The sequence below is a fragment of the Amycolatopsis sp. CA-126428 genome, assembly GCF_002904335.1.
Taxonomy (GTDB): domain Bacteria; phylum Actinomycetota; class Actinomycetes; order Mycobacteriales; family Pseudonocardiaceae; genus Amycolatopsis.
Genome location: NZ_PPHF01000021.1, coordinates 1 through 56,101 on the forward strand (window position 1 = coordinate 1; position 56,101 = coordinate 56,101).

The window sequence follows — 56,101 nt, forward strand, 5'->3', positions numbered from 1 at the left end:
CAGCGGGCAGCGGGCAGCGGGCAGCGGGCAGCGGGCAGCGGGCAGCGGGCAGCGGGCAGCGGGCAGCGGGCGCGATTGCGCGCCCTTGAGCGAGCCCGGCAAGCCGCAAGCCGCCGCGGCTCATGCCCCGGTTGTCGCGACCCGGGGGGCGATCCTCAGCTGGCCTGCTGGTGCGGAGCGCTGTCCGGCACCTCGAGCACATCCAACGGCACCAGCGGCGCCAGTTGAGGCCGCTTAGGCGACAACCCATCCCCCATCGACTCGCCGCGCAGCTGCCGCCGGATCCAGGGCAGCAGGTGCACCTTCGTCCACGTCAAATCCGACCGCCGGGAGTCGATCCAGCGGTTCGGGGCCTCCTCCAGGGGCCACGGCTCGCGCCAGTCGCTCTCCACCGGGATGCCCAGGACCTCCGCCGCCTTCATGGCGATGCGGCCGTGGGCCTCCGGGGAAAAGTGCAGGCGGTCGTCGCTCCAGGCGCGGCGGTCGTGCAGGGGGGCCATCGTCCACAGGTCGACCATGCGGGCTCCGTGGCGCTCCGCGATCGCCCACAGGTTCGTGTTGTAGATCGCCACCTTGCCGCGCAGCACCGACATCACCGACAGGACCTTCGTGTCCGGGCCGTTGAACATCAGCACCGGGATGCCCGCCTCGCGCAGCTTCGCGACACCCTCCTCCAGGCGCTCGGTGACCGCGTCGACGTCCGCGCCCGGGACGATGATGTCGTTGCCGCCGGCACAGAGCGTGACCAGGTCGGGCTTCAGCTCCAGGGCGATCGGGAGCTGCTCGTCCAGGATCTCGTCGAGCATCTTGCCCCGCAGCGCCAGGTTGGCGTAGCGGAAGTCGCTGCGGCCGCCCGCCAGGACCTCGGCCAGCCGGTCGGCCCACCCCCGGAAGGTGCCGTCCGGCAGGTCGTCGTTGAGGCCCTCGGTGAAGCTGTCACCGAGGGCTACGTAGCTGTCGAATCCGTACACGTGGGTCCCCTTCCCATCCTGCGACCGACACACCCCGACATGTAGTTGTACACCTCAACTAACCATCGGCCGCAAACCCGCTCTCCCCCGGGTGTTCAGCCTGCGGTAACAGTGTCTTATCTTGTCGGCCTTCTCCGCCTCTTTATTACGCAGTCTTCACCTTCGGCATGCCGTGAAACCGCACACTCGAAGGCAAACCCGGCACCCGATGTGGCGAAAATCTCCCTGCCCGGGGTGTCCCGGATCCGATCCGGCAGGCTGGACACGTGCCCGGAGAACCCCGCGAATCGCTCACGCAGATCCTCGGTGGCCGCCGGGGCGCGCTCGACGCCAGCATCCCGCCCGTCGGCTTCGTCGCCGGCTGGCTCGCCGCCGGGCAGTCCGTCGCCTGGGGTGCCGGTGCCGCCGTCGTGGTCGCCGTCGCGGTCGGGATCTACCGGCTGGCCCGTGGTGGCAAGGTGCGCGCGCTGGTCGTCAGCCTGGCCGCCGTCGTCGCCGCCGCGCTGATCGCCCTGCACACCGGCCGCGCCCAGGACTTCTTCCTGCTGCAGCTGATGTCCAATGTGGCCAGCGCCCTGCTGTGGGCGGCCAGCATCGTCGTGCGGTGGCCGCTGCTCGGGGTGGTCGTCGGCCTGCTCCTGGGCCAGAAGACGCGCTGGCGCCGTGACACCGTGCTGCTCAAGGCCTACTCGCGGGCCAGCTGGGTGTGGGTGCTCCAGTACACGCTGCGCGTGGTCGTCTACGGCCTGCTGTGGTCGGCCGGCCAGGTACTCGCGCTCGGCGTGGCCCGCACGGTGCTCTCGTGGCCGCTCGTCGCGCTCACCGTCGCGGTCAGTGGCTGGGTGCTCTACCGGGCGTTGCCGCCGGAGCATCCCGGCCTGCGCCTGGTGCCGGAAACCCGCTCGGACGACGTACCCGGGGCATAAGGCGGCCCCCGGCGAGGGGGGAGGGTCCGGGGGCCACTGCCTACGGTACCCGGACTACCCGGGTTCAGTCGACGTTTTCGCGTCTTTGCGCCGCGTTTTGCTCAATATCGTTGCGGCCGGGGCCGCGGCGCGCCCTCGCCGAAGGCGTCCACGGCGGCCAGCCACGCCGCTCCGAGCACCCCATCGGAGCTGGTCAGCACCTCGAGGCCGGTCAACCGGCGGCGGACGAGCTCGCCGACCGGGCTGGCCCCGGTGAGCACCGAGCCGACGAGCACGATGGGAGTCGACTCGCCGGGCTCGCGCGCCGCGAGGGCGTTCTCGGCCAGGAAGCCGGCCGCGCGGGCGACGATCTCCCGGGCCGCGGGCTCACCCGCGTCGTGCGCCGCGCTCACCAACGGGGCGAACCGGGCGAGCCGGACGGGTGCCTCCGCGTTGGCCGCCGTGATCAACGCCCGGGCCGCGGCCAGCCGGGCGGCGTCGTCGTCGCGGACGTCCAAACCGGACGGTCCGAGCGCGGCGGTGAGCACCGCCGAGGGCAGCCCGTCGAGCGGCCGTCCGCGCCCGAGTGCCTCCAAAGTGGAGCGGACGGCCTCGCGGCCGAGCCAGAACGCCGACCCTTCGTCGCCGAGCAGCCAGCCGTAGCCGCCGGTCGTGCCGGCCAGCCGCCGCTTCCGGATCCGGCCCACGATCGAGCCGGTGCCGGCGACGACGACCGTCCCGTCCGGGGCCGGCGTCGCCGACGCGTACGCCACTTCGGCGTCGGCGACCGTCCGGACGGCACACGTGAGACCGATTCGCGTCCACGCCGCGGCGAAGACCGCCGCCACCGCCTGGTCGCTCAGCTTGCTGACCCCGGCCATGCCGACGACGCACGCCCGCACGGCGCCGGGGTCGCAGTCGCCGAGCGCCGCGGTGATCGCGCCGGCGATCCGGCCCGCGGCGACCTCGGGCGCGTGCGCGTTCGGGTTGGCCCCTTCGCCGCGCCCGGTGCCCAGCACCGCGCCGGCGGCGTCGACCAGGGCGGCCCTGGTCGACGTGCCGCCGGCGTCGACGCCCACCGCGAAGCTCACCGGGTCTTGGTCACCTTCAGCAGGCCGCGCGGGCTGTCCGGGTCGCCGCCGCGGGCCAGCGAAAGGCCGAGCGCGATCCGCTGGATCGGCAGGATCTCCAGGATCGGCGCCAGCTCCTCCACCGTCGGGGCGACGTCGATGCGCAGCGCCGCGGGCACCTCGGCGGCGGCCGAGCCGACCGCGAGCACGTCCGCGCCGCGCTTGCTGACGGCCTCGAGGACCTCGTGCATCGCCCGGCCGCCGTGCCCGGCGCTGGTCACCGCGAGCACGGCGGTCTCGCCGTCCACCGCCGCCACCGGGCCGTGCAGCAGGTCCGCGCCGCTGTACGCGCGGGCGGCCAGGTAGCTGGTCTCGGCGAGCTTGAGCGAACCCTCGAGCGCGCTGGCGTAGGAGTAGCCGCGGCCGGTGGTGAGGACCCGGTCCACGAAGCGGTACCGGTCGACCGCGCGCTGCACGCCCTCCTCGGCGCCGTCGAGGGTCTGCTGCGCCAGTTCGCCGATCTTCTCGGCGTCGGCCGCCTTGCCGCCGCGCACCGCGTCGATCAGCAGGTACAGCGCCATCAGCGTCGCGGAGTAGGTCTTGGTGGCCGCGACGGCCTTCTCGACGCCCGCGCCGATGTCGACGCCGAGCTCGGACGCCGCCCGCAGCGGCGAGTCCGGCGTGTTGGTGACGGACACCGTCAGCGCGCCCTGGCGGCGCGCCGTTTCGGTGACCTCGATCAGGTCGGGCGAGCCGCCGCTCTGGCTGACCGTGACGAACAGCACGTCCCGCAAATCGGGCCGCGCGCCGTACAGCGTCGCCGTCGAGGGGGAAACCAGACCGGCCGGAAGGCCGAGCAGTACCTCGATCAGGTACTTCGCGTACAACGCTGCGTGGTCACTCGATCCACGCGCGGCGAGCAAAGCGAACCGCGGGGGCCTCTGTGAGATCTTTTCCGCCACTTCGGCGATTTCCGCCTGACGCGCCACCAGTCCGGCCAGGACGTCCGGCTGCTGGGCGATCTCCGCGGCCATGTGCACGCCGGGCCGTTGTTCGGTCATCATTTTCCTCTCCACCTCCGGCATTATGTACCGGACTCAGGCGGCGTCGGTCAGGTCTAGACCAATGTTATAGGGGCGGCGCGTTTGGGGAAAAGGGTACGTTTCTTACGGGGACGTGGCGTGCGATGAGGGAAGACATAGGGAGCCGGGCATGTTGGAGACCACCACCACGGGCGAGGCGGGCGCCGTCGCCGGGCTGCGCGGGCAGCGCGAGCCCAAATACTGGGCGCTGAAACAGCACCTCCTCGACCTCTTGGACGTGCTGCCGCCGGGGTCGCCGATCCCGACCGAACGCGCGCTCGCCGGCGAGTTCACGGTCTCCCGCACCACCGTGCGCCAGGCGCTGGCCGACCTCACCGCCGAAGGCCGCCTGCACCGGGTGCAGGGAAAAGGCACCTTCGCGGCCGAGCCGAAGCTCGCCCAGCGGCTGCAGCTGTCCTCCTACACCGAGGACATGCGCAAGCAGGGCCTGAAGCCGTCCTCGAAGCTCCTCGAGGTCGAAGAAATGCCGGTCGAGGGCGACCTCGCCAAGCTGCTCGGAATCCGGACCGGCGCGAAAATCCTTCGCCTTCGACGACTTCGACTGGCGGACTCCCAGCCGATGGCGCTGGAGACGACGCACCTTCCCCTCGGCCGTTTCCGCGGGCTGCGCAAGCACGTCTCGGCCGGCGGTTCGTTGTACGCCGTTCTACGCGAGCACTACGGCGTCGAACTCGAACGCGCGGAAGAAACGATCGAGACGTCGCTGGCGGGCCCGCAGGAAGCGGAGATGCTCGGCGCGGACGTCGGCATGCCGGTGCTGATGCTGACCCGCCACTCGTTCGCCACCGACGGCAAGCCGGTCGAGTTCGCCCGCTCGGTCTACCGCGGCGACCGCTACAAGTTCGTGACGACGCTGCTGCCGTAGGGCTCGTGAGTGGTAAGGCGGGTTAGAACCCGCTTTGCCACTCACGACAGCCGGGTTGACGGGGGTCGCCGGTCAAGGTGAAGTGACCGGGTGACTGCCACCGAAGACACCGGGATCCGATGGGGGACCGGCGCCGCGCGCGGTGTCCTCGCGACCACCATCCTCGGCTCCGGCATGGCGATGCTCGACGGCACGATCGTCAACGTCGCCCTGCCCCGCATCGGCGCCGAGCTCAACGCCTCCGTCGCGGGGCTCCAGTGGATCCTCGACGGCTACCTGCTGGCGCTCGCCGCGCTGATCCTGGTCGCCGGTTCGCTCGGCGACCGGTACGGCCGGCGCCGCATGTACCTCGTCGGCGTGGTCTGGTTCGGTGTCGCGTCCGGCCTGTGCGCGGCCGCGACGTCCACCGAGATGCTCGTCGCGATGCGGATCCTGCAGGGCATCGGCGGCGCGCTCCTGACACCGGGGTCGCTCGCGATCCTCCAGGCGTCCTTCGCGCACGACGCCCGCGCCCGCGCGATCGGCGCCTGGTCCGGCCTCGGCGGCATCGCGGCCGCCGCCGGGCCGCTGCTCGGCGGCTTCCTCGTGCAGGTCTGGTCCTGGCGGCTGGCGTTCCTCATCAACGTGCCGATCGCGGTCGTGGTGGTGCTCATGGCGCGGAAGTTCGTCCCCGAATCCCGCGACCCGGACGCCACCGGGCACCCGGACTTCGGGGCCGCCGCGTTGGGCGCCGTCGGCCTGGCCGGGATCACCGGCGCACTGGTGGAGGCGCCCGCCCGCGGCGTCGGCGATCCGATCGTGCTGGTCGCGGGCCTGCTGGGGATCGCGGGGCTGGCCGCGTTCGTCGCCGTCCAGCACCGGTCGGCGGAGCCGCTCGTGCCGCCGTCGCTGTTCCGCGACCGCACGTTCACGCTCTCGAACGCGCTGACGTTCGTCGTCTACGCCGCCCTGGGCGGCGTGATGATGCTGCTGGTCATGCAGCTGCAGGTCTCGCTCGGCTACTCGCCGACCGCGTCCGGGCTGGCCGGCCTGCCGCTGACGGTGATCATGCTGCTGCTCTCGGGCCGCTCCGGCGCGCTCGCGCAGCGCATCGGCCCGCGGGCGCAGCTGGTGGTGGGCCCGATCGTCGTCGGCATCGGGATGCTGCTGATGCTGCGCATCGCGCCCGGCGCGTCCTACCTCGGCGCGGTGCTGCCCGCGGTGGTGGTGTTCGGGCTCGGCCTGGCGACGGTCGTGGCCCCGGTGACCGCGACGGTGCTCGCCGCGGCCCCGGACCGCTACGCCGGTGTCGCGTCCGGCGTCAACAACGCCATCGCGCGCTCGGGCGGCCTGCTGGCGGTGGCGGTGCTGCCCGCCGCGGCCGGGCTGACCGGCGAGGCGTACACCGACCCGGTCGCGCTGACGGCGGGCTGGCGGACGGCGCTGGTCATCTGCGCGGCGCTGGCGATCGCCGGCGGGCTGATCGCGCTGGGCATCCACAACGGCGTCCTCGCGCCCCCGGCGGAGGCCAAGCCCGACGACGAGTGCCCCCACCTGGGCAAGTGCTACCACTGCGGCGTCGAGGGCCCGCCGACGCACATCCGCGGCGGCGGGACCCCGGTCGCCGGCTCCTAACCGGCGAGGATCTCGGCGAACAGCGCCGGGTCCGCGTTGCCGCCCGAGACCAGCGCGACGGTCTTCCCGGCCGGCAGCTCGCCGGCGTGGAAGAGGTACGCCGCCGTCGTCACCGCGCCGCTGGGCTCGGCCACCAGCCGGGCCTTGCGGGCGAGGACGCGGACGGCCTCCCGGATCTCGTCCTCGGTCACCGTCACCATCCGGTCGACGACCTCCCGCAAATGGGCGAAGGTCAGTTCCGACGGTTGCGAGCGCAGGCCGTCGGCGATCGTCTGGGCGCGGTCGGCCTGCGGCCACCGGACCAGCCGGCCCTGCCGGAGGCTGTCGGCGACGTCCGCGGCCAGCGCGGGCTCGACGCCGATCACGCGCGCCCGCGGGCAGCGGGCCCTGATCGCGGTGCCGACGCCGGCCGCCAGCCCGCCGCCGCTGATCGGCACCAGCACGACGTCGACGTCCGGCAGGTCCTCGGCGATCTCCAGCCCCGCCGTGCCCTGCCCGGCGATGATGGCCGCGTGATCGAACGGCGGGACAAGGGTCAGCCCGCGCTCTATGGCCAGTTCACGCGCTTTGCCCTCGTGTTCGCCGATCGGCACCTCGATCACCTCGGCGCCGTACGCGCGGGTGGCCTCGACCTTGATCCGCGGCGCGACGTCCGGCACGACGATCACCGCCGGCACGCCGTACCGCTGCGCCGCGTACGCGACTGCCTGCGCGTGGTTGCCGCTGGAGTACGCGATGACGCCGCGGGCGCGGGCCGCGTCGTCGAGGGCGGCGATGGCGTTGAACGCGCCGCGCACCTTGAACGCCCCGACCGGTTGCAGGCTTTCGGGTTTAAGCCACAGGGTTCCGCGGGGATCCCAGGTTTGGAGCAGCAGAGGCGTGCGTACGGCGACATCTTCGACGCGCTTCGCGGCGGCCTCGATGTCAGAGATCGTCACCAGTTCCATGTGCCGAGTATGTCAAGAAAACGTTCGACCCGGAGTGTCCATTATGGACAGAGAGAGTGGTCCTCCTCACGCTGCGGCAACGAGGGGAGTGCCTCATGCGCCTCAGACGTTGGACAGGGGAGAACACGGACTACCTAGATCGGGATCATGAGCAAGGAGAACGTAGCGGCTTCGGAAGCGAAAGAAGAGAAGTCGGGCCTGCGGATCGCGCAGGTCCTGGCGGCGGCGCTGGCGGCGGTGACCGCGGCGCTGCTCGGTTCGACACTGGGCGTGGCGGGCACGGTGGTCGGCGCCGGCGTGGCGAGCGTGGTGTCGACGGTCGGCAGCGAGCTGTACCTGCGCTCGCTGCAGCGCACCCGCGAGGCGGCGCTCAGGGCGCGCCAGCTGGCGACGTCGGGCATCCGGCGGCGGGGACCGGCCGACGAGCCGTCGGACGTGCCGATCACCGACCAGCCGACGGTCCAGCTGAAACCGCCGGAGGAAGAGCCGTCACGGCTGTCCGCGCGGCTGCGGAAGCTGCGCTGGCCGCTGATCATCGCCACGAGCCTGGCGGCGTTCGCGGTGGCGATCCTGTCGATCGTCGGCTTCGAGTCGGCGACGGGCACCCAGATCGGCGGCGGCACGGGCCCGAGCCTCGGCAAGATCTTCACGGGCGGCGGCCACCCGGACCGGACGCCGTCGACGACCCCGCCGACCTCGACGAACGACACGCAGGTGTCCCCGACGGAGACGACGACAACGCCGCCTTCGACGAGTTCGACCGCCCCGGCGACGTCGTCGGAGACCCCGGCGACGACTCCGAGCACGACAACCGGCCAGCCGTCGGCCTCGGCGCCGGCGACGTCGGCGACCCCGCCGACCAGCAAGGTCGCCCCGACGACGCCGGCCCCGTGACTCAGGGCAGGCGGGCTCGCAGTTCGCGCGCCGCGGCCTCGGGGTCCTCGGCCTCGGTGATCGCCCGGACCACCACGATCCGGGACGCTCCCGCGTCGAGGACCTCCGGGAGCCGCGGCCCGTCGATGCCGCCGATGGCGAACCACGGCCGGTCGGGGGTCCAGGCCGCCGTCGCGCGCACCAGGTCCAGGCCCGGTGCCGGGCGGCCCGGCTTGGTCGGCGTCGGCCAGCACGGGCCCGTGCAGAAGTAGTCGACCCCGGGCTCCGCGGCCGCCGCGAGCGCTTGGTCGAGCGAGTGCGTCGAGCGGCCGATCACCACCTCGTCGCCGAGGATCCGGCGGGCCAGCGGCACCGGGATGTCGTCCTGGCCCAGGTGCAGCACGTCGGCCCCGACGGCCAGCGCCACGTCGGCCCGGTCGTTCACCGACAGCAACGCCCCGTGGCGGGCACACGCCTCCGCCAGCACCTCCAGCGCCGCGATCTCGCCGGCCGCTTCCAGCGCACCGGTTTTGTCGCGCAGCTGGATGATGTCGACGCCGCCCGCGAGGGCCGCGTCGGCGAAGGCGGCCAGGTCGCCACGGTCGGTGCGGGCGTCCGTGCACAGGTACAGGCGCGCGCCGTCGAGGCGGGCGCGGATCTTGTCACCGGAGAGGGCGGGCATAGCGGCGACCGTACCCGGCCGGTTAAGGTGGGTGTGTCCGCACGGGAGCCCGAGGCACGGGCTGAGAGGGAGCTGCCGCTCCGACCGTGGAACCTGATCCGGGTCATGCCGGCGCAGGGAGCGTGATTCCATGACGAACCTGGCAGTGGTGGGCGGCGGCGTGATCGGCCTGTCCGCCGCGTGGCGCGCCGCGCGCACCGGCCGGGAAGTGACCGTCTACGACCCCGAACCCGCGCGCGGCGGGGCGTCCTGGCTGGCCGGGGGCATGCTCGCCCCCGTCACCGAGGCGTGGCCGGGCGAGGAGGACGTCCTCCGCCTCGGCGAAGCCTCGCTGAAGCGGTGGCCCGGTTTCGCGCGTGACCTGGCGGAAGAAGGCCACGACCCGGGGCTGGCCGGCCACGGGACGCTCGTCGTCGCCTTCGACAGCGCCGACGCCGGCTACCTGGCCATCCTGGCCGGTCACCTGCACTCGCTCGGCCGCGCGGCCGAGCGGCTCACCGGGCGGGAGGTCAAGCGGCTCGAACCCGGCACCGGGTCCGTCCGAAGTGGACTCCACGTGCCCGGCGACCTGGCCGTGGACAACCGGAAACTGCTCGACGCGCTGTACGCGGCCTGCGTCGGCCACCAGGTCCGGTTCGTGCGCGAGCGCGTCGAAGAACTCCCGGACGCCGAAGCCGTCGTGCTCGCCGCGGGCGCCTGGACCGGGCGGCTGCACCCGCTGCTCGCCGGCGCCGTCCGCCCGCTCAAGGGCGAAATCCTCCGGCTCAAGCTCCGCCGCGGCTGCTTGCCGCCGCCCACGCACACCGTCCGCGCCGTCGTCGAAGGCCGCCCGATCTACCTCGTCCCGCGCGGTGACCAGGAGCTGGTCCTCGGCGCCACCCAATACGAGGCCGGCTTCGACCGGGCCGTCACCGCCCGCGGCGTGCGCGAGCTGCTCGAAGGCGCCGAACGCGTCTTCCCCGCGATCACCGAGTACGAGCTGACCGAGACCGCCGCCGGCCTGCGGGCGGGCAGCCGGGACGCGCTGCCGTACCTCGGCGTCCTGGACGACGGCGTCTTCGCCGCGACCGGGCACCACCGCAACGGCCTGCTGATGGCCCCGGTGACCGCGGACGCCGTGGTCGCCTGGCTCGAGGGGGAGGCGCCGCCCGAAGGCACCGCGGCCGCGTCCCCCGCCCGCCTGCACCAGAAGGAGCACGTGTGATGGAGATCAAGCTCAACGGCGAGTGGACGGCGTTCCCGGACGGCGCCACCGTCGCCGACGTCCTCGACGCCACCGGCGGGCAGCGGCCCGGGATCGCCGTCGCGGTCGACGGCGTCGTCGTCCGCCGCGCCGACTGGGCGGCCACCGCCGTGCCCAAGGGGGCGGGCGTCGACGTGCTCACCGCGGTCCAGGGAGGCTGAAGTGGACGAAGCACCACTGGTCATCGGCCCCGGCAAGCTGACGTCCCGGCTGATCATCGGCACCGGCGGCGCGGCGAACCTCGCCGTCCTGGAACGCGCGCTCGTCGCGTCCGGCACCGAGCTGACCACCGTCGCCATGCGCCGCGCCGACGCCGAAGGCGGCTCCGGCGTCCTCGAACTCCTGAAACGGCTCGGCATCGAGCTGCTGCCGAACACGGCGGGCTGCCGGACGGCCGCCGAGGCCGTGCTCACCGCTCAGCTCGCGCGGGAGGCCCTGGAAACCGACCTGATCAAGCTCGAAGTGCACGCCGACGACCGGACGCTGCTGCCGGACCCGTTCGAGACCCTCGACGCCGCCGAACGGCTGGCCGCCGACGGGTTCACCGTGTTCGCCTACACGAACGACGACCCCGTGCTCGCGCTGCGCCTGGAGGAAGCCGGCTGCGCCGCGGTGATGCCGCTGGGCGCGCCGATCGGCACCGGCCTCGGCATCCGGAATCCGCACAACATCGAGCTGATCGTTTCGCGGGCGGGCGTCCCGGTGATCCTGGACGCCGGAATCGGCACGGCGTCGGACGCGACGCTGGCGATGGAGCTGGGCTGCGACGCGGTCCTGCTCTCCACCGCGGTCACCCGGGCCGCCGATCCCGAGCGGATGGCCGCGGCGATGCGGGCCGCGGTCGTCGCCGGGCGGCTGGCCCGCGAGGCCGGGCGCGTGCCGCAGCGGTTCTGGGCGCAGGCGTCGAGCCCACCCCGGTAGAACCACCCTGCTTTTCGGGGGCTCCGGGTGGCGGAGCCCCCGGCCCGGGGCGAAGCCACGGTGGAACACTGCTTTTCGGGGGCCCCGGTACAACGCTGTGGCGCCTTAACACCGAGTGTGCACGGCGAGCCCGTAAGGTGGACGGCATTTCCGGCGCACCTGCGGCGGGGTGAGGGCAGAAGGAGCCAGCCGTGACGAGCACATCGGTCCAGGACGTCTCGGGCAGGTTGTACCTCGCCGTGGGCAGGCTGTCCCGGTCACTGCGGCAGGCGGGTGTCCCGGGGCCGGGCCACGGCGCCCTCTCCGCGCTGGCGACGCTGGTGCACGCGGGCCAGTTGCGGCTCGGTGACCTCGCGGCCAAGGAGGGCGTGGCCGCGGCGACGATGTCGCGGATCATCGCGTCCCTGGTCGAGGCCGGGTACGTCAGCCGCGAGTCCGACCCGGTCGACCGCCGGGCCTGGCTGGCGAAGGCGACCGAAGAGGGCGAGCGGCTCGTCTCCGGCGTCCGGTCGACGCGGGTGCAGGAGCTGAACCGGCGCCTCGACCGGCTCTCGCCCGAGCACCGCGAAGCCCTGACGGCGGCGATCCCGGCGCTCGAGGCCCTGATCGCGGACGACTAAGCCGCGTTCCGGCGCAGCTCGGCCAGTTCCGCGCGCAGGGCGCGGAGCTCGTCGAGGATTTCCTGGTTGGCCGCGGCCTGCGTTTCGGCCTGCTTCGCCTCTTCCTCGCGGATGTCCTGGCGCAGTTCGTCCTCCATGCCGCTGACCACGACGGCGATGAACAGGTTCAGCACCGCGAAGCTGGACACCAGGATGTAGACGACGAAGAAGATCCAGGCCATCGGGGCCTGTTCCATGATCGTCTTCGCGATGTCCGGCCACGCCTCGCCGGTCATCACCTGGAACAGGGTGAACAGCGACGTGCCGAGGTCGCCGAAGTCGCCGGGGTCGATGGTGCCGAACAGCTTCGTCGCCATCACGCCGGCCACGAAGATGATCAGCGCGAGCAGCGCGGCGATCGACGCCATCCCGGGGATCGCGGCGAGCAGTCCGGAAACGACCTTCCGCATCGACGGCACGACGGAGATCAGCCGCAGGACACGCAGCACGCGCAGCGATCGCAGCACCGCGAACGGCCCGGTCGCCGGGATCACCGCGATGCCGACCACCAGCAGGTCGAAGACGTTCCAGTTGTCGCGGAAGAAGCCGCCGCGGTAGGCGTAGAACTTGGCCAGCAGCTCGGCGACGAAGATGCCCAGCGCGAGGTGGTCGAGGACGTGCAGGAGATCGCCGTACCCGCTCATGAGGGACGTGGACGTCTCCATGCCGAGGGTGACCGCGTTGAAGACGATCACGGCGATGATGAAGTTCTGGAAGCGGCGGCTCTCGAGGAACTTCGCCACCCGCTCGCGCCCGGTCAAGGCGGCCCCCTGCTTCGGTCAAGGATCAGTAAACGCAGGGATGGTATCCGGGTCGGTACTCAGCGCTCTTCGGGCGCCAGCCGCCAGAAGGCCGAGACCGGGCCGACCTTGGCGCCCATCGGGTAGGCGTGCTCGACCGCGTGCGAGACGAACCACTTGCCGTAGCGCGCGGCCTCGACCACGGACATCCCCTTGGCCAGGCCCGCGGTGAGCGCCGACGCCATCGTGTCGCCCGCGCCGTGCGTGTGCGGCGTCGGGTACCGCCGCCCCGGCAGCTCCACGAACGTCGAGCCGTCGAACAGCAGGTCCACGCACTCCGGGTCGGCCTGCAGGTGCCCGCTCTTGACCAGGACGTACCGCGGGCCCATCCGGTGCAGCACGACGGCCGCGGTGTGCATGCCCTCGCGGTCCTTCACCGTCATCCCGGTGAGCAGCCGGACCTCGTCGAGGTTCGGGGTCAGCACCGTCGCGCGCGGCAGCAGTTCGTCGCGCAGCGCCACGAGCCCGGCTTCGTCGAACAGCGGCTGGCCGTGCATCGACGCCGCGACCGGGTCGACGACGAACGGGATCTTCGCGTCCCGGCCGATTTCGGCGGTGTCGCACGCCGCGGCGACGGCGTGGATGATCTCGGCCGAGGCCAGCATGCCGGTCTTCGCCGCGCCGACGCCCATGTCCGCCGCCACGGCTTCGATCTGCCCGGCCACGATGTGCGGCGGCAGGTCGGCGCGGTCGTGCACGCCCAGGGTGTTCTGCACGGTGACGGCGGTGACCGCGACCAGGCCGTGGACGCCGCAGGTCAGGAACGTGCGCAGGTCCGCCTGCAGCCCGGCGGCGCCGCCGGAGTCCGACTCCGCGATGGTGAGCGCGGAGGGAGGGCTCGTGGTCATGGTCATCCCGACTTCTGGTCTAGGCCAATCGGCCGCTTTTCCTTCATAAGCAGTCAACCACGGTGGCACATTGTGGGGGCTACTCACCAGTTCACGGGCGAAGGAGCCTGGATGAAGCTCTTCTCGGTGGTCCTCCTCACTGCTGCTCTCACGCTCTCCGGAGCGACCGCCGCCAGCGCGGACAGTCCCCAGCTCTCCCACGTCACCACCGTCGGCGTGCACAACACGTACGACCCGGCGGCCTACGACTACCTCGCCCGGGCCCTCGACGCCGGGTCGTCGCTGATCGAGCTCGACGTCTGGCCGGACTTCTTCACCCACGAATGGAAGGTCAGCCACTCGAACCCGCTGGGGAACCAGAACAACTGCGTCGCCGCGACTTCGGCGTCGCAGCTGTACTCCGGTGGGAAGAACAAGAACCTCGAGTACTGCCTCGACGACATCCGGATCTGGCTGGCCGCCCACCCCGGGCACACGCCGATCACGCTCAAGCTGGAAATGAAGACCGGCTTCTCGGACAACACCGGCCTGGGGCCGGACGAACTGGACGCCACCTTCCGCTCGCACCTCGGCAGCGTCGCCTTCCGCCCGGCCGAACTGCTCGGGAGCTACGCGACGCTCGACGACGCGGCCAAAGCGGACAACTGGCCGTCCGTGGACGCGTTGCGGGGCCGGGTGATCACCGAGGTCATCCCGGGCACGGTCGAGGAGGGGAACCCGACCGACACGCTGAAGACCGACGTCGAGTACGCGCGCTACCTCATCGGCCTGAAGAACGCGGGCAAGCTCGGCGACGCGAACATCTTCCCGACTGTGCACGGCGCGGCCGGCGGTGACCCGCGGGACAAGTACACCGCCGACCTCAAGCCGTGGTTCGTGGTCTTCGACGGCGACGCGAACGCGTGGGTGACCCAGACCGGGCCCTGGTGGTACGACGCCAACCACTACTACGTCGTGATGACCGACGCGCAGAACGTCGCGCCGGCCATCGACGCCCACAACCCGACGGTCGACCAGGCCAACCAGCGCGTCGCCGACCTGGCGAAGCAGCACGCATCGGTGGTCACCGCGGACTGGACCGGCCTCACCACGGTCCTCCCGCAGGTGCTCGCTCGCGGCTGAGCGGTCTGCCGCGGCTGGTCGTGAGTGTTTAGGCGGGTTCTAACCCGCCTAAACACTCACGACAACTGCGGTAGCACCCAAAACGGCGAGACCGGGCCCACACCCGCGCCGAGCGGGTAGGCCTCCGCCACGCACCTTTCGATGAACTTCTTCCCTGCCGCCACGGCGTCCGGCACCGAGGCGCCTTTGGCCAGCGACGCGGTGATCGCCGACGCCAACGTGTCCCCGCCGCCGTGGGTGTTCTCCGTCTCGTACCGCGGCCCACTGAGGGAGATGAACTCGCGGCCGTCCGAGAGCAGGTCCACGCAGTCGGTCGTCCCCTGCATGTGGCCGCCCTTCACCAGGACCCACCGCGAGCCGAACTCCAGCAAAGCTTCGGCGGCGGCCCGCTGCGAAGCCGGGTCCACGACCGAAACGCCCGTCAGCAACCGGACTTCGTCGAGGTTCGGCGTGATCAGCGTCGCGCGCGGGAACAGCTCCGTGCGGATCGCCTCCAGGGCGTCCTCGCGCAGCAGCGGGTCGCCCGTCATCGACGCCGCCACCGGGTCGACCACGAACGGGCCGACCTCGACCTCGTCCAGGGTTTTCGCCACCGAACGGATGATCTCGGCCGTCGCCAGCATGCCCGTCTTCGCGGCGTTGACGCCCATGTCCGACGCCACCGCCTTGATCTGCGCGGTGACGACGTCGGCCGGGATCTCCGTAAAACCCTGCACGCCCAGCGAGTTCTGCACGGTGACCGCCGTCAGCGCGACCAGCCCGTGCACCCCGTGTGCGAAGAAGGTCCGCAGGTCGGCCTGGATGCCCGCACCACCGCCGGAGTCCGAGCCGGCGATGGTGAGGGCGGTCCTCGGTGTCACGGCTGCACCACCGGCAAATAAACCTGGCCGCCGGACTCGGTGAACTCCGCCGACTTCGAAGCCATGCCGGCTTCGATCGCCTCTACAGTGGACAGTCCGTGCTCTTCGGCGTACTTGCGGACGTCCTGCGTGATCCGCATCGAGCAGAATTTCGGGCCGCACATCGAGCAGAAGTGCGCGGTCTTGGCCGGCTCGGCGGGCAGCGTTTCGTCGTGGAACGAGCGCGCGGTGTCCGGGTCCAGCGACAGGTTGAACTGGTCGTTCCAGCGGAACTCGAACCGCGCCTTCGACAGCTCGTCGTCCCACTCCTGCGCGTACTTGTGCCCCTTGGCCAGGTCCGCGGCGTGTGCGGCGATCTTGTACGTGATCACGCCGGTCTTGACGTCGTCGCGGTTGGGCAGGCCGAGGTGCTCCTTCGGCGTCACGTAACACAGCATCGCCGTGCCGTACCAGCCGATCTGCGCCGCGCCGATGGCCGACGTGATGTGGTCGTACGCCGGCGCGATGTCCGTCGCGAGTGGACCGAGGGTGTAGAACGGCGCCTCGCCGCAGAGCTTTTCCTCGAGCTCCACGTTCTCCTTGATCTTGTGCATCGGCACGTGGCCGGGGCCCTCGATCATCACCTGGACGTCGTGCGAGCGCGCGATGTGCGTCAGCTCGCCGAGGGTTTCCAGCTCGGCGAACTGGGCGCGGTCGTTGGCGTCGGCGATCGAGCCCGGGCGCAGGCCGTCGCCGAGGGAGAACGTGACGTCGTACTCCCGGAGGATCTCGCAGAGCTCCGCGAAGTGCGTGTACAAAAAGGACTCTTGGTGGTGCGCGAGGCACCACGCGGCCATGATCGACCCGCCGCGGCTGACGATCCCGGTGACGCGCCGCGCGGTCAGCGGGATGTAGCGCAGCAGCACGCCGGCGTGCACAGTGACGTAGTCGACACCCTGTTCGCACTGCTCGATGATGGTGTCGCGGTACACCTCCCACGACAGCTTTTCCGGTTCGCCGTCGACCTTTTCCAGCGCCTGGTAGATCGGCACGGTGCCGACCGGCACCGGCGAGTTGCGGATGATCCACTCCCGCGTTTCGTGGATCCGCTTGCCGGTGGAGAGGTCCATGATCGTGTCGGCGCCCCAGCGGGTCGCCCACACCATCTTGTCGACCTCTTCCTCGACCGACGACCACACGGCCGAGTTGCCCATGTTGGCGTTGATCTTTACCAGGAAGTTCTTGCCGATGATCATCGGCTCGGTCTCGGGGTGCTTGCGGTTGGCCGGGATCACCGCGCGGCCGCGGGCGACCTCGTCGCGCACGAATTCGGGCGAAACCCGTTCCCGCGCGGCGATGTACTCCATTTCGCGGGTGATGACACCCTGTTTGGCCCACCCGAGCTGAGTGTTGTGCGCACGCCCGTCGGCCCAGCCGGCGCGCAGCCGGTGAAGTCCACTGTGGACGTCGATCTCGACGTCCGGATCCGTGTACGGGCCGGAGGTGTCGTAGACGTCGAACTGTTCACCGTTGGAGAGATCGATCCGCCGCACGGGGACGCGGAGCCCGGATTCGGTCTGCTGGTAAGCCTTGTGTGAGCCCGTGATCGGCCCGGTGGTCACCTTTACGGCAGCATTGTTCTCAAGCGTCGTCAACGACTTTCACTCCCTACGCCGGCATTACCCGGTCAGGTTCATGCGGTCGGTGACGCCTGCGAAACGCAAGTCACCCTCTCAGCCCGCCATGGCGCGAGCTCCCGCGTTGGTGTTGTGCCACCGACCATGCCACGCCGAAGCGCGATACTCAAGTCTCCTCACCTCACCCGACCAGTTCGGCCGGGGTCGCGTAGACGTCGACCATGGCGCCGTTGCGCAGCACGGTGATCGGCAGTGCGGTGCCGATCACTTCCGCGAACAACTGCCGCTGGATGCCCTGGGCGTCCGAGACGCGGGTGCGCCCGACGGTCAGCACGAGGTCGCCGGCACGCAGCCCGGCCCGGTCGGCCGGGCCGCCGGAGACGACTTCGCGCACCCGCAGCCCGGCGCGCTGCCCGGTGCGCTCGGCGACGTCGTCCGGCAGCGGCGCGGGCACGCCGACGACGCCGAGGTACGCGCGCCGCACCCGGCCTTCGACGACGAGCGTGTCGATGATCCGCCGCGTGGTCGCGTTGATCGGCACCGCGAGCCCGAGCCCGATCCCGGCGACCGCGGTGTTGATGCCGACGACCCGGCCGGCGGAGTCGGCGAGCGCGCCGCCGGAGTTGCCGGGGTTGAGGGCGGCGTCGGTCTGGATGACGTCCTCGATCACGCGGGTGGTGCGCCCCTGCCGGACCGGCAGCGCCCGGCCGAGCGCGCTGACGACCCCGGCGGTGACGGTCCCGGAGAAGCCGAGCGGGTTCCCGACCGCGACGACGAGCTGCCCGACGACGAGCCGGTCGGCGTCGCCGAGCACGGCGGCCGCCGGCGTCGCGCCCCGCGCCCGCAGCACGGCGAGATCGGACAGCGGATCGGCGCCGACGACGTCGAAGGGCACTTCGCTGCCGTCGGCGAAGGTGGCGACCCCGCGCCGGTGGTCGCTGACGACGTGGGCGTTGGTGAGCAGGTGGCCGTCCTCGGCGAAGACGACGGCCGAGCCACTGCCCCGCGCGAGCTGCACCCCGGCGACGTGCGGGGTGACGGTCTTGGCGACCGTGCTGACCGCGCGCGAGTAGGCGTCCATCGCCTCGTCCATGGAGATACCTCGATTACAGCGTTGCAGGTACTACAATCTTGCGCCCGGTTCGGCCGGAAGTCCGTTCGCTGCTGGTGAACCGGCCCGGTGGACCAGTGACGGTCAGTGGTTCACCGGATCAGCCCATGCATCGGGCAGAAATCGGCGGCAGACTGCCAGGCGCCTTTCTGTAACGGTGCAGAGGCGACTTTTCTGTGGGGTTGATATGCGCAAACTCATCTTCGGCGCCCTCGCCGGGCTGCTGGTCACCGGCCTGATCCCGGCGACCGCGGCGGCGCAGGGGGAGGCTCCCGGTGCCCCCGGGACCCATCCCAGCTGGCTACCCGCGAACAAGACCGGCTTCGGGACCGCGCACGACCGGTCCAGCAACGTCTGGTTCACCCTCCAGGGCGGACAGCTGTCCGAGGTCTACTACCCGGACCTGTCGACGCCCAGCGTCCGCTCGATGGACTTCGTCGTCACGGACGGCCGCAGCTTCGCCGTCACCGACTACTCGGCGAAGTCGCAGCAGGTGCGGCGGACCGACGACGACAGCCTGACGTACGAGCAGACCATCACCGACGACCAGCACCGCTGGCGCCTCCGCAAGACCTACGTGACCGACCCGGCTGCCACGACTGTGCTGGTGGACGTCGACTTCCAGTCGCTCACCGGCCGGCCCTACCAGCTCTACGCGGTCGCCGATCCGGACCTCACCAACGACGGCTCCGACGACTCGGCCGCCCGCGCACGTGACGCCGTCACCGCGCAGGACGCCACGAACGCCGCCGCGCTCACCGCGCAGCCGGCGTTCACCACGACCAGCGTCGGCTACGCGGGCGTCTCCGACGGGAACACCCAGCTCGCCAAGACCTTCAAGCTCGACCGGTACGACACCGCGACCAAGGGCAACGTCGTGCTGACCGGCCGGACGAACGCCGACGGCGTCCGCAACCGGCACGTCACCGTCGCCCTCGGCATGGGTGCGAAGGCCGTCGACGCGCTCAAGAGCGCGCAGGCCTCGCAGCGGCGCGGCTTCCGCGACATCGCGCGTGCCTACGACCGCGGCTGGCAGCAGTACCTGCGCGGGGTCGCCAAGCCGCCGTCGTCGCTGAAGAGCGGCGCCGAGCGCGACCTCTACAAGGCGTCGATGCTGACGCTCGCCGCCAGCGAGGACAAGCACCACCCCGGTGCCTTCATCGCGTCGCCGAGCATGCCGTGGCGGTTCGGGAACAACGACCCGGAGTGGTCGCCGTCGGGCACCTACCACCTGGTCTGGCCGCGTGACCTCTACCAGATCGCGACCGGGCTGGCCGCGGGCGGCGACACGGCCGCCGCGAACCGCGCGGTGAGCTACATGTTCGGCACGCAGCAGCAGGCCGACGGGCACCTGCCGCAGAACAGCCGCGTCGACGGCGTGCCGTACTGGACGTCGATCCAGCTCGACGAGAGCGCGTTCCCGATCGTGCTGGCCCAGCAGCTCGGCCGGAACGACCTGTGGCCCGGCGTCCGCAAGGCCGCCGACTTCATCCTCGGCTACCGGGGTCCGAACGGGCAGGCCTCGCCGTACACCCAGCAGGAGCGCTGGGAGGAGCAGGACGGCTGGTCCCCGTCGACCATCGCCTCGGTGATCGCCGGGCTCGTCTGCGCCGCGGACATCGCTTCGCACAACGGCGCGGCCGCCGACGCCGCGCGCTACCTCGCCGCGGCCGACAAGATGAAGGCCGACCTGCCGAAGCAGACGATCACCACGAACGGGCCGCTGTCGAAGGACCCGTACTTCGTCCGGCTCACCAAGGACGCCGACGCCAACGCCGGGACGACGTACAACCTCGGGAACTCGAGCGTGACGATGGACCAGCGCGCGGTCACCGACGCGGGCTTCCTCGACCTGGTCCGGCTCGGCGTCTACCGGGCCGACGACCCGGTGATCCGCAACAGCGTGCGCGTCACCGACAAGGACATCGCCTTCACCACGCCGACCGGCCAGTTCTGGCACCGGTACACGAAGGACGGCTACGGCGAGCAGGCCGACGGCTCGCCGTGGGACTACACGTTCCCGGCGGAGAGCCGCACGACGTTCGGCCGGTTGTGGCCGCTGCTCGCCGGGGAGCGCGGGGAGTACGAGCTGACGCTCGGCGACAGCGCCTCGGCCGCGCGGCGGCTGCGTGACCTCGGCCGGGTGAGCAGCTCGGCGGAGACCATGCCGGAGCAGGTGTGGGACGAGAACCCGCCGTCCGGGCAGACCGGCTTCCCGACCGGCACGCCGAACACGTCGGCGACCCCGCTGGCCTGGACGCACGCCCAGTACGTCCGGCTCGCCTGGGACGTCAAGGCGGGCTCGGTGCTGGAGACGCCTCGGGTGGTCCGCTGCCACTTCCTCGGCTGCTGAGGTCTGCCGCGGCTTGTCGTGAGTGGTAAGGCGGGTTCTAACCCGCCTTACCACTCACGACGGCGAGCCGGTCAGATGACGGCGCCGTCGTCCTCGGGGGTCCGCGGTGGCAGCCAGGAGTTGCCGGGGACGCCCCACTTGTTGGACTTCAGCATCTTCTTCGCGGCGCGCGCGTGCCGCCCGACCAGGCGGTCGAGGTAGATGTACCCGTCCAGGTGATCGGTCTCGTGCTGCAGGCAGCGCGCGAAGTAGCCGGTGCCCTCGACCTCGATCGGGTTGCCCTCGACGTCGGAGCCGGTCACCTTCGCCCAGCTGGCCCGGCCCGTCGGGTACGACTCGCCGGGCGCCGAGAGGCAGCCCTCCCAGTCGTCGTCCGGGTCCGGCATGGTCTCCGGGATCTCCGACGTCTCCAGCTTCGGGTTGACCACGACGCCCTTGTGCCGCACGCCTTCGTCGTCCGGGCAGTCGTAGACGAACACCCGCAGATCGAGGCCGATCTGGTTGGCCGCGAGGCCGACTCCCTCGGCGGCGTACATCGTCTCGAACATGTCGTCCACGAGCGTGCGCAGCTTCTCGTCGAACTCGGTGATCTCCCGAGTCGGCTGGTGCAGCACGGGTTCGCCGGCGATAACGATGGGGTGGATGGTCACGGCGAGCCAGTTTAGTCGGACCCCTCTGGTAGACCTGCATCAGACCGTGACGCGCCGACGTCGATGCCCACGTCGGCGGCTGCTTCCGTGGTTGAATGGCGCCCGCGGAAGAGCTGGATCTGATTCGCCATGACGCCCGATTGAGAGGGACTCGGATGGACGCCGCGGAGTCGATGGCTGAGCCGCAGCCGTCGCCGCCGAAGCCCGTGCCCGGCCTGACCGAACGCGAGGTCGAGATCCTCGCCTTCGAGCGCCAATGGTGGCGGCACGCCGGGGCGAAGGAGAACGCCATCCGCGAACGCTTCGACTTGTCTGCGACGCGCTACTACCAGCTGCTCAACAAGCTGCTGGAGAAGCCGGAGGCGATCGAAGCCGACCCGATGCTGGTGAAGCGGCTGCGCAAGACCCGCGCCGCCCGCCAGCGCAAGCGAGGCGCCCGGCGACTGGGGATCGAGCTGCAATGAGTGTGTTTTCGGGAATGTCCCGGCCGATGAAGGCCGCGGGTGTCGCGCTGATCGGCGTGGCGTTCATCGCCGCCGTCATCGGCGGGATCACCGCGCTGGGCGGGGGCGACGGGTCGAACGAAGCCGGGCCGAGCGGCACGTCGACGCAGCCGGGCACCTCCGGCGGGCCGTCGTCGGCGGCGCCGTCGTCGACGTCGTCTTCGTCTTCGGCGACACCGCCGTCGAACTCGACGAGCTCTTCGTCGCCCACACCGCCGTCGCCGAGCTCGCCGCCGCCCGGCCAGGCGACGTCGGCCGCCCCCGGCGGCCCCGGTCAGCCGGGTGGTGACCAGCAGGCGTCCAACAAGTGGGTGACCGTCCGGGTGTTCAACAACTCGACGATCAAGGGCCTGGCGGACCGGGCGGCGGAGGACTTCCGCGGCGGCGGCTGGAACGTCAACGAGGTCAGCAACTACTCCCAGGGCATCATCCCGACGACGACGGCGTTCTACCGCCCGGGCACCGACGAGGAAGCCGCGGCCAAGCAGCTCGCGCAGGAGTTCGGCATCAAGGCCGAGCCGCGCTTCGAAGGCATCCAGAGCGCGAGCCCCGGGGTGATCGTCATCGTGACGAAGGAATACCAGTCGGGCCACAAGGGCAGCTGAGTTCCGCCAAGAGGCGGCCGTCGCCGACGGCCGCCTCTTTTCATTCCCCGGACTGCGTCTTCGCGTACGCCTCGAGGGTGGCCAGCTGGGCCGGGTCGAGGCTCGGCCGGACCTTCTTCCGGGCCGCCTCCAGGTGCGCCGCGGTGACTTCGCGGGCCTCCAGCGACTCGCGCATCGCCGTCAACGCCGCTTCGCGGATCAGCGCCGCGCAGTCGGCCGCCGAGTAACCGTCCAGAGTGGACGCCACCGCGGCGAGGTCGACGTCGCCGGCCAGCGGGGTGTTCTTCGAGCTGGCCGCGAGGATCGCCGCGCGGGCTTCGGCGTCCGGCGGCGGCACGTAGACGCGGCGCTCGAGCCGTCCGGGCCGCAGCAGCGCCGGGTCGACCAGTTCCGGCCGGTTCGTCGCGCCCAGCACGACGACCTCGCGCATCGGCTCGACGCCGTCGAGCTCGGTGAGCAGGGCGGCGACCACGCGGTCGGCGACCCCCGAGTCGGACGACTGGCCGCGGCGCGGGGCCAGCGCGTCGATCTCGTCCAGGAAGATCAGCGCGGGCGCGGCCTCCGCGGCCCGGCGGAACAGCTCGCGCACCGCGCGTTCGGACTCGCCGACCCACTTGTCCATCAGCTCGGCGCCCTTGACCGCGAAGACGTTCAGCGCGCCGGTGCCGGCCAGCGCCCGCACGAGGAACGTCTTGCCGCCGCCGGGCGGCCCGTAGAGCAGCACCCCGCGCGGCGGCTCGACGCCGAGCCGGGCGAACGAGTCCGGGTACCGCAGCGGCCAGAGCACGGCCTCGGTGAGGGACTGCTTGACGTCGACCATGTTGCCGACGTCGTCCAGGGTCAGGCCGCCGGTGGCCAGGGTGTCCGAAGTGGACATCGAGACCGGCCGGACGGTGGCCAGCGCGTCGAGCAGGTCCTGCTGCGAGATGCGCGGCTCGTCGGTGTCGCGCTGGCGCAGCGCCGCCCGCAGCGCGGCGTCCCGGCGCAGCGCGATCAGGTCGGCGGCGACGAAGCCGGGCGTCCGCTCGGCGAGGACGCCGCAGTCGATGCCGGTGTCGAGCGGGACGTCGCGGAGCAGGACGTTCAGCAGCTCACGGCGGGTTTTGGCGTCCGGGAGGGCGAGGCCGAGCTCGCGGTCCAGCAGGTCGGCGGCGCGCAGCCGCGGGTCGGCCGATTCCGCGCGGGCCGTCGTCGCGACCACGGCGAAGCGCTCGCGCCGCAAGGCTGTGCGCAGTTCTTCCAGCACGACGGTGGCGACCGGCGGCGGGGTCGTCGCGGGCAGCAGCGCGTCGACGTCGGTGAGCAGGAGGACCGAGGGGCCTTCGGCGGCGCGGACGGCCTCGCGCAGGCGTGCCACGGCGACGTTCGGGTCCAGCACGGCGAGGTTGGGTGCGGCCAGCGGGATCACGCGGATGCCGGCTTCGTTCGCGACCGACCGCACGAGCGTCGCCTTGCCGACGCCTTCGGGGCCGGACAGCAGGACGCCCAGGTGGGCGGGCGCGCCCAGCCGGGCCAGCAGCTCGGGCCGGTGGAAGGCCAGGTCGAACCACTCGTCCAGCTTGCGCGCGGCGGCCTCGGCGCCGATCAGGTCGGCCAGCGGGACGACGGGCTCTTCTTCCGCGGCGGCGGCCTCCTCCTCGACGACCTCGGCGTCGATCCACTCCTCGGCCGCGGTGACGGCGGAGGTGCGGACCAGCGCGGTCGCCGTCCGGGGCGCGGCCGGTTCGGCGGTGCCCGGCCGGGCGCCGTCCCGCCAGGTGACCACTGTGGACGGTCCCACCGCGACGGGACCGCCCGGCTCGGTCGCGGTCACGGTGAGCAGCTCGTTCGTCCAGGTCGCGCCGATCGCGCGTGACAGCTGGCCGCGCAGGCCGGCCGGGTCCGACCCCGGCGACGGCGCGAGGTCCTGCGGCAGCAGCGAAACGGCGTCCCCGACGGTGAGCACCTTGCCGATCAGCGCGAGCCGCAGCATGTGCGGGCTGACCGAAACGCTGGCCAGCCGCGACCCGGCGACGGTCACCGTCTTCGCCGCGGCGACGTCGGCCGGCGCGACGACGATCTCCGAGCCCTCGGTGACGCCCAGGTTCGACATGGTGACGTCGTCGGTGAGGACGACCCCGGGCACATCGGCCTCGTCGGTCGGCGCGGCGAGGGCGGCGCTGACCCGGGCCCCGGTGAGGTGCACGGCGTCCCAGGCCCGCAGGCCGAGCGCGTCGAGGACTTCAGGATGAAGCCGGACAACGCCGCGGCGCGTGTCCAGCGCGGACGGCGTGTGCCGGACGGTCAGCGTGATCTGCGGGTGGCTCACGCCGTTCACCCTAGCGATCCACCGCTCTCCCCGGGGCTCCCGGACGGGCCACCCCGTGTCGACCCCCCAATCACGTGAGTCGACCCCTCAATCACGGGTGATGTCCGCCGGATCACGTATCCGGAGGGTCGGCTCGCGTACCTGGACGGTCGGCTCGCGTGCCTGGAGAGTCGGCTCGCGTGCCTGGAGAGTCGGCTCGCGTGCCTGGAGGGTCGGCTCGCGTGATTAGGGAGTCGACACGCGTGATTGGCGGGTCGACACGCGTGATTGGGGGGTCGACACGGCTACTTGCGGCGGAGGCCGATCTGGCGCCAGGAGCGGCGGCGCTGGCCGTTGCCGTTTTCCGAGGTGACGCGGGGGGTGCGGACCGTCTCGCCGGTGCGGGGGAGGCGGACCGCGCGCATTGCCGCGCCCGCGACCCGGCGGCGCAGCGGGCGGCGCAGGCCGAGGCGGCGGGGGGACCGGGCGCGGCGGATCGCGCGGCGCTCGCTCGGCGGGACCGTCCAGGCCTCCGGGTGCGCCGCCAGCCAGCGGTGCCGGTAGATCGAGTACGGGATGTGCGCCAGGTACAGCACCATCGCCGCGAGCAGCGCGACCAGCGGGAACTGGATGATCGCCGCCGCCAGGAGGGCGACGCCGAGCAGGAGCGGCGCGATCGCCTTCGGGGGTGCCTTGACCGTCTTCAGCGACAGCGTCGGGATGCGGCTGATCAGCAGGGCCGCGATGGCGACCGTCCACGCCCACACGACGTACTGCGACGACCACCACCCCTCGCCCCACTGCAGGTACGCCACCAGCGGCAGCATCCCCAGCAGGCCGCCCGCGGGCGCCGGGACGCCGACGAAGAACTCGCTCGCGTACGGGGGCTGCTCGGTGTCGTCGAGCAGCGTGTTGAAGCGCGCCAGCCGCAGGATCATGCAGACGGCGAAGATCAGCGACGCCACCCAGCCGATCCGGTCGGCGCCGGTCTGCCACACGTAGATCACCAGCGCCGGGGCGACGCCGAACGAGATGCCGTCGGACAGCGAGTCCAGCTCCGCGCCCATCTTCGACGTCGCGTCCAGGAGCCGCGCGATCCGGCCGTCCAGGCTGTCGAGCACCGCCGCGATGCCGATCGAGGCGATCGCCATCGCGTAGTTCTTGGTCAGCGCGAACTGCACGGCCGACAGGCCCGCGCACAGCGCCAGCACGGTGATGGCGTTCGGCAGCAGCCGGACGCCCGGGGTGGTCACGCGGACCATCGATCAGCCTTTCGCAGGCGCGGCAGGGAGTTCGGCGATGACCGTCTCGCCGCCGACCGTGCGCTGGCCCTTGCTGACCAGCACCGTCGAGCCCGGCGGGAGGTACAGGTCGACCCGCGAGCCGAACCGGATGATGCCGTACGTCGAAGCGGCATCGACCTTGTCGCCCTCGCGGATCTCGCAGAGGATGCGGCGCGCGACCAGGCCGGCGATCTGCACGACGACGAGCTCGTGGCCGTCTTCGGTGCGCATGAGCACGGAGTTGCGTTCGTTGTCGTCGCTCGCCTTGTCCAGGTCCGCGGACAGGAACTTGCCGGGCCGGTAGGCGACCCGCTCGATCACGCCGTTCGCCGGCACGCGCTGGACGTGCACGTCGAACACCGAGAGGAACACCGACACGCGCATCCGCGGCTCGGCGGGCAGGCCGAGCTCGGCCGGCGGGACGGCTTCCTCGATCAGCGACACGAGCCCGTCGGCCGAGGCGAGCGCGACGCCGTCACGAGGCGGCGGGACCCGCTTCGGCTCGCGGAAGAACGCGGCCATGGCCACCGTCGTCAGTGCGCCCAGGACGCCGAGGCGCTTGGAGAACCGGCGCGCGAGCAGGGTCGCGGCGACGCCGCCCGCCACGAACGGGCGACCGGCGGGGTGCATCGGCGGCAGCGTCTCGCGGGCGAGCTGGAGGGCGTGGGCGACGGGGTTGCCGGCGGAATCCGGCCGGGTGCCGCTCATGGTCGGGTCCCCTGATTTCGTCTCGGAAGATCGGATGGGCGCCGGGGTCCGGCAGCCGCGTACGGGCGCCCCCACGCTACCGCTGCCCCAGGTGAGCGTGTCCGCGCGCCCCTGCCGGACTCCTCCGGGAGGGGGTCACCGCGGCGGGTGGGAATGATCGCTCCGTCGTAACGGAAGGTCGATTTCACCGATAACGCTAAGTAGTTGCCGCCGTTCGGGGCGCTGCCCCGCCTGACCTGTGAGGACCGATGAGCGACCGCCGCGATCCCGCCGAAGCCCGGCTTCGCGAGCTCTTGGGTGCGTGGCGCCGAGAGATCGACGAGGTGCCCGTGCCTTCGCTCGTCGACCCGGTGCACGCGGCCGCGGTCGTCATCGAAGCGAGGAAGGCGCAGAAGGCGAGAAAGGCGAAGGAAGGGGGCCGGGTGCATCCGCCCCCCGACGGCGCACGCACCCGGCCGCCCGGAGATGCGTGTTAGGAAGCAGTCTAGCGGCCGGCGGCCCCGTTGATCACCATTCGTCCGGCAAAAGTTACCAACGGTCACTCGGACGCCGGGCCAGGCTGCTTGCGAGCCGCAGGATCGCCAGCAGCACGACGGCCCCGAGGATGGCCACGCCGAAGCTGGGGAAGTCGAAGCCGAAGTCGAACGTCCTCGTCTGGCGGGTCGCGAGCCGGTAGACCAGCCCGCCCAGGGCTGCGCCGACGACTCCGACGAGCACGCTGACCAGGCAACCTTGCCGGCGCCGTTCCCGCCCGCCGACGACCAGGTTCGCGACCCAGCCGACGATCGCGCCGAAGATCACCCATGCGACGAAACCCATGGCCGAAGCTTACGGGAGCAGACGTACAAGCGCCATTGCGCAAGAGCTGTTGTACAACTACTCTTGTGCTTCATGAGCGAGGACATCCGGGAAATCCGGGATTCGAAGGTGCTGGCCGCCATGTCGCACCAGCTGCGGCGCCGGCTCCTGGAACTGCTCCACCTCGACGGCCCGGCGACGGCGTCGATGCTGGCCGCGAAAACCGGCCAGGCGGTCGGCAACGTTAGCCACCACATGAAGGTCCTGGCCGCCGCGAAGCTGGTCGAGGTGGCCCCGGAACTGGCCCGTGACCAGCGGGAACGCTGGTGGAGGCGCAGTGCGAAGGTACTGCGGTGGGCCGCGGGCGACTTCCCCGGCGACCCGGTCGCCGAAGCCGCCGAGGTCCTCGTGCTCGACCACCAGACGGCGGTCGCCCGCGACTGGATCGCGAACCGCGAGACCTACCCCGAGGAGTGGCGCGGTGCGCCCTTCAGCATCGACACGTGGGTCCGGCTGTCCAAGGACGAGCTCGACGAGCTGAACGAGCGGATCTTCCTCCTGATCAGCGAGTTCGAGAACCGCACCGAACCCGGTGACGGCGTCGAGCGCCGCCCGGTCTTCTTCGCCGCCCGAGCGTCGCTGGGCCAGCCGTGAAGGGGCTCTGGGGGAACAGGGACTTCCGGCTGCTCTGGACCGGCGAGACCACCAGCATGCTCGGCAGCATGGTCGCGAGCACGGCGTTGCCGCTGGTCGCGGTGGTCACGCTGCAGGCGAGCACCTTCCAGGTCGCGCTGCTGACGGCGGCGGCCTGGCTGCCGTGGCTGGTGATCGGCCTGCCGGCCGGTGCCTGGGTCGACCGGCTGCCGAAGCGGCCGGTGATGCTGGTCTGCAACACGGCCTCGATGGCCATCTTCGGCAGCGTCCCGCTCGCGGCGGCCGCCGGGGTGCTGGCCATGCCCTACCTGCTGGGCGCCGCCCTGCTCGGCGGGGTCGCGAAGGTCTTCTTCACCCTCGCCTACCGCGCTTACCTCCCGGTTCTCGTCGGTGACGGCGAACTGCTCGAAGGCAACGCGAAGCTGCAGGGCAGCGAGTCCGCGACCCAGGTCGCCGGGCCCGGCCTGGCCGGGCTGCTGGCCCAGGCGTTCGGCCCGGTCAGCGGCATCCTGGCCGACGCGGTCAGCTTCGGCGTCTCGGTCCTGTGCGTCCGGGCGATCCGGGCACGCGAAGTCCTCGTCCCGGCCGAACGCTCGCCGCTGCGCAGCCAGATCGCCGAGGGACTCCGGTTCGTCGTGCGCGACCGGTACCTGCGGTCGCTGATGACCTTCGGCGCCGTCTCGAACCTCGCGCTCACCGGCTACAGCGCCATCCAGATCGTGTTCCTGTCCCGGACACTGGGCGCCGCGCCCGGTCTCGTGGGCCTGGCCCTGGCGCTGGGCGCGTCCGGCGGGGTGCTCGGCGCGGCCGTGGCCGGCCGGCTCGCCGCGCGCTTCGGTGCCGTGCGCGCGTGGCTGCTGTGCGAGGCCTTCGCGGCACCGATGCTGGTGCTCGGGCCGCTGAGCGGACCCGGCTGGGGCCTGACGCCGTTCGTGCTCGCGCTGTTCGGCGTGTGCGCGGGCGTGGTCGCCGGCAACGTCCTGGTCACCACGTTCCGGCAGCAGTACTGCCCGCCCGAGCTGATCAGCCGGGTCAACTCCAGCATGTCGATCGTCAACTACGGGTCGATCCCGCTGGCCGGTGTCCTCGGCGGCGTGCTGGGCGAGGCGATCGGTCTCCGCGAGACGCTTTGGGTCGCCGCGGGAGTTTCGATCCTCGCGTTGCCGCTGCTCGCGCCCTACCGGAAGCTGCGGGACTTCCCGGTCAGAGCAGCAGGACGTCCACCTCTTCCCCAACCGCTGCCGTCGTGACGTCTTCGGGCAGCACGATCAGGCAGTTGGCCTGCGTGAACGCGGCCAGCAGGTGCGAGCCGGGGCCGCCGCGTGGTCCGACGACCCCGGTGACCTCCCGGTCGGACGGCGTGAACACGCCCCGGCGGTACTGGCGGCGCCCGGCCGGCGAGCTCATCGCCTCGGTCAGCCGGGCGCGCACCCGCCGCCGCGAGACGTCGGTGTGGCCCAGCGCCGCCAGGATCGCCGGGCGCAGGAACGCCTCGAACGACACCAGCACGCTCACCGGGTTGCCGGGCAGCGCCACCACGGGCACGCCGTGCCAGCGCCCGCTGCCCTGCGGCCCGCCGGGCTGCATCGCGATCTTCGCGAACTCGACGCCCTGGCCGGTCAGTGCGTCCTTCACCACTTCATACGCGCCCGCGCTGACGCCACCGGAGGTGACCAGCAGGTCGGCTCCGGCCAGCTTCGGCTCGATGACCTTCCGGAACTCCTCGACGTCGTCGACGACGCTGCGGACGACCTCCACCTCGCAGCCGAGGTCGCGGATCGCCGCGGCGAGCATCACGCTGTTGGACTCGTAGATCTGGCCGTGGCGCAGCGGGGCGGGCGCGTCGATCAGCTCGGTGCCGGTCGAGGCCACCAGCACCCTCAGCGGCCGGTGCACCTTCACCTCGGCGAGGCCGACCGCGGCCGCGAGACCCAGCTGGGAGTGGCCCAGCACGGTTCCCGCGTGCAGGGCGACGTCGCCGGCGACGACGTCCTCGCCGATGTGCCGGATGTGCGCGCCTTCGCGGGCGGCGGCCGAGAACGTCACCGTTTCGGTGCCGCCGTAGGAGTCCTCGACCATCACGACGGCGTCCGCGCCGGGCGGCAGCGGGGCGCCGGTCATGATCCGGTGCGCGGTGCCGGGTTCCAGGGGCCGGACGTCGACCCGGCCCGCCGGGATGTCGTCGGCGACCGGCAAGGTCACCGGAGCCGTTTCGACATCGGCGGCGCGGACCGCGTAGCCGTCCATCGCGGAGTTGTCGAAGGGCGGCAGCGAGACGCCGGCGCGCACGTCCTCGGCCAGGACGAGCCCGGCCGCGGCGGCGAGGGGCAGGGTGGTCGCGGAGGCCGTGCCGAGGAGCCCGGCAACGCGGTCGCGGTAGTCGTCGACGGAGATCACCGGACCATCCTCCACCCCAGGAGGGGGCGTGCAAGACTCTGCGTCGTTCGAGAGCACGCCTCAGGGGAGCACGCATGCAGGTCGGAATCCGTCAACAGCCTTCGTTCGCCGTCGCCCGGCTGATGCTGGCGCCCGGCGAGCCGTGCCAGGTCGAGTCCGGCGCGATGATGGCCACCAGCTACGGCGTGCAGGTGCAGTCGCAGGCGCAGGGCGGGATCATGAAGGGCCTCGGCCGCGCGTTCCTCTCCGGCGAGTCCTTCTTCATCTCCACCTTCACCGCCCCGCCGAACGGCGGCTGGGTCGACGTCGCCGCCAACCTGCCCGGCGACATCCAGGTGATCACCCTCGACGGCCGCACCGGCTGGGCCGTCACCCGCGGCTGCTGGCTCGCCTCGTCGCACGGCGTGCAGACCGAGACCAAGTGGGGCGGGATGAAGAACCTGATGGGCGGCGAGGGCGGGTTTTTGACGCACGCCACCGGACAGGGCCAGCTGCTCGTCAGCTGCTACGGCGCGGTCGAGACCATCACGCTCCAGCAGGGCGAGATGGTGACCATCGACACCGGGCACGTCGTCGCGTACGCCGACACCGTGCAGTACCAGATCCGCAAGGTCGCGCAGGGCATCATCCAGTCGATGAAGAGCGGCGAAGGCCTGGTGTTCGACTTCGTCGGTCCCGGCCAGATCATGACGCAGACGCGCAACCCGTCCGCGCTGGTCGGCTGGATCGTCTCCCACGTCCCGTCACGCTGATGCGCGTCCAGACCCGGCACACGCCCGCGTTCGGCGTCGCCCGCGTTCTGCTCGAACCGGGCGAGGCCGTGCGGGCCGCGCCGGAAACCTTGCTCGCCAGCCGGTTCGGGGTCACCGAGACGCCGGCGGGCCGCGGTGGCGTCCGCGCGGGCAAGAGCACGACGGTCCTCTACACCGCGCCGTCCGACGGCGGCTGGATCGACTTCGCGCCGCTGCGCCCCGGCGACGTCTACCCGCTCGACGTGAGCGGTGGCACGGGCTGGTCGGTCCACCGCGAAGCGGTGCTGGTGCGACCTTCGTCGGTTCGTCACGACACCGGGTGGGTGCCGCTGCAGCAGCTTTTCGGCGCCGATTCGGGATTCCTCGAGCACTACAGCGGGACCGGGCCGCTCGTGCTGGCCGCGCCCGGCCCGGTGGATGCGTTCGAGCTCGGCCAGGGCGAGCTGGTCACGGTCCGGCCCGACTACCTGCTGGCCTACCCGGACTCCGTCCAGTGCCGGTTGCGGGCCCTCGATCCGGGCGGCTCGCAGTCGCTGCGCACCGGCGAAGGGCTCGCGATCGACTTCGCGGGTCCCGGGACGGTGCTCGTGCACGCGCGGAACCGGCGCCTTTCGGGTTCGTGATCTTCGGACGAATTGCCCATTGCCGAGGGGAATAATTCCGGTAGCGTGATTGGCACTCCGCCGCTGGCATCCGCTCGGGCCAGCGGATCCTTTGTGCTGAGGGAGGGCGCCGTGGCTGTCGGCACCGTCAAATGGTTCAACTCGGAAAAGGGCTACGGGTTCATCGAATCCACGGAGGGGCCGGACGTGTTCGTCCACTATTCGGCCATCCAGTCCGAAGGATTCCGCACTCTGGACGAAGGCGATCGCGTCGAGTTCGAAGTGCAGTCGGGCCGCGATGGTCGTAGCCAGGCAGCCGACGTGCGCAAGGTTTCGTAACACGGCCGCTCCAGCTGATCGGTGAACCCCCGGCAGACGCCGAACCAGGGGCGTTAGGCTGCGGGCGTGACAGGCGATGTGTCGGGGGACCTCACCGGTCGCCGGCTGGGCAACTACCGCATCGACGGGGTGCTCGGCAAGGGCGGCATGAGTGTGACCTACAAGGCCACGGATGTGCGGCTCGGCCGCAAGGTGGCGCTGAAGGTCATCGGTGACCACCTCGGGGCCGACGCCGAGTTCCGCGAGCGGTTCGTCGACGAGGCGCGCAACACCTCGGCGATCGACCACGCCAACGTCGTGCCGTTGTACGACTTCGGCGAGCTCGACGGCATGCTCTACATCGCCATGCGGATGGTCGACGGCGGCGATCTCGCCGGCCTGATCTCCGGCGGCCCGATCGCCCCTTCGCGCACCCTGACGATGCTCGACCAGGTCGCGGACGCACTCGACACACTGCACAACCGTGGTCTGGTCCACCTCGACGTCAAGCCGGCGAACGTGCTCGTGACGAAGAAGGAGACCTCGCGCGAGCACGTGTACGTCGCCGACTTCGGGCTGACCCGGCGCGGCGCGACCGGGCACCGGACGCGCGGTGGCGACTTCCTCGGCTCTCCCACTTACGCGGCCCCCGAACACCTGCGCGGGGAGCCGCTGGACGGGCGCACCGACCAGTACGCGCTGACGTGCGTCCTCTACGCCTGCCTCACCGGCCGCCCGCCGTTCAAGGGTGACGTCCCGACGGTGATCAAGGGGCACCTCAACGGCGAGCCGCCCGCGATCTCCCGCGCCGTCTCGCTGCCGCCGGCGATCGACGAGGTGATCCGGCGCGGCATGGCCAAGAACCCCGCCGACCGCTACGCCAGCTGCGTCGAGATGATCGCGGCCGCGCGCCGCGCGCTCGGCCCGCTGGCGGCGTCGGACACCCCGCCGGGCCCGCCGGGCTCCCATTCGGGCGGAATCCCCGCGCCGCAGCGTCCTGGTCAGGTACAACAGGGGCCGCACCAGAACAGCGCAGCGCAGGGAGAGGGGGCCCCCGTGCACCCGTACGGAGGACAGCAGCAGCCCGGCTACGGCCAGGGGCCCGGACCGCAGGGGCCCCCGGGGCCGCCCGGTCCGCCGCCGCAGGGACCCCCGCCCGGGTACGGCTACCCCCAGCAGCAGGGCCCGCCGCCCGGGATGCCGCCGCAGGGCCCGCCCCCCGGTTACGGCTACCCGCAGCAGCCGGGCATGCACCCGCAGGGTCCGCCGCCCGGCTACGGCCCGCCCGGCGACCCGATGCGGCTGCGCCCGCCCCTGCCCGCCGGCGGCGCGGGTGCGTTCCACCAGCCGAAGAGCAGCGGCGGCAAGAAGTGGATCTTCCTCGTGCTGGGCCTGGTGGTCGTGGCCGGCCTGGTCATCGGCGCGATCTTCCTCTTCGGCGACAACGGCGGCGGGGGTGGCGGCAGCCAGACGACGGCGCCGAACATCCCGGTCGGCCCGGGTGACTCGCAGGCCAACCCGACGTCGTCGCTGAACGCCCCTCCGACGTCGATCAGCATCAAGCCGGGCAACTGATAGTGCGACGCTGAGCAGGTCTTCTTGCACTCTCCCCCCGAGAGTGCTAAACACGAACTTGGCACTCGACGCCGTCGAGTGCCAAAGGTCGGGACGGTGAGGCTGACCCCCACCCGGGTCCAGTCGTCCGTCGCGGGCACCGAGCCTGGCCGAGGAAGAGTCCTGCTGCCGCCGCTGTGGACAGCGCGGCGGTGGCGCCCAATACCGGAGGACCACACCGCAATGGCCAAACTGATTGCGTTCGACGAGGACGCCCGCCGCGGTCTCGAGCGCGGCTTGAACACCCTCGCCGAAGCCGTCAAGGTGACCCTCGGCCCGCGGGGCCGGAACGTCGTGCTCGAAAAGAAGTGGGGCGCGCCGACCATCACCAACGACGGCGTCTCCATCGCCAAGGAGATCGAGCTCGAAGACCCGTGGGAGAAGATCGGGGCCGAGCTCGTCAAGGAAGTTGCCAAGAAGACCGACGACGTCGCGGGTGACGGCACCACCACCGCCACCGTGCTCGCCCAGGCCCTCGTCAAGGAAGGCCTGCGCAACGTCGCGGCCGGCGCCGACCCCATCAGCCTGAAGCGCGGCATCGAGGCGGCCGTCGAGGCCATCACCGAGCAGCTGCACAAGGCCGCCGTCCAGATCGAGACCAAGGAGCAGATCGCTGCTACCGCCTCGATCTCGGCCGCTGACCGCACCATCGGCGAGCTGATCGCCGAGGCGCTGGACAAGGTCGGCAAGGAAGGCGTCGTCACCGTCGAGGAGAGCAACACCTTCGGTCTCGAGCTCGAGCTCACCGAGGGCATGCGCTTCGACAAGGGCTACATCTCCGGTTACTTCGTGACCGACCCGGAGCGTCAGGAAGCCGAGCTCGAGGACCCGTACATCCTCCTCTTCGGCTCCAAGATCTCCACCGTCAAGGACGTGCTGCCGCTGCTGGAGAAGGTCATCCAGTCCGGCAAGCCGCTGCTGATCATCGCCGAGGACGTCGAGGGCGAGGCCCTGGCCACCCTGATCGTCAACAAGATGCGCGGCACCTTCAAGTCCGTCGCCGTCAAGGCCCCGGGCTTCGGTGACCGCCGCAAGGCGATCCTGCAGGACATCGCGATCCTGACCGGTGGCCAGGTCATCTCCGAGGACGTCGGCCTCAAGCTGGAGAACGCGGACCTGTCCCTGCTGGGCAAGGCCCGCAAGGCCGTCATCACCAAGGACGAGACGACCATCGTCGAGGGTGCGGGCGACGCCGACCAGATCCAGGGTCGCGTCAACCAGATCCGCGCCGAGATCGAGAACTCGGACTCGGACTACGACCGCGAGAAGCTGCAGGAGCGGCTCGCGAAGCTGGCCGGCGGCGTGGCCGTCATCAAGGCCGGCGCCGCGACCGAGGTCGAGCTCAAGGAGCGCAAGCACCGCATCGAGGACGCGGTGCGCAACGCGAAGGCCGCCGTGGAAGAGGGCATCGTCGCCGGTGGTGGCGTGGCCCTGATCCAGGCCGCCGAAGCCGCGTTCGCGGGCCTGAAGCTCGAGGGCGACGAGGCCACTGGTGCCAACATCGTCAAGGTGGCCGTCGAGGCCCCGCTCAAGCAGATCGCGATCAACGCCGGCCTCGAGGGCGGCGTCGTGGTGGAGAAGGTCAAGGGCCTGCCGCAGGGTCACGGCCTCAACGCCGCCACGGGTGTCTACGAGGACCTGCTCGCCGCCGGCGTGCCGGACCCGACGAAGGTCACCCGCTCCGCGCTGCAGAACGCCGCCTCCATCGCGGCGCTGTTCCTGACCACCGAGGCCGTCGTGGCGGACAAGCCGGAGAAGGCTTCGGCCGCTCCCGCCGACCCGTCCGGTGGCATGGGTGGCATGGACTTCTGATCCACGCGCTTTTCGGGGAAGCCCGGTCCGCTTCGGCGGACCGGGCTTTTCTCATGGCTTCGTGAAGAACCAGACGGCGTAAGCGCCGACGATCACGACGCCGAGGGCGAGCACGCCGAGGCCCCCGAGCCACGCCGTGCTCTTCTGGTCCGCTTCCAGCCCGACGACGATCGCGCCGATCCCGGTGAGCATGACCCAGATCGCCAGCCCCGCGGCGGTGTAGAGCACGACCTTGGCGGCCTTGACGCCGTCGGTGTCGCCGGAGGCCAGCACGCTGTACGCGGCGAAAGCGGTCAACCCCAGCCCCGCGAGCAAGTACAACCCGCCCAAGATCCCCACGACGACCTTGGGGGCGGTCTTTCCGTGATCCACGAGCGCGAACCCTAACCCCTCGAACGGGATCCGCGTGGTGGTTTTGGGCCACCCGGCCCAACGGCCGCGGCCGAACGGCCCGGACGTCCCCTGGCGTCCGGGCCGTTCGGTTCATGCACCCCCGGTCTTCCGGCGGGCGCCGGCTCCCCCTGCGAGCCCGCGCCCGCCCGGTTCAGGAGCTCTCTTCGGGCGTCAGAATGGCGGCGGCGATGTAGATCGGAATGGCGATCCCGACCGACAGGAACACGGCGGCGACCATGCCGATGCGCAGGACGCTGGCGTCGACGCCGAGGTAGGTGGCCCAGCCACCGCAGACACCGGTGAGCATCTTGTCGCTCCGGCTGCGGCGGAGCTGCTTGGTTTCGGGGGTGTACACGCTGTTCGTCATGGCTCAATGGTGTCGCCCGGGGGTGCTGGCCCACATCGGGAACGGCCCGGAGCCCGACCCTGAACTTGCCCTCGGGGTCAGGCGAGCGAGCGCACCCGGCTCAGCCGGGCTTCCCAGGCGGCGGCCACCTCGGGCGGCGCCGCGAAAGCCCTCACTGGTTCCGGGGCGGTCCGCGGTACCGGCAGGTATCCGTCCACAGGGGACAGTGACTCCGCGCAGACGTCCCCTTCCAGCAACGAAAGCGTCCCGAGTCCACAAGCGAACTCCAGCGACGGCAGCGCGCCGGCCAGGGCCAGGCCCGCCGCCAGGCCCACGCTCGTCTCCACCGCCGACGACACCACGCACGGCAGCCCGCTCGCCTCGGCGACCTCCAGCGCCCGCCGGACGCCGCCGAGGGGGGCGACCTTCAGGACCGCGATGTCCGCCGCTCCGGCGACCGCCACCTTCAGCGGGTCCTCCGCGCGGCGGATCGACTCGTCCGCGGCGATCCGGACGTCCACCCGGCGCCGGACCGCCGCCAGGTCCTCGATCGACGGGCACGGCTGCTCCGCGTACTCCAGCCCGCCCGCCGCCTTGTCGAGGTCCGCGATCGCGCGCACCGCCGTGTCGACGTCCCACGCCATGTTCGCGTCGACGCGGACGGCGCCGTCCGGGCCGAGTGCGTCGCGGACCGCTTCGACCCGCGCGCAGTCGTCGGCCAGGGAGACGCGCGGGTCGGCGACCTTCACCTTCGCCGTCCGGCAGCCGGACGCGCGGACCAGCTCGTACGCCTTCTCCGGCCCGACCACCGGCACCGTCGTGTTCACCTCGACCCGATCGCGGACCGGCGCGGGCCACCCGGCTTCGGTCGCCTCCAGCGCCGCCCGCAGCCACGGCACGCTCTCGGCGTCGGAGTAGTCGGCGAACGGGCAGAACTCGCCCCAGCCCGCCGGGCCGTGCAGCAGCACGCCCTCACGGACGGTGATGCCGCGGAACCGGGTGCGCAGGGGGATCGCGTAGACCTTCATCGAGGCCGATCATGCCACCGTGCCGGGGTTCGTGATGGGGGCAACCCCGAGCAGGTCGGCGAGGCATTCGGCGTTCCGGGGCGCCTCGACTTTCACGTCGTTGTCGAAGTAGACGTGCACGTCACGCCGCCCGTCGTCGTGCCACTCCCGGATTTTGCGGGCCCACTTGCGCAGGGCGCGGTCGGAGTAGCCGCTGACGTAGAGCTCTTCGTCGCCGTGCAGCCGGACGTAGGCGAAGCCGGCGGTCTGGTCTTCGAGGAACGGCCACTTCCCGGCGGTATCGGCGACGACGAGGGCAATGCCGTGTGTTTCGAGGAGTTTTTTGGCGTCGGGTGCGGCGAAGCTGGGGTGCCGCACTTCCAGGGCGTGCTGCAGCGGCCGGTTTGGTCCGGCTTCGAGGTACGGCGTGCCCTTGAGTTTGTCGTCGTGCTTCGCCGCCAGCCGGGCGGCGTCGGTGGTGGTGCGCGGAAGCAGGGCGAAGAAGTTCTCGAGCCGATCGGGATCGAAGGCGAGTCTCGGCGGTAGCTGCCAGAGAAAGGGGCCCAGTTTCGCCCCGAGCGCGAGGACGCCGGAGGCGTAGAAGTTCGCGAGGGCCGTCTCGACGTCGCGAAGCTGCTTCATGTGCGTGATGAAGCGCCCACCCTTGACGGCGAAGAGGAAGCCGGCGGGGGTTTCGTCGAACCAGGCCCGGTACCGCTCGGGACGCTGGAGCGAGTAGAAGGAACCGTTGATTTCGACGGCGTTCATCCGCCGCGAGAGGTATTCGAGTTCCCGCCGCTGCGCGAGCTTGGGTGGGTAGAAGACCCCGCGCCACGGGGGATAGCGCCACCCAGAGGTCCCGATCCGGATCTCGGCGATCGCTCTCACCGCCTTTCCGTTGCCGCGAATTCCCGCTGGCTTGGCCGGCCAAACGCGCTCGCGGCCGGACAGGCGGACCGGAGGGTGGGACAAGCGACCCAACTTGGCGGACGCGCGTCTTACCGGGCCTTTGAAGTGATGGCTCGTCTTGCCGGGGCTGCCGCGGTGAAAAGACTGTCCTCGCCGGACGGGCAGGCTCTGGGACGGCCACCCGGATCGCTGTTCTCCCCTCTTCGCGAGGGGGTCGCTGGGTGGTCATCCCGTCGCCTGCGGGAGGCCTATCACTTTGAGCCAGGTCCGCAAGGTTGCGCTGTCGGCTCGCCTTGGTGGGCGGGTTGCGGGCCTGGCTCAAAGTGATTTGACGGCCTCAGGCGACGGGATGACCACCCGCTCTTCGGATGATGTCCCCGGCCCCCCTGCCCCCGCCCCCGGCCAAACCTGGCCCGGCCAATCCCGGCCCGGTCCGGCCACTCAAGCCCCGCCCGGCTCGCTCAAGCCCGTCCGCCCGGCCAAGCCCGACCCCGGCCCGCCCAGCCTGGCTGCCCGAGCCCGGCTCAGCTCGGCTCGGCTCGCCCAAACTTGGCCCCAGCCCAGCCAAGCTCGGGTCGGCCAACTCCAGCCCAGCCCAGTCCAGCCCGGCCCAGCCCAGTCCAGCCCGGCCCTGCCTGGCCCCGGCTCATCCCAGCCCGGCTCTCACCCCATCCTCACGCCCAGGAAAACCGCCAATGCCGCGACTGAACCAACCCCGACGCGTACTCCCGCAGGTTCCCCGGCTGGCCCGCGAACGTGGGCAAACTGAACGCCCGGTGCTCCGCAGCCACCGTCAACGCCCGGGCCTGGTTCCGCGGGGGTGCCGCCACCGACAGCTCGATCGCGTCGAACCCCAGGACCACCAACGTGGCCCCGAACCTCTCCTCCCAGCTGCGCAGCACCGCCGACAGCTCCGCCACCTGGTCCGTGCACTTGATCATCCCCGTCCAGCCCAGCAGGGCCGGGATGTCGGCCGGGCGCTCTGTCTGGACCAGGCCGAGCCGGTGGGGGGCTCGGGTGGCCAGGATCGAGCCCGTGTTGCCCGCCTCCGCCAGGGGGTCGGACCTGCGGGGGCTGCGCTTGGCCAGCCCCGGGAACCGTGCGCCGAAGGGCCTCAGGCAGGCGCCGTTGCAGCACGACGTGTCCCACCAGCGGGACAGGGCCGCCGCCGGGTCGGCGGTGGCCACCCGGTGGCCGGCCGGGGACAGCCTGCCTCGGTCGTCGATCCAATCCTCGCCGTTCGCCGCGAAGCGCTGGTCGTGGGGGATCAGCACCGGCCACAGGCCGGACCGCTCGAACTCGGCCACGCAGCCCAAATAACGCTCGGGCCGGGTCAGCGGCAGGTCGGACACCCACAGCCGGCCGTGCCAGGACCCCGGTGGGAGGGTCTGGACCGGCGGCGCGGGTGTACCGGGGCGGAGCGGTGCGATCGTCATGGACGTCCCCTCGAACTTGTGTTCGGTTGCTGCATGTCGAACAGTAGTTCGAGGGTCCGACAATTTCCAGTACCGCGCCCGCTCATCCGTTCGAGTGAATCGCTAAATCCGCTGGTCAGAGGCTTGCTCGCAACTCCTGTGGCGCAAGTTGTTCCTGTGACGATTCGCTAGGCCGAACGAGGCTCAGAGCGGCCTGAGCAGGTCGTCCGCGTCCACGATGTGGTACGCGTAGCCCTGCTCCGCGAGGAACCGCTGCCGGTGCGCCGCGTACTCCGTGTCCACCGTGTCGCGCGAGACGATCGAGTAGAAGTGCGCCTGCCGCCCGTCGCCCTTCGGGCGCAGCAGCCGCCCGAGGCGCTGGGCCTCCTCCTGGCGCGAGCCGAACGTGCCCGAGATCTGGATCGCCACCGAGGCTTCCGGCAGGTCGATCGAGAAGTTCGCGACCTTCGACACCACCAGCGTCTTGATCTCGCCGCGGCGGAACTTGTCGAACAGCTCCTCGCGCTCCTTGTTGCGGGTCGCGCCCTGGATCACCGGGGCGTCGAGCTCGTCGCCGAGCATCTCCAGCTGGTCGAGGTACGCGCCGATGACCAGCGTCGGCTCGCCCGCGTGCTTGGCCACGATCGACTTGATCACCGGGGTCTTCGTCAACGCCGTCGCCGCCAGCTTGTACCGCTCGTCGGCCTCGGCCGTGGCGTACTCGAGCCTTTCCGCGTCGGTCAGCGTCACGCGGACCTCGGTGCACTCCGCCGGGGCGATCCAGCCCTGCGCCTCGATGTCGCGCCACGGCACGTCGTAGCGCTTCGGGCCGATCAGCGAGAACACGTCGCCCTCGCGGCCGTCCTCGCGCACCAGCGTCGCCGTCAGGCCGAGACGCCGCCGCGACTGCAGGTCCGCCGTCATCCGGAACACCGGCGCCGGCAGCAGGTGGACCTCGTCGTAGACGACCAGGCCCCAGTCGCGGGAGTCGAACAGCTCCAGGTGCCGGTACTCGCCCTTGGTCTTGCGGGTGATCACCTGGTAGGTGGCGATGGTGACCGGCCGGATCTCCTTCTTCTCCCCGGAGTACTCGCCGATCTCCTCCTCGGTCAGCGACGTCCGCGCGATCAGCTCACGCTTCCACTGCCGCCCGGCGACCGTGTTCGTCACCAGGATCAGCGTCGTGGCCTGCGCGCGAGCCATCGCCGCCGCGCCGACCAGCGTCTTCCCCGCGCCACACGGCAGCACGACCACACCGGAGCCGCCCGCCCAGAACGCCTCCGCGGCCATCCGCTGGTAGTCGCGCAGGTGCCAGTCCTGCTCGTCCAGGGCGATCGGGTGGGCTTCGCCGTCGACGTACCCGGCCAGGTCCTCGGCCGGCCAGCCGACCTTCAGCAGCGCCTGCTTCAGCCGCCCGCGCTCGGACGGGTGCACGATGACGGTGTCCTCGTCGATCCGGGCGCCGATCATCGGGCTGATCTTCTTGTTCCGGACGACCTCGGTCAGCACCGCGCGGTCGGTGGTCGACATCACCAGCCCGTGCGCCGGGTGGTTGGCGATCTGCAGCCGCCCGAACCGGCCCATGACGTCGACGACGTCGATCAGCAGCGGCTGCGGCACCGGGAAGCGCGAGTACGTCGTCAGGGCGTCGACGACCTGCTCGGCGTCGTGGCCCGCGGCGCGCGCGTTCCACAAGGCCAGCGGCGTGATCCGGTAGGTGTGCACGTGCTCCGGCGCCCGTTCCAGCTCGGCGAACGGCGCGATCGCGACGCGCGCGTCACCGGCCTGGGGGTGGTCGACCTCCAGGAGCACGGTCTTGTCGGACTGGACGATCAGCGGGCCATCAGTCACAACTACTGTTATACGTGCCTCGCTCCGGTCCGCTCCGCTCGCGGGTCCGCCGGTGGGACGAGGTGCCGAGGGGATCACTGGAGGGCACGTTGACCACACCGCCGTTCGACGGCAACCCGTTCCGGTCGCCGGGCTACCCGCAGCCCGCGCCGATGCCGCCGGTACCGGGGCCGCAGCCGATTCCGCACTGGTTCACCACGAAGGTGCGGATCACGCTGGTCGTGTGCGTCGTCGCCGCGCTGGGCCTGGGCGTGCTGGGCGCGATGGGCATCTACTGGGCCGGCCGCAGCGGCCCGCCGTCGGACGGCGACTGCCTGTACCTGACCCAGGAGACGGCCGGCCGGCTCGCCTACCACCGCGTCGGCTGTGCCGCGAACAACGCGACGTACAAGGTCGAGACCGCCGCCAGCCGGAACTCGACCTGCTCCTCCAACGGCTACGTGCGGTTCCGGACCACGAGCGGCTCCGAGTCCGGGCGGACGCTCTGCCTGGCCCTGAACGTCCGCACCGGCGACTGCCTCCGCGACATCGAAGACGAGGTCGCGATCGCCAAGGTGAACTGCTCCGACCCGGCGGCGACGGACCGCGTCGAGGTCTTCAGCAGGTCTCGCGACGGCAAGGAGTGCGAAGACGCCGACGACATCCGGATCTACTACGGCCCGCCCATGCGGGTCGTGTGCATGCTGCCGCGGGGCGAGAACATCTAGCCCTCAGTACCCGGTCCGATCGGGCAGCAGGCTCTGGACGTCGAGGCGGTTCGCCAGCTGGCCCGAGTTGTGCATCAGGTCGGCCACGCGCTGTAGCCGGATGCCGTTGAGCGACACCGGGTACGAGCCGAGCGAGATCAGCGCCGCGGTGGTCGTGTCGATGTCGGAGAACTTCGGCAGCGCGTCGCGCACGATCGCCGGGTCCGTCGCGCTCTGCTGGGCCGTGCCCAGCGCGGTGCGGAACGCCCGGAGCGTCCGGGGGTTGGCCTGCGCGAACGGCTTCGCCGCCGCGTAGCCCGACAGCGGGAAGTCGAGCGTCGAACCGCGGGCGCCGTCGGCCAGGATGTGCGCGCCGAGGTCCTTCTCGGCGCGGGTGGTGTACGGCTCGATCATCAGCGCGGCGTCGGCGTCGCCGGCCTGCAGCGCCTGCGGCATCCGGTCGAACGGGGTGGGGACGAACTTGATCTTCGCCTGGTCCACGCCCGCGGTGACCAGCACCGATCGCGCGACGAGCGCGCCGACGTCGTCGAGCATGTTCACCGCGATCTTCGGCGACCGCTTGCCCGTCGGCACGGTGTAGTCCGAGTTGGGCAGCGTCACCAGGGCCATCGTGTTCGGGCCGGAGGTGTAGGCCTCGCCCTGCAGCTGCAACGCCGTCCCGCCGGCCGCGGCGCGGAACATCGCGATGTCGGAGGCGAAGGTGACGTCGAGGTCGCCGGCGGCCAGTTTCGCGAGCCCGTCGTCGGCGCCGAGTTCCACCAGCTGGACGTTCAGCCCCGCGGAGCCGAACTTCCCGGCCGCGACGGCGATCCGCAGCGGGGCGGTGTCGATGGCGTTGCCCACACCGACGCGCAGGGTGGTCCGCTCCAGCGGCGGTGGAGGCGCGGGAGTGCCGGAAGAGAACACGTTGCAGCCCGCGGTCGCCAGGAGCGCCGCTACCAGCGGAATCAACCGTCCGCGTCTGATCATGAACCTTCACCTACCGCGAGAATCTGGTTCTCGTGCTGGATCGTATGGTCCGCGCCCCATACGATCGCGGGCAGGGCCGTATCGTGCCAGCGCGGCTTCCGGATCTTCATGGGGCGGGCTACCGTTCAGTAGGTTCGTGTGTCGTTCGATCCGCGGGTTCCCGCCCGCGGCGGAAAAGGAAACCAGGTGACCCGTCGCGACAAGCGTCCCCGCAAGGGCGGCGACGCGGCGGATCCGCGTCCGGCGGGCGGCCGCTGGCGGTTGCGGAACTGGCGTCTCGGCACGAAGCTCTTCGCCGTCCTCCTCATCCCGGCCCTGGCCGTGATCGCGCTCGTCGGCCTGCGGATCAGCTCCGACCTGCGCGACGCCCGGCAGCTGGCCGAGTTCGCCACGCGCGGCCGCGTCGACAGCACGGTCGCCGAAGCCTTGCACGAGCTGCAACGCGAGCGCGACCTCACCGTCCGGTTCGTGGCCCAGAACCGCCAAGGCGACACCGCGGACCTGACCGCCCAGCGCAACCGCGTCGACCAGGCCATCGGCGGGTTCGAGCGCACCCTCGCCGAGAGCAAGGCGCGGCTCGACGCGAACGCCGCGGAAAGCCTGCAGCAGACCGACGACCGGCTGCGCGTGCTCGGTGGCCTGCGGTTTTCCGCGGAACATTCCGCGTTTCCCGCCGACGCCGTGCTGCGCTCCTACAGCGAGCTGATCTCCGGCCTGCTCGACATCAGCGACTCCGCGGCCGCCGACGTCTCCGATTCGGATCTCGCGCGGATGCGGCTGGCGGGCAACGCACTCGCCCGGATCAAGGACCAGATGTCGGTCAAGCGGGCGGTGATGGCCGAGGCGCTCGCGGCGGGCACGCTCAACCGCGACCGCACGCGCGCCCTGCTCGGCGCGGAAGCCGAGCTGGCCGCCGCGCGCAACGACTACCGCACCTTCGCCACCCCCGACCAGCAGCGGATGTTCGACGACACGGTGATCGGCCTGGTCGTCGACATCGGCAACGACATGGTCGAATCCGCGCTCACCCGCACCGAAAACGGCCAGAACCTCTCGGGCCTCGACCCGAACCAGTGGGACACTTCGGCGACGCACACGGTGAACCTCGCCCACCAGGTGCAGCAGGCGCTGCTGGTCCAGTTGCAGGAACGCACGGACAGCCTGGCGGCGCAAGCCCGGACGGCCGCGTTGTGGGACGGCGGTGTCGTCCTCGGCGTCCTGCTCGTCGCGGGGGTGCTGTCGGTGGTCATCGCGCGGTCCCTGTTGCGCCCCTTGCGGATCCTGCGCCGGACGGCGCTGGAAGTGGCCGAGCACCGGCTGCCCGCGGCCGTGCAGAACCTCCTCACCGACCCGGAGCCCGCGCCCGAGAACCTGCGGAAACGGCTCGCCGTCGCGCCCGTGCCGGTGTTCACCCGCGAAGAGCTCGGCCAGGTGGCGCGCGCGTTCGACGCGGTGCACGGCGAGGCGGTGCGGCTCGCCGGCGAGCAGGCCATGCTGCGCGAGAACGTCAACGCGATGTTCGTCAACCTCTCGCAGCGCAGCCAGGACCTCGTCGAACGGCAGTTGTCGGTGCTCGACCGGATGGAGGCCGACGAGCAGGACCCGGACACCCTCGCCGGGTTGTTCGAACTCGACCACCTCGCGACGCGGATGCGGCGCAACAGCGAAAACCTGCTGGTGCTCTCCGGCCAGGACTCCGCGCGGGACGACGCCGGCCCGGTGGCGGCCGACGAGATCATCGGCGCCGCGCTCTCGGAGGTCGAGGACTACCAGCGGATCGAGCTCGGCCCGGCGCCGCAGGTCGCGGTCCGCGGCGAGGCCGTCAACGACCTCGTGCACGTCGTTTCGGAGCTGCTGGAGAACGCGACGCGCTACTCCGCCGACGAGACGGTCACCGTGGCGAGCGCCGAAACCCACGACGGCGACTGGCAGATCGAGATCATCGACCACGGCGCCGGCATGCCGCAGGCGGAGATCGACCGCACCAACGCGCGGCTCGCGCACCCGCCGGACGTCGATGTCGAGGTCTCGCGGCGGATGGGCCTGTTCGTCGTCGCGACGCTGGCCACGCGCCACCACATCGACGTCAGCCTGAGCGCGGGCGCGGACTCCGGGCTGGTCGCGACCGTGCTGGTGCCCGCGGCCCTGATCGTCGAGCTGCCGCCGATGCCGGCACCGCCGCCGCCCGCCGAGCCGTCCGCCGCCCCGGAACCGGAGCTGCTGGCGCCGCTGGCCCCGCTCACGCCGCCGGAGCCCGAACCCGAGCCGGAGCCGGAAGAGCTGACGCCGCCGTCGATCGAGGCGGGGCCGCCGCGCCGGGCCCCGGTGGTGGCCCGCGACCACGCCCCGGAGTGGCCGACCGTGGACGAAGAGGCGCACCTGGACCTCGACGCCCCGACCGAGCGGATGCCCGCTTACCGCGACGTCCTGTCCCGCTGGTTCGACGCCTCCGCCGCACCCGAACAGCCGCGGAAGCCGGCGGAGCCGCGTCCGGTCGCCGAAGAGCCGCGGCCGGTCGAACCCCAGCCACGGCACGCGCTCACCACCACGTGGCCGCCGGCCCGCGAGCCGCAACCGGCGCCCGCACCGCCACTGCCACCTGCACCGCCACCGCCGGCGCTCGCACCGCCGCCACCGGTCCCGGTGGCCGCACCGCCACCGGCCCCGGTGGCCGTCACGCCCGTGCGCACCCCGGACGACGAAGACACCGAACCGCGGCTGACACCGGTCGCGCCGCCCGCCGCGATCGAGCCCTCGTACGAATGGCCCACCCCGGCCGAACTGGAGCAGGAGGACGGCGCGGAGGACACCTGGCCGTTCCTGCAGCCGCTGGATTCCGCGGCCGGCCCGGGAGCGGTGCCGGAGCAGCGGCCGATACTCTCTCTTTCCCCGGAAGCGGTACGCGAGCGGATGACGAGCCTTCAAGGCGGCTTCCGGCGAGGGCGGCACGCGAGGGGAGACGACACCCGGAACCAGTGAAACGGATGAGGCATGAGCTCGAAGACGCCCCTGCTGGAAGTGATCGCGCTGGACGCGGCGGATGCCGAAGGCGCGCAGGCGGGCGGGGCCGACCGCCTCGAGCTGGTTGCGGACATGGCGCAGGACGGCCTGACGCCGTCGCTCGAAACGCTGCGTGACGTGCTCTCGGCGACCGACCTCCCGGTGCGGGTGATGCTGCGGGACAACGGTTCCTTCGCCATCGGCGATCTGGAAGGGCTGCGCGCGGACACCGCCCGGCTGATCGACGCGGGCGCGCGGGAGTTCGTCTTCGGCTTCCTCACCGTCGACAGCGAAATCGACCTCGACGCCTGCGAGGCGCTGATCAAGGAGGTCGACGGCCTGCCCTGGACGTTCCACCGCGCCATCGACCGCACGCGCGATCCCTTGCGCGCGTACGACCAGCTGGCCTCGCTCGGCTGTGACACCGTGCTCGCCGCCGGTCACCCGAACGGCGTGGCGAGCGGCCTTTCGGTGCTGCAGCGGCTCGCGCAGCGCGACGGCGGGCCGGAACTGCTCGTCGGCGGCGGCCTGCGCGCCCAGCAGGTGCACCTCCTGCGCGCGGGTGGCGTCCGGGGATTCCACGTCGGCAGCGCGGTGCGGCCCGGCGGCTGGCAGTCATCCGTGGACGCCGGAACCGTGCGCACCTGGGTCGACCTCGTCAAATCCTGATCGACTACGCGCCTTTCACGAAGGATCGGCGGAGCGGAAACGATTTCTGCCGATGTTTTCGCGTGCCGGTGACAATCGTGACCTGGCTCGTGAAATTGCATCCGCCGTGTGCAGTGTCGCGCGCTGGGCTGCGCGTGCGGTTGCACGGGCGGTTTCAGGTTTGACCTGGTTGGTGGCTGATTTTCCGACGATCGGCTGGCTACGGTTGTCCCGCATTTCGCGATCCGGCCGATCTTCAGGAATCGATCTGCACAGTGCGGGAGGCGGCGCCGTGTGCGCGCGTATTCAGTTCGAGAACTCGTTGCGTGGACAGCAGGAAACCAGGACGCCGGCCATCAGGTGGATATCTACCACCTGGGGCAGGCTGATTCCCCGCGGCTATCGCCCGAGTGCCGCAGCGGCAAGCCGGAGGGCCGAATCGTGACCGGCGCGATACCGCGTCAACGCGGAACCGAAACCGCCGAAGACGATTTCGCGAAACTGGGGCTCGGCGGCTCCCTCGCCCTGACCGGGCTGCTGGCCGTCGTCAAGATCGCGGAAACCGCCACGGGTGTGGTGCTGACCGCCACCGGGGTGCTGCCCGGTGCCACTCCCTCGAAGGAGCGGGCTCCGGCCTGGCCCGGCGGGGAATGAGCGGAGCTGCCCGATCGGCAGCTCTCTACGGACGGAGGGCTGCCATGACCGGCAGTGACGAGCGGGACGGCTTCAGCGGCGCACGCGTGGGTCTCGCCGACGTGCAACGGCTCGAGGACACCATCGCGCGGCTTCGGGCGCAGGACTACCGCTACGGCGGCGGTGCTTGTGGCGAAGCCGTCGCGGAGGTGCTGCCCCACGCCGTCGGACTGCTGGGTGGCACCGTGCGCGGCAAGGTCCGGCCGCGGCTCTGCACCGCCGTCGCCGACCTGTACAACCTCGCCGGCTGGACCAGTTTCGACGACGACCGCCCCGAGGCCGCGCTGGAATCGTTCGCGCAGGCGATGGAACTGGCTGTCGAAGCGGGCAACGACGACCTCCAGGCCAACATCCGGTACCGCGCCGGGCGGCTGCTGCTGCACTACGACGCCGTCGATCCGGCGCTGGCGGAGTTCGCGCGGGGCCGGGAGGCGGCGCTGCGGGCGCGCTCGCGGCTGGCCCAGGCGATCCTTTCGGCCAACCAGGCGTGGGCGCACGCCAAGAAGGCGGACGTCGTCGCCGCGGTGGCGTGCCTGCACCGGGCCCGCACCGAGTTCGCCGACGCCGCCGGCGTGGCACCGTCGCCGTGGGCGGCCTTCTTCGGCCCCACCGACCTGGCGGCGATGGTCGGCACGGTGCACGGCGAACTGGCCCAGGTCGTCGACGTCCGGCACGGCCGCGAGGGCATCCCCGCGCTCGTCGACGCGATCGCCGGCTACGGCCCGGAGATGGCCCGCAGCCGGTCCTTGACGGTGATCTGGCTGGCCACCGTGCACGCGCTGGGCGGCGATCTCGACGTCGCCACCGAAGCCGGCCGGGAGGCGATCGAGCTGGCCGGCGTCCTGCGCTCGCCCCGGACCCGGCAGCGGCTGCGGACGTTGTCGGCCGCGGCCCGCCGCCACCGGCGCGACCCGCGCGCCCGGGAGATCATCGAACGCATCGAAATGGTCGGGCAATCCGGACAATAATCGGTTTACCATGGGAAGGTAAACCTCTCGGAAAATGAAAATGGGATCCGTCGAAGCCCAGACAAAAGTAGGTTCCTCGGCGTGATCACGTCTTCTTATGCTGCTCGGCAACCTGCAGTGAACATTCCGCGCAGGCCCGGTCCCCACCGCCGAGAGGAAATTCCCCCATGCGCTTGCGCAAGCTCGTCGCGGCCGCTGTGCCGCTGCCTGCGTTGCTCGGCCTCGCCGTGGCCGTCCCGGCCGCCGCCGCGCCGGAACCCCTGGTCACGCTGGCCGACAATGCCGCGCCGCTGATCAACAGCGCCCGCACCGGCGACGTCGCGGCCGACCGGCCGATCGCCGCCGCGCTCTCGCTGAAACTGCACAACCAGCAGGCGCTCGAAAAGTTCCTCGCCGACGTGCAAAATCCCGCTTCGCCGCAATACCACCGGTTTCTGACCCCGGCGCAGTTCAATGCCAGGTTCGGCCCGACCCAGGCAGACGTTGACAAGGCCGTCTCATTTCTCGAGAAAGCGGGGCTGTCCGGGATCGAGGTTTCCGGCAACCGGCAGGCGATCACGTTCACCGGCTCGGCGGCGCAGCTCGAGTCGGCGTTCCGGACCCGGATCGGGACCTACCGCGACCAGGCTTCCGGGCGGGACTTCTTCGCCAACGACGCCGTCCCGGCCGTGCCGGCGAGCGTCTCGGACGTCGTGGGCGGGGTCATCGGCCTCGACGACCACGCGGTGCGGACGCACGCGTCGAAGCCGCTGGCGCAGCCCAACGTCGTCAAGTCCGTCACCCCGCCGGTGCTCAAGACCGCGTACGGCACCAGTGGCCTGTCGGCGACCGGCAGCGGTGTCAACGTCGGGTTCGTGGAGTTCGACGGCTACCAGAAGTCCAACATCACCAAGTACGACAGCACATACGGCCTTTCCGCGGGCTCGGTGACGACGGTCGGCGTCAGCGGCGCGAACTACGACTCGTCGCCGGGTGACGGCCAGATCGAGGTCGAGCTCGACATCGAGGTCGTGCACGCGCTCGCGGCGGCGGCCAACGACTACGTCTACGAGGCACCGAACTCGAGCGCGGGCGAACTCGCGATGTACCAGAAGATCGCGTCCGACGCGAAGGTCAACGTCGTCTCGATCTCTTGGGGCGCTTGCGAATCCGCGGAAGGTTCGAGCGCGGCGAAGAGCGTCAGCAGCGCGATCGCGACCGGCACGGCGGAGGGCATTTCCTACTTCGCAGCGGCGGGCGACGACGGCACGACCGACTGCTACCGCCAGACGGGTTCGGCGGCGAAGGGCGTCGACTTCCCGGCGTCGAGCCCGAACGTGTCGGGCGTCGGCGGCACGAAGCTGAGCGTGACCTCGTCCAACGGCTACAGCAGCGAAGTGACCTGGAACGACGGCAACAGCGGCGGTTCGACCGGCGGCGGCATCTCGACGGTGTTCACGGCGCCGTCGTGGCAGTCGTCGCAGAGCACGACGTACCGCAAGGTGCCGGACGTGTCGGCGGACGCCTCCCCGACGTCGGGGTACTACATCTACAGCGCGGGCAGCTGGGGAACGGTCGGCGGCACGTCGGGCGCGGCCCCGCTGTGGGCGGCCTTCGCGGCGCTGCAGAACCAGGTGCACGGCGGCGGCCTGGGCAACCTGAACCCGAAGTTCTACTCGATCGGCAACGGGTCGTCGTACGGCACCGGTTTCCACGACGTGACCTCGGGCAACAACACCCTCCACGGCACGACGGGTTTCAGTGCGGGGACGGGGTACGACCAGGTGACGGGCTGGGGTTCCTTCAAGGGCACCGGGCTGTCCGGCCTGATCGGCTGAGCAAGTGAGTGACCGGGAGCCGGGGCTGTCGCGAGTTTGCGACGGCCCCGGTTTCCCGGTTTTGTCGGTGGCCGATGACACAATGTGTGCATGGCAACACTGGTAGCGACACCGAGGTCCCGCGCGCTGGGCTTCGGGATCCGCGCGGCGAGGAAGGCGCGCAACCTCGGCGTGCGCGAACTGGCGCGGCTGGCGGGGGTGGTGGCGCAGGATCTCTCGCACTGGGAGAGCGGCACGCGGGTGCCCAAGATCGAGCAGGTGGCGCTGCTGCTCGGGGCGCTGCGGGTGGAGCCCGCGGAGCGGAAACGGTTGCTGGAGCTGGCGAGGAACGCCCGCGAGCCCAACTGGCTCGAGCACAGCATTCCCGGGATCTCGCCGCGGCTTTCGGCCTTCATCGAGTACGAGCGCACCGCCTCGGCGATCTTCGCCTGGGAACCGCTGCTGATCCCCGGGCTGTTGCAGACCCCGGAATACGTGCGGACGATCCTCGCGGCCGCCGGGCGGTCGCGGGCCGAGGAAGAGCTGCGGATCAAGGTGCGCCTGATGCGGCAGGAGGTGCTGACCGGCCGAGATCCGTCGCCTTACACCGCGCTCCTCGCCGAGACCGCGCTGAGGCAGCGGCGCGGCGGGGCCGAGATCATGGCCCCGCAGCTCAGGCACCTTGCCGAGCTGGCGCAGCGGCGGAACGTGAGTTTGCGGGTCCTGCCGGACAACGAGGACTTCCACCCGGGCCTCAACGGTTCCTTCGTCATCTTCGACTACGCCGACCTTCCGCCGATCGTCTTCCTGGAGCAGTACCGCGGCAGTGCTTACCTCTACGATGAGCAGCAGGTGGCCGATTACCGGGCGGCCCAGCGGGCGATGGCGGCACTGGCCCTGAGCGAGCAGGAATCCTGCGCGCTCATCCGGGAGGTGATCGCCGACTTGGAGGCGTGATGTGGCGTAAGTCCAGTTATAGCGGGACCGAAGAGAACTGCGTCGAGGTCAAGCTCGGTCCGGTGTCGCAGATCCGGGACACCAAGGACCGCTCGGGTGGCACGCTCACCGTCGGTTCGGCCGCTTGGGGGGCTTTTCTTCGCAAGGCTAAGCGTTAACCTGGGCGCATGATCAAGCGCACGGTGCTGGACGCCACCCGCGAACTCCTCCGCGAACTCGGCCTCACCACGGTGTTCGGCAATCCCGGCACCACCGAAGTGCCGTTCCTCACCGACTGGCCCGACGACTTCGACTACGTCCTGGGCCTGCAGGAGTCCGCCGTCGTGGCGATGGCCGATGCCTACGCGCAGGCCACCCGGCAAGCCGTGCTCGTCAACCTGCACTCCGCCGGCGGGGTCGGGCACGGGCTCGGCAGCCTGTTCAACGCCTACCGCAACCGGACGCCGTTGATCGTCGTCGCCGGGCAGCAGATCCGGTCGCTCATCCCGCACGAACCCTTCCTCGGCGCGATGGAAGCGCCCGAGTTCCCGAAGCCGTACGTGAAGTGGTCGATCGAGCCCGCCTCGGCCGAGGACGTCCCGGCCGCGCTGGCGCGGGCCTACCACGTCGCCACGCAGGCGCCGTCCGGTCCGGTTTTCGTGTCCGTGCCCGCCGATGACTGGGCTGTCACCACCGAACGGCCCATCGTCTCGCGTCCCCGGATCCGCGGCTTCGCGCCCGATCCCGAGGCCGTCGACGAGCTCAACACCGCTCTGGAAGCCGCCGAACGGCCGGCGATCGTCGTCGGGGGAGCCGTCGACCAGGACGCGGCCGTCGTCGAAACCGTCGCGCTCGCCGAACGGCTCAACGCCGCCGTGTGGGTCGCGCCGATGTCGTTCCGCTGCTCGTTCCCCGAGGACCACCCGCTGTTCCAAGGGTTCCTCGACCCCGAACGCGGTGCGGTCGCGGACACGCTGGCGCCGTACGACCTCGTCGTCGTGCTCGGGGCGCCCGCCTTCACCTACCACGTCGACCGCGGGCGCGGGGAAGCTCCGCTGCCGCCGCTGTTCATCGTCAGCGACGACGAGCAGGTCCTCGCGCGCGCCTTCGAAGGCACCGGTATCCGGGCCACGCCGAAGCTGGGCATCCGTGCGCTGCTCAACGTCGTCGAGCGCAGCACGCGGCCCGCACCGGCGCCGCGGCGGCGTCCCGCCAAACCGGCCGGCGACGCGCTGACCGGCGAACTCGTCTACTCGACGCTCGCGGACCTGTTGCCGGACAACGCCTTGGTCGTCGAAGAGGCGCCCAGCCACCGCGGGATCCTGCACGACCACCTGCCGATCACGGCCACCGACACCGGCTTCCTGACCATGGCCAGCGGCACGCTCGGCTACGGCGTCCCGGGTGTGGTCGGCGCGGCGCTCGCCCGCCCGGACCGCAAGGTGGTCGGCGTGATCGGCGACGGTTCGAGCATGTACGGCATCCAGGCCCTCTGGACGGCGGCGCGCGAAGAACTGCCCGTGACGTTCGTGATCCTGGACAATTCCGAGTACGCGGCGGTCCGCATCCTGGGCGACGCGATCGGCGGCGCGAAGCTGCCGGGCACCGAACTGGGCGGCATCGGGTTCGCGGCGCTGGCGGAGAGCATGGGCTGCCACGGCGTGACGATCACCGAGCCGGCCGAGCTGGTCCCCGGCCTCACGGCGGCGCTAGCAGACCCGCGCCCGACGCTGGTCCACGTCCGGGTCGCCCCATCGTCCAAGTCGCTGTACTGACGCCTCGTGAGTGGTAAAGCGGGTTCTAACCCGCTTTACCACTCACGACGGGCCGCGGCAGGGGCTAACGCTGGCTGCGGGTCTTGGTCTTCGTCATGTTCGGTGCCTGCTCGGCCAGCTCCCACTCCGCGGCGTCGGACGCGGCCGTGGCGGCCTCCGCCGGCGTGCCGCCCTGCAGCAGCCGGGCCACTTCGCCGCGCAGGGTCACGAACTCCGCCGATTCACGCGTGGTGATCTGGTCCCGCGCAGCGGGCAGGCCCACCGGCAGGTCCGCCACGATCGACGCCGGTGACTTCGACAGCACCAGCACGCGGTCGGACAGGTACACGCTCTCGTCGATGTCGTGGGTGACGACCAGGACCGTGCTGCCCTGCTCGCGCTGCACGCGCCGGGTCAGGTCCTCGAGCTCGAAGCGCGTCTGGGCGTCGACCGAGGCGAACGGCTCGTCCATCAGCAGCAGCGCCGGGCGGCTCGCCAGCGCGCGGGCGATCGACACCCGCTGCTGCATGCCGCCGGACAGCTGCCACGGGTACTTGCCGCCGACGCCCGACAGGCCGACCTGCTCGAGCGCCTCGGCCGCCCGTTCCCGGCGTTCCGCGCGGGAGATCGGGCGCCACCGCAACGGGAACTCGACGTTCTTCTGCACCGAAAGCCAGGGGAACAGCGACCGGCTGTAGTCCTGGAACACCACGGCCAGGTCGTCCGGGACCCCGGAGACGCGGTCACCGTGCAGATTGACCGTGCCGTCGGTCGGCGGGGTCAGCCCGGCGATGCAGCGCAGCAGCGTCGACTTCCCGCAGCCGGACGGGCCGACGATGCTGGCCAGCTGCCCGGCTTCGACGGTGAACGAAAGGTTGTTCACCGCGGTGTGCGCCTTGGCGCCACTGCCGTAGGTGTGACTGAGGCCGGAAACTTCGAGCATGGTGGACATGGGAGAGGCCTTTCCAGCGTCAGTCGCGGCCGAGACGGGCCGGCTGCCAGGCCAGCACCCGCCGTTCCGCGGCCAGGAAGATCGTGTTGAAGACGTAGCCGAGGATGCCCAGCAGCACCAGCCACGACCACATGGTCGGGAAGTCGAAGTCCTGCTGGGCGTTCAGCAGCGACCGGCCGATGCCGTTGTAGGCGCCGACGAGCTCGGAGACGACCATCAGCAGCAGCGAAATCGACAGGCTGACCCGCAGCCCGGCGAAGATCTTCGGGGCCGCCGCGGGCAGGACGACCATGCCGAGCCAGTACCCCTTGGGTGTGCGGAACGACCGCGCCGTCTCCACCTTCACCTGGTCGACCGAGCGGACGCCGTCGACGGTGTTGAGCAGCACCGGCCACACCGCACCGAAGATGATCGACCCGATCTGCATGCCCGAGCTCAGCCCGAACAGCACCCCGAACACCGGGATCAGGGTGGGCGGCGGGATCGAGCGGAAGAACGCGAACAGCGGGCCGGCATAGTCCATCGCCGTCGCCGACCGGCCGAGCAGCACGCCGAGGACGATGCCGACGACCGCGGCCAGCGCCCAGCCACCGAGCGTCCGGCCGAGGCTGGGGAACACGTTGTCGAACACGGCGTCGGTGAGGAACAGGTGCGACGCCGGCCCGGTGAACCACAGCTTGGCGGCGGTGCCCGCGATCTTCGACGGCGGCGGGAAGAACGTGCTGCCGCCGGCCCGGGCGGCGAATTCCCACACGACCACCAGGAGCGCGAACAGCAGCCAGTTGCGCAGGACCGTGGCGGCACCGCGCGCGGCGCGCCGGCCCACCCGGCCCGAAAGGGTTGCCGCCGTCACGCGATCGCCTCCCGGTCCACCGAGCTCCACTTGAACAGCCGCTTGCCGAGCTGTTCGAGCCCTTCGTTGATCAGGTAGCCCAGCACCCCGGCGACCACCGTGCCGGCCAGGACCAGGTCGAACCGGACCGAACCGGTGCTGGCGACGATGATGAAGCTGCCCAGCCCGAGCTGGGAACCGGCCAGGAACTCCACGCTGACGACGGCGATCAGCGAGATCGTCGCCGACAGCCGGAGGCCGGTGAAGACGAACGGCGCGGTCTGCGGCAGCGCGACCGACGTCAGGATGCGGAACCGGCTGGTCCCGCACGCGCGGGCGGTCTCCATCAGCACCGGGTCGATTTCGCCCATGCCGTAGATCGTGTTGAACATGATCGGCCACAGCGACGCGTAGACCGCGAGGGTGATCTTCGCTTCGGGACCGGAGCCGATCACCAGCAGCACCAGGGGAACCAGCGCGGTGATCGGGATCGGCCGGAGGAACTCCACGATCGCCGCGGTGGCCGTGCGCAACGCCGGGACGCTGCCCAGCAGCAGCCCGGCGGGTACGCCGACCGCGATCGCGACGGCGATGGCGATCAGCCAGGCCAGCATGGTCGCGACGATGTCCCGGATGAACTCGGGGTCGCCCAGCAGGTCCCCGACGGTGCGCAGCACGACGCTGGGCGGCGGGGTGAACGTCCGATCGACCAAGCCGACCTGGACGAGGACCTCCCAGAGCAGGAGGAAACCGACCAGGCCGGCCAGGCCGCGAAGCAGCTTCTTCACGTCAGCTGGTCGCCTGCGGGGCGATCATCGGCGCGGCGTCGACCTTGCTGGTGATGACACCCATCTGCAGCAGCAGATCGGGCACCCGCTGCAGGCGCCGGGCGTCCAGGACGGAGCCGTAGCCGGGCAGGGTGAGCAGCTTGGCCGTGTCTTCGTCGATCTTCGCGTACTTGACCAGCAGCGGTTCGACCTTCGAGCGGTCGTTGATCGCGTCGCTGGTGGCCTTCTTCATCGCCCGCTGGAAGGCCGCGAGGGTCTTCGGGTTGCCCTGCACCCACTTCGTCATCGAGCCGTAGCCGGTCAGGGGGAAGTCCTGGCTGGCGCCGGTGTTGATGTCGATGACCGGCGTCGCGCCGACGGTCTTCGCCGCCTGCGTGAGCATCGGCTCCGGCATGTAGGCCGCGTCCACCTGGTTGTCCTTCAGCGCCGCCGCCATGTTCGGCAGCGCGACCAGGGTCCACTGGACCCCGGTGAAGTCGACGCCGTGGTCCTTCATGACGGACTTGGTGAGGATGTCGGACGCGGTGTTCTTGGCCGTGATCGCGATCCGGCGGCCCTTGAGGTCGTTGACCGTCTTCACCGGCGAGTTCG

At 71.3% G+C, this 56,101-nt stretch carries 56 protein-coding genes and 2 riboswitches (1 of these 58 cut by a window edge); of the genes, 29 read left to right on the top strand and 27 right to left on the bottom strand.

The features are described from left to right. Positions 1–155: 155 nt before the first annotated feature. Positions 156–971, bottom strand: a complete 816-nt coding sequence (locus C2L58_RS05375; protein WP_103336343.1) for an SGNH/GDSL hydrolase family protein — start codon at positions 969–971, stop codon at positions 156–158. Between the two features lie 266 nt (positions 972–1,237). On the opposite strand from C2L58_RS05375, the gene C2L58_RS05380 reads away from it, so the two are divergent. Beyond that, positions 1,238–1,897, top strand: a complete 660-nt coding sequence (locus C2L58_RS05380; protein WP_103336344.1) for a DUF3159 domain-containing protein — start codon at positions 1,238–1,240, stop codon at positions 1,895–1,897. 101 nt (positions 1,898–1,998) lie between these two features. On the opposite strand, the gene C2L58_RS05385 is transcribed toward C2L58_RS05380, so the two are convergent. Further along, a complete protein-coding gene (locus tag C2L58_RS05385) occupies positions 1,999–2,967 on the bottom strand; it encodes an N-acetylglucosamine kinase (RefSeq protein WP_103336346.1) in 969 nt (322 codons plus the stop codon). Continuing rightward, positions 2,964–4,010, bottom strand: coding sequence for an SIS domain-containing protein (locus C2L58_RS05390; RefSeq protein WP_103336348.1), 1,047 nt, complete (start codon positions 4,008–4,010; stop codon positions 2,964–2,966). The genes C2L58_RS05385 and C2L58_RS05390 overlap by 4 nt, the downstream gene beginning before the upstream one ends. A 148-nt stretch (positions 4,011–4,158) precedes the next feature. On the opposite strand from C2L58_RS05390, the gene C2L58_RS05395 reads away from it, so the two are divergent. Next, positions 4,159–4,914, top strand: coding sequence for a GntR family transcriptional regulator (locus C2L58_RS05395; protein ID WP_103336349.1), 756 nt, complete (start codon positions 4,159–4,161; stop codon positions 4,912–4,914). Between the two features lie 90 nt (positions 4,915–5,004). Continuing rightward, positions 5,005–6,528 (top strand): MFS transporter, encoded by a 1,524-nt coding sequence (locus C2L58_RS05400; RefSeq protein ID WP_103336351.1) that lies wholly within the window; start codon positions 5,005–5,007, stop codon positions 6,526–6,528. On the opposite strand, the gene C2L58_RS05405 is transcribed toward C2L58_RS05400, so the two are convergent. Next, positions 6,525–7,475 carry a threonine ammonia-lyase gene (locus C2L58_RS05405; RefSeq protein WP_103336352.1) on the bottom strand — a complete coding sequence of 317 codons (951 nt, stop codon included), beginning with the start codon at positions 7,473–7,475 and terminating at the stop codon, positions 6,525–6,527. The two genes, C2L58_RS05400 and C2L58_RS05405, sit on opposite strands and share 4 nt — an antisense overlap. A 147-nt stretch (positions 7,476–7,622) precedes the next feature. Here C2L58_RS05405 and C2L58_RS05410 point away from each other — a divergent pair, with 147 nt between their 5' ends. Beyond that, the gene (locus C2L58_RS05410) at positions 7,623–8,369 is read left to right on the top strand and encodes a hypothetical protein (RefSeq protein WP_103336354.1); all 747 of its coding nucleotides are present in this window, start codon (positions 7,623–7,625) and stop codon (positions 8,367–8,369) included. A 1-nt stretch (position 8,370) separates the two neighbouring features. Here the strand turns inward: C2L58_RS05410 and thiE are convergent, their stop codons facing one another. Next, complete coding sequence (thiE, locus tag C2L58_RS05415) at positions 8,371–9,030, bottom strand: thiamine phosphate synthase (RefSeq protein WP_103336355.1); 660 nt, start codon at positions 9,028–9,030, stop codon at positions 8,371–8,373. Between the two features lie 31 nt (positions 9,031–9,061). After that, a riboswitch (TPP riboswitch) is annotated at positions 9,062–9,167 on the top strand. On the opposite strand from thiE, the gene thiO reads away from it, so the two are divergent. From thiO to C2L58_RS05435, 4 genes are all read left to right on the top strand, one after another. Further along, positions 9,161–10,234, top strand: coding sequence for a glycine oxidase ThiO (thiO, locus tag C2L58_RS05420; RefSeq protein WP_103336357.1), 1,074 nt, complete (start codon positions 9,161–9,163; stop codon positions 10,232–10,234). (Overlaps the previous riboswitch by 7 nt.) After that, positions 10,234–10,434: a sulfur carrier protein ThiS gene (thiS, locus tag C2L58_RS05425; RefSeq protein WP_103336358.1), complete on the top strand. Its 201-nt coding sequence runs from the start codon at positions 10,234–10,236 to the stop codon at positions 10,432–10,434. The genes thiO and thiS overlap by 1 nt, the downstream gene beginning before the upstream one ends. 1 nt (position 10,435) lies before the next feature. Continuing rightward, complete coding sequence (locus C2L58_RS05430; RefSeq protein WP_103336360.1) at positions 10,436–11,194, top strand: thiazole synthase; 759 nt, start codon at positions 10,436–10,438, stop codon at positions 11,192–11,194. Between the two features lie 191 nt (positions 11,195–11,385). Next, complete coding sequence (locus C2L58_RS05435; RefSeq protein ID WP_103336361.1) at positions 11,386–11,814, top strand: MarR family winged helix-turn-helix transcriptional regulator; 429 nt, start codon at positions 11,386–11,388, stop codon at positions 11,812–11,814. Here the strand turns inward: C2L58_RS05435 and C2L58_RS05440 are convergent. Both C2L58_RS05440 and thiD (C2L58_RS05445) read right to left on the bottom strand, forming a co-directional pair. Then, positions 11,811–12,614 carry an ion transporter gene (locus tag C2L58_RS05440; RefSeq protein ID WP_103336363.1) on the bottom strand — a complete coding sequence of 268 codons (804 nt, stop codon included), beginning with the start codon at positions 12,612–12,614 and terminating at the stop codon, positions 11,811–11,813. The genes C2L58_RS05435 and C2L58_RS05440 overlap by 4 nt on opposite strands. 59 nt (positions 12,615–12,673) lie before the next feature. Next, positions 12,674–13,507, bottom strand: coding sequence for a bifunctional hydroxymethylpyrimidine kinase/phosphomethylpyrimidine kinase (gene thiD, locus C2L58_RS05445; protein ID WP_103336364.1), 834 nt, complete (start codon positions 13,505–13,507; stop codon positions 12,674–12,676). Between the two features lie 105 nt (positions 13,508–13,612). Here thiD (C2L58_RS05445) and C2L58_RS05450 point away from each other — a divergent pair, with 105 nt between their 5' ends. Continuing rightward, positions 13,613–14,623: a phosphatidylinositol-specific phospholipase C domain-containing protein gene (locus C2L58_RS05450; RefSeq protein ID WP_103336366.1), complete on the top strand. Its 1,011-nt coding sequence runs from the start codon at positions 13,613–13,615 to the stop codon at positions 14,621–14,623. 56 nt (positions 14,624–14,679) lie between these two features. Here the strand turns inward: C2L58_RS05450 and thiD (C2L58_RS05455) are convergent, their stop codons facing one another. From thiD (C2L58_RS05455) to C2L58_RS05465, 3 genes are all read right to left on the bottom strand, one after another. Beyond that, positions 14,680–15,483 (bottom strand): bifunctional hydroxymethylpyrimidine kinase/phosphomethylpyrimidine kinase, encoded by an 804-nt coding sequence (thiD, locus tag C2L58_RS05455; protein WP_103336367.1) that lies wholly within the window; start codon positions 15,481–15,483, stop codon positions 14,680–14,682. Continuing rightward, positions 15,480–17,117 carry a phosphomethylpyrimidine synthase ThiC gene (gene thiC, locus C2L58_RS05460; protein ID WP_103336369.1) on the bottom strand — a complete coding sequence of 546 codons (1,638 nt, stop codon included), beginning with the start codon at positions 17,115–17,117 and terminating at the stop codon, positions 15,480–15,482. Before thiC ends, thiD (C2L58_RS05455) begins: the two co-directional genes overlap by 4 nt. Further along, a riboswitch (TPP riboswitch) is annotated at positions 17,111–17,232 on the bottom strand. (Overlaps the previous gene by 7 nt.) 48 nt (positions 17,233–17,280) lie before the next feature. Next, complete coding sequence (locus tag C2L58_RS05465; protein ID WP_103336371.1) at positions 17,281–18,192, bottom strand: S1C family serine protease; 912 nt, start codon at positions 18,190–18,192, stop codon at positions 17,281–17,283. A 205-nt stretch (positions 18,193–18,397) separates the two neighbouring features. Here C2L58_RS05465 and C2L58_RS05470 point away from each other — a divergent pair, with 205 nt between their 5' ends. Next, positions 18,398–20,563: a glycoside hydrolase family 15 protein gene (locus C2L58_RS05470; protein WP_103336372.1), complete on the top strand. Its 2,166-nt coding sequence runs from the start codon at positions 18,398–18,400 to the stop codon at positions 20,561–20,563. A 71-nt stretch (positions 20,564–20,634) separates the two neighbouring features. Here C2L58_RS05470 and C2L58_RS05475 read toward each other — a convergent pair whose 3' ends face one another. Beyond that, a complete protein-coding gene (locus C2L58_RS05475) occupies positions 20,635–21,213 on the bottom strand; it encodes a peptide deformylase (RefSeq protein WP_103336374.1) in 579 nt (192 codons plus the stop codon). Between the two features lie 155 nt (positions 21,214–21,368). On the opposite strand from C2L58_RS05475, the gene C2L58_RS05480 reads away from it, so the two are divergent. Next, a complete protein-coding gene (locus C2L58_RS05480) occupies positions 21,369–21,677 on the top strand; it encodes a DUF3263 domain-containing protein (protein ID WP_013230291.1) in 309 nt (102 codons plus the stop codon). Then, entirely contained in the window at positions 21,674–22,321 is a 648-nt protein-coding gene (locus C2L58_RS05485; RefSeq protein WP_233225565.1) for a LytR C-terminal domain-containing protein, read from the top strand. Before C2L58_RS05480 ends, C2L58_RS05485 begins: the two co-directional genes overlap by 4 nt. A 40-nt stretch (positions 22,322–22,361) precedes the next feature. Here C2L58_RS05485 and C2L58_RS05490 read toward each other — a convergent pair whose 3' ends face one another. The 3 genes from C2L58_RS05490 to C2L58_RS05500 all read right to left on the bottom strand — a co-directional run bounded on the left by C2L58_RS05490 (position 22,362) and on the right by C2L58_RS05500 (position 26,599). Beyond that, positions 22,362–24,629, bottom strand: coding sequence for an AAA family ATPase (locus tag C2L58_RS05490; protein WP_103336479.1), 2,268 nt, complete (start codon positions 24,627–24,629; stop codon positions 22,362–22,364). Between the two features lie 284 nt (positions 24,630–24,913). Continuing rightward, a complete protein-coding gene (gene pssA / locus C2L58_RS05495) occupies positions 24,914–25,870 on the bottom strand; it encodes a CDP-diacylglycerol--serine O-phosphatidyltransferase (protein WP_103336375.1) in 957 nt (318 codons plus the stop codon). Positions 25,871–25,873: 3 nt separating this feature from the next. After that, positions 25,874–26,599: a phosphatidylserine decarboxylase gene (locus C2L58_RS05500; RefSeq protein ID WP_103336377.1), complete on the bottom strand. Its 726-nt coding sequence runs from the start codon at positions 26,597–26,599 to the stop codon at positions 25,874–25,876. A gap of 248 nt (positions 26,600–26,847) precedes the next feature. Between C2L58_RS05500 and C2L58_RS05505 the strand changes: the two genes are divergently transcribed. Next, positions 26,848–27,075: a hypothetical protein gene (locus tag C2L58_RS05505; RefSeq protein ID WP_103336378.1), complete on the top strand. Its 228-nt coding sequence runs from the start codon at positions 26,848–26,850 to the stop codon at positions 27,073–27,075. 52 nt (positions 27,076–27,127) lie between these two features. On the opposite strand, the gene C2L58_RS05510 is transcribed toward C2L58_RS05505, so the two are convergent. Continuing rightward, positions 27,128–27,418: a GlsB/YeaQ/YmgE family stress response membrane protein gene (locus C2L58_RS05510; RefSeq protein ID WP_103336380.1), complete on the bottom strand. Its 291-nt coding sequence runs from the start codon at positions 27,416–27,418 to the stop codon at positions 27,128–27,130. A 72-nt stretch (positions 27,419–27,490) separates the two neighbouring features. Here C2L58_RS05510 and C2L58_RS05515 point away from each other — a divergent pair, with 72 nt between their 5' ends. Both C2L58_RS05515 and C2L58_RS05520 read left to right on the top strand, forming a co-directional pair. Further along, positions 27,491–28,051: an ArsR/SmtB family transcription factor gene (locus C2L58_RS05515; RefSeq protein WP_103336381.1), complete on the top strand. Its 561-nt coding sequence runs from the start codon at positions 27,491–27,493 to the stop codon at positions 28,049–28,051. Beyond that, a complete protein-coding gene (locus C2L58_RS05520; protein ID WP_103336383.1) occupies positions 28,048–29,301 on the top strand; it encodes an MFS transporter in 1,254 nt (417 codons plus the stop codon). The genes C2L58_RS05515 and C2L58_RS05520 overlap by 4 nt, the downstream gene beginning before the upstream one ends. On the opposite strand, the gene moeA is transcribed toward C2L58_RS05520, so the two are convergent. After that, positions 29,255–30,448 carry a molybdopterin molybdotransferase MoeA gene (gene moeA, locus C2L58_RS05525; protein WP_103336385.1) on the bottom strand — a complete coding sequence of 398 codons (1,194 nt, stop codon included), beginning with the start codon at positions 30,446–30,448 and terminating at the stop codon, positions 29,255–29,257. The two genes, C2L58_RS05520 and moeA, sit on opposite strands and share 47 nt — an antisense overlap. 74 nt (positions 30,449–30,522) lie before the next feature. On the opposite strand from moeA, the gene C2L58_RS05530 reads away from it, so the two are divergent. The 5 genes from C2L58_RS05530 (at position 30,523) to groL (ending at position 35,546) form a co-directional block, all read left to right on the top strand. Next, the gene (locus C2L58_RS05530) at positions 30,523–31,200 is read left to right on the top strand and encodes a TIGR00266 family protein (RefSeq protein WP_013230282.1); all 678 of its coding nucleotides are present in this window, start codon (positions 30,523–30,525) and stop codon (positions 31,198–31,200) included. Further along, positions 31,200–31,823, top strand: coding sequence for an AIM24 family protein (locus tag C2L58_RS05535; protein ID WP_103336386.1), 624 nt, complete (start codon positions 31,200–31,202; stop codon positions 31,821–31,823). Before C2L58_RS05530 ends, C2L58_RS05535 begins: the two co-directional genes overlap by 1 nt. 111 nt (positions 31,824–31,934) lie before the next feature. After that, positions 31,935–32,141, top strand: a complete 207-nt coding sequence (locus tag C2L58_RS05540; protein ID WP_003085446.1) for a cold-shock protein — start codon at positions 31,935–31,937, stop codon at positions 32,139–32,141. A 66-nt stretch (positions 32,142–32,207) separates the two neighbouring features. Continuing rightward, on the top strand, positions 32,208–33,695 hold the full coding sequence (locus C2L58_RS05545; protein ID WP_199191111.1) for a serine/threonine-protein kinase: 1,488 nt from the start codon (positions 32,208–32,210) through the stop codon (positions 33,693–33,695). 222 nt (positions 33,696–33,917) lie between these two features. Further along, the gene (gene groL, locus C2L58_RS05550) at positions 33,918–35,546 is read left to right on the top strand and encodes a chaperonin GroEL (RefSeq protein ID WP_043776303.1); all 1,629 of its coding nucleotides are present in this window, start codon (positions 33,918–33,920) and stop codon (positions 35,544–35,546) included. 51 nt (positions 35,547–35,597) lie between these two features. Here groL and C2L58_RS05555 read toward each other — a convergent pair whose 3' ends face one another. The 6 genes from C2L58_RS05555 to C2L58_RS05580 all read right to left on the bottom strand — a co-directional run bounded on the left by C2L58_RS05555 (position 35,598) and on the right by C2L58_RS05580 (position 41,467). Further along, positions 35,598–35,918: a hypothetical protein gene (locus C2L58_RS05555; RefSeq protein WP_103336389.1), complete on the bottom strand. Its 321-nt coding sequence runs from the start codon at positions 35,916–35,918 to the stop codon at positions 35,598–35,600. A gap of 172 nt (positions 35,919–36,090) precedes the next feature. Beyond that, positions 36,091–36,306 carry a PspC domain-containing protein gene (locus tag C2L58_RS05560; protein ID WP_103336391.1) on the bottom strand — a complete coding sequence of 72 codons (216 nt, stop codon included), beginning with the start codon at positions 36,304–36,306 and terminating at the stop codon, positions 36,091–36,093. Between the two features lie 77 nt (positions 36,307–36,383). Continuing rightward, positions 36,384–37,313 (bottom strand): o-succinylbenzoate synthase, encoded by a 930-nt coding sequence (locus C2L58_RS05565; protein WP_103336392.1) that lies wholly within the window; start codon positions 37,311–37,313, stop codon positions 36,384–36,386. Between the two features lie 9 nt (positions 37,314–37,322). Next, complete coding sequence (locus tag C2L58_RS05570; protein WP_103336394.1) at positions 37,323–38,180, bottom strand: DUF72 domain-containing protein; 858 nt, start codon at positions 38,178–38,180, stop codon at positions 37,323–37,325. A gap of 695 nt (positions 38,181–38,875) precedes the next feature. Next, entirely contained in the window at positions 38,876–39,637 is a 762-nt protein-coding gene (locus C2L58_RS05575) for a DUF4253 domain-containing protein (protein WP_103336395.1), read from the bottom strand. Between the two features lie 183 nt (positions 39,638–39,820). Further along, positions 39,821–41,467, bottom strand: coding sequence for a DNA repair helicase XPB (locus C2L58_RS05580; protein WP_013230272.1), 1,647 nt, complete (start codon positions 41,465–41,467; stop codon positions 39,821–39,823). Positions 41,468–41,556: 89 nt separating this feature from the next. Here C2L58_RS05580 and C2L58_RS05585 point away from each other — a divergent pair, with 89 nt between their 5' ends. Continuing rightward, the gene (locus tag C2L58_RS05585) at positions 41,557–42,174 is read left to right on the top strand and encodes an LppU/SCO3897 family protein (protein ID WP_103336397.1); all 618 of its coding nucleotides are present in this window, start codon (positions 41,557–41,559) and stop codon (positions 42,172–42,174) included. 3 nt (positions 42,175–42,177) lie between these two features. Here the strand turns inward: C2L58_RS05585 and C2L58_RS05590 are convergent, their stop codons facing one another. Further along, entirely contained in the window at positions 42,178–43,143 is a 966-nt protein-coding gene (locus tag C2L58_RS05590) for an ABC transporter substrate-binding protein (protein ID WP_103336398.1), read from the bottom strand. A 186-nt stretch (positions 43,144–43,329) separates the two neighbouring features. Here C2L58_RS05590 and C2L58_RS05595 point away from each other — a divergent pair, with 186 nt between their 5' ends. The 8 genes from C2L58_RS05595 to mdlC all read left to right on the top strand — a co-directional run bounded on the left by C2L58_RS05595 (position 43,330) and on the right by mdlC (position 52,959). Beyond that, entirely contained in the window at positions 43,330–46,122 is a 2,793-nt protein-coding gene (locus C2L58_RS05595; protein ID WP_199191112.1) for a sensor histidine kinase, read from the top strand. Between the two features lie 12 nt (positions 46,123–46,134). Then, entirely contained in the window at positions 46,135–46,812 is a 678-nt protein-coding gene (locus tag C2L58_RS05600) for a copper homeostasis protein CutC (protein WP_103336402.1), read from the top strand. Between the two features lie 420 nt (positions 46,813–47,232). Next, entirely contained in the window at positions 47,233–47,445 is a 213-nt protein-coding gene (locus C2L58_RS05605) for a hypothetical protein (protein WP_103336403.1), read from the top strand. A gap of 44 nt (positions 47,446–47,489) precedes the next feature. Beyond that, positions 47,490–48,452, top strand: coding sequence for a hypothetical protein (locus C2L58_RS05610; RefSeq protein WP_233225566.1), 963 nt, complete (start codon positions 47,490–47,492; stop codon positions 48,450–48,452). Between the two features lie 167 nt (positions 48,453–48,619). Continuing rightward, positions 48,620–50,269, top strand: coding sequence for a S53 family peptidase (locus C2L58_RS05615; RefSeq protein ID WP_103336405.1), 1,650 nt, complete (start codon positions 48,620–48,622; stop codon positions 50,267–50,269). Between the two features lie 90 nt (positions 50,270–50,359). Continuing rightward, positions 50,360–51,205: a helix-turn-helix domain-containing protein gene (locus tag C2L58_RS05620; RefSeq protein ID WP_103336406.1), complete on the top strand. Its 846-nt coding sequence runs from the start codon at positions 50,360–50,362 to the stop codon at positions 51,203–51,205. Next, positions 51,205–51,363, top strand: a complete 159-nt coding sequence (locus C2L58_RS05625; protein ID WP_199191113.1) for a DUF397 domain-containing protein — start codon at positions 51,205–51,207, stop codon at positions 51,361–51,363. Before C2L58_RS05620 ends, C2L58_RS05625 begins: the two co-directional genes overlap by 1 nt. Positions 51,364–51,372: 9 nt before the next feature. Beyond that, on the top strand, positions 51,373–52,959 hold the full coding sequence (gene mdlC / locus C2L58_RS05630; protein WP_103336409.1) for a benzoylformate decarboxylase: 1,587 nt from the start codon (positions 51,373–51,375) through the stop codon (positions 52,957–52,959). A gap of 64 nt (positions 52,960–53,023) precedes the next feature. On the opposite strand, the gene C2L58_RS05635 is transcribed toward mdlC, so the two are convergent. The 4 genes in view from C2L58_RS05635 to C2L58_RS05650 are tightly spaced (at most 19 nt apart) and all read right to left on the bottom strand, a layout consistent with a single transcriptional unit that may run on beyond the window. Next, complete coding sequence (locus C2L58_RS05635) at positions 53,024–53,890, bottom strand: ABC transporter ATP-binding protein (RefSeq protein ID WP_103336411.1); 867 nt, start codon at positions 53,888–53,890, stop codon at positions 53,024–53,026. A 19-nt stretch (positions 53,891–53,909) separates the two neighbouring features. Then, on the bottom strand, positions 53,910–54,743 hold the full coding sequence (locus C2L58_RS05640) for an ABC transporter permease (RefSeq protein WP_103336412.1): 834 nt from the start codon (positions 54,741–54,743) through the stop codon (positions 53,910–53,912). Next, complete coding sequence (locus C2L58_RS05645; protein WP_103336414.1) at positions 54,740–55,510, bottom strand: ABC transporter permease; 771 nt, start codon at positions 55,508–55,510, stop codon at positions 54,740–54,742. Before C2L58_RS05645 ends, C2L58_RS05640 begins: the two co-directional genes overlap by 4 nt. A gap of 1 nt (position 55,511) precedes the next feature. Then, positions 55,512–56,101, bottom strand: the 3' portion of a protein-coding gene (locus tag C2L58_RS05650; RefSeq protein WP_199191114.1) for an ABC transporter substrate-binding protein. It continues 415 nt past the right edge of the window; the window shows 590 of its 1,005 coding nt (coding positions 416–1,005); the start codon falls outside the window, past its right edge — the gene reads right to left on this strand; it ends in the stop codon at positions 55,512–55,514.

Excerpts from the sequence above, each read along its gene's own strand:
- C2L58_RS05395 (WP_103336349.1), top strand. The coding sequence starts at position 4,159 with ATGTTGGAGACCACCACCACGGGCGAGGCGGGCGCCGTCGCCGGGCTG.
- C2L58_RS05635 (WP_103336411.1), bottom strand. The coding sequence starts at position 53,890 with ATGTCCACCATGCTCGAAGTTTCCGGCCTCAGTCACACCTACGGCAGT.
- C2L58_RS05590 (WP_103336398.1), bottom strand. The coding sequence starts at position 43,143 with ATGATCAGACGCGGACGGTTGATTCCGCTGGTAGCGGCGCTCCTGGCG.
- C2L58_RS05465 (WP_103336371.1), bottom strand. The coding sequence starts at position 18,192 with ATGGACGAGGCGATGGACGCCTACTCGCGCGCGGTCAGCACGGTCGCC.
- C2L58_RS05450 (WP_103336366.1), top strand. The coding sequence starts at position 13,613 with ATGAAGCTCTTCTCGGTGGTCCTCCTCACTGCTGCTCTCACGCTCTCC.
- C2L58_RS05620 (WP_103336406.1), top strand. The coding sequence starts at position 50,360 with ATGGCAACACTGGTAGCGACACCGAGGTCCCGCGCGCTGGGCTTCGGG.
- C2L58_RS05480 (WP_013230291.1), top strand. The coding sequence starts at position 21,369 with ATGGACGCCGCGGAGTCGATGGCTGAGCCGCAGCCGTCGCCGCCGAAG.
- thiS (WP_103336358.1), top strand. The coding sequence starts at position 10,234 with ATGGAGATCAAGCTCAACGGCGAGTGGACGGCGTTCCCGGACGGCGCC.
- C2L58_RS05485 (WP_233225565.1), top strand. The coding sequence starts at position 21,674 with ATGAGTGTGTTTTCGGGAATGTCCCGGCCGATGAAGGCCGCGGGTGTC.
- thiD (WP_103336364.1), bottom strand. The coding sequence starts at position 13,507 with ATGACCATGACCACGAGCCCTCCCTCCGCGCTCACCATCGCGGAGTCG.
- thiO (WP_103336357.1), top strand. The coding sequence starts at position 9,161 with ATGACGAACCTGGCAGTGGTGGGCGGCGGCGTGATCGGCCTGTCCGCC.
- mdlC (WP_103336409.1), top strand. The coding sequence starts at position 51,373 with ATGATCAAGCGCACGGTGCTGGACGCCACCCGCGAACTCCTCCGCGAA.
- groL (WP_043776303.1), top strand. The coding sequence starts at position 33,918 with ATGGCCAAACTGATTGCGTTCGACGAGGACGCCCGCCGCGGTCTCGAG.
- C2L58_RS05470 (WP_103336372.1), top strand. The coding sequence starts at position 18,398 with ATGCGCAAACTCATCTTCGGCGCCCTCGCCGGGCTGCTGGTCACCGGC.
- C2L58_RS05510 (WP_103336380.1), bottom strand. The coding sequence starts at position 27,418 with ATGGGTTTCGTCGCATGGGTGATCTTCGGCGCGATCGTCGGCTGGGTC.
- pssA (WP_103336375.1), bottom strand. The coding sequence starts at position 25,870 with ATGGTCCGCGTGACCACCCCGGGCGTCCGGCTGCTGCCGAACGCCATC.
- C2L58_RS05615 (WP_103336405.1), top strand. The coding sequence starts at position 48,620 with ATGCGCTTGCGCAAGCTCGTCGCGGCCGCTGTGCCGCTGCCTGCGTTG.
- thiE (WP_103336355.1), bottom strand. The coding sequence starts at position 9,030 with ATGCCCGCCCTCTCCGGTGACAAGATCCGCGCCCGCCTCGACGGCGCG.
- C2L58_RS05530 (WP_013230282.1), top strand. The coding sequence starts at position 30,523 with ATGCAGGTCGGAATCCGTCAACAGCCTTCGTTCGCCGTCGCCCGGCTG.
- C2L58_RS05405 (WP_103336352.1), bottom strand. The coding sequence starts at position 7,475 with ATGGAACTGGTGACGATCTCTGACATCGAGGCCGCCGCGAAGCGCGTC.
- C2L58_RS05410 (WP_103336354.1), top strand. The coding sequence starts at position 7,623 with ATGAGCAAGGAGAACGTAGCGGCTTCGGAAGCGAAAGAAGAGAAGTCG.
- C2L58_RS05500 (WP_103336377.1), bottom strand. The coding sequence starts at position 26,599 with ATGAGCGGCACCCGGCCGGATTCCGCCGGCAACCCCGTCGCCCACGCC.
- C2L58_RS05600 (WP_103336402.1), top strand. The coding sequence starts at position 46,135 with ATGAGCTCGAAGACGCCCCTGCTGGAAGTGATCGCGCTGGACGCGGCG.
- C2L58_RS05575 (WP_103336395.1), bottom strand. The coding sequence starts at position 39,637 with ATGACGATCGCACCGCTCCGCCCCGGTACACCCGCGCCGCCGGTCCAG.
- C2L58_RS05505 (WP_103336378.1), top strand. The coding sequence starts at position 26,848 with ATGAGCGACCGCCGCGATCCCGCCGAAGCCCGGCTTCGCGAGCTCTTG.
- C2L58_RS05610 (WP_233225566.1), top strand. The coding sequence starts at position 47,490 with ATGACCGGCAGTGACGAGCGGGACGGCTTCAGCGGCGCACGCGTGGGT.
- C2L58_RS05625 (WP_199191113.1), top strand. The coding sequence starts at position 51,205 with ATGTGGCGTAAGTCCAGTTATAGCGGGACCGAAGAGAACTGCGTCGAG.
- C2L58_RS05565 (WP_103336392.1), bottom strand. The coding sequence starts at position 37,313 with ATGAAGGTCTACGCGATCCCCCTGCGCACCCGGTTCCGCGGCATCACC.
- C2L58_RS05560 (WP_103336391.1), bottom strand. The coding sequence starts at position 36,306 with ATGACGAACAGCGTGTACACCCCCGAAACCAAGCAGCTCCGCCGCAGC.
- C2L58_RS05535 (WP_103336386.1), top strand. The coding sequence starts at position 31,200 with ATGCGCGTCCAGACCCGGCACACGCCCGCGTTCGGCGTCGCCCGCGTT.
- C2L58_RS05515 (WP_103336381.1), top strand. The coding sequence starts at position 27,491 with ATGAGCGAGGACATCCGGGAAATCCGGGATTCGAAGGTGCTGGCCGCC.
- C2L58_RS05390 (WP_103336348.1), bottom strand. The coding sequence starts at position 4,010 with ATGATGACCGAACAACGGCCCGGCGTGCACATGGCCGCGGAGATCGCC.